This window comes from Pseudoduganella sp. jia 9, from assembly GCF_055502615.1.
On sequence record NZ_JBUPWE010000026.1, the window covers coordinates 1 to 56,439 of the forward strand.

Consider the following 56,439-nt stretch of genomic DNA (forward strand, 5'->3'; position numbering starts at 1 on the left):
TCGGCCCAGACTGTGTAAAAACTCAGAAATGGATAGATGTGATCAGTCTGCACCCGGCCGCTGCATTTCTGCGGTTTGAAGGGGCGCTACATGAGCTATTCCCACCTTTCGAGCTCGGCGACTGAACCAGTAGGGTAACCGCTGCAAACGCACGTTGTAACGCCCGTAAAAGGGCATATGCCCTGACTGCTTCGATCATGCCATCGACACCAAGTAACGTCATCAAGCGCTTCAGGTTATAGGCGAGCACGTGCAGGCTCATCTCGGCCTTCACACGCTCGAGTCCTTTTGTCAGGAAATGCGTGGCGCCCATCCATGACTTGATCGTCCCGAAGGGATGCTCGACCGAGCAACGCCGGATTCGCATGGCGTTCGGATTTTGTTCAAGACGCTCCTGCATGTCGTCAAGCACGTCCTGGTGTTCCCAGCGCGTCACCCGGCGCTCCTGGCTCGACGTGCACTTATCCTTGAGCGGGCAACCCTTACAGTTCGAGCTCCAGTAGCGATGAAGCGTCATGCCCTTTTCAACGCCGGAAAATCGCCAGATCAGGGATTGACCAGCTGGGCAGCGGTACTCGTTCTTCTCCCGATCGTAGACGAAATCGGCTTTGTCGAATCGCCCGTCGGCCTTGGCATTGGACGTCTTTGTCGCTGGCACTACTGCAGTGATGCCGGCTTGGCTGCATGCCGGGACTTCCTCGCCTTTGAAGTAGCCGCGATCAGCGATCGCAGTTAGCGTGGTGGTCCCGATTGCAGTGCGGGCCTTCTTAGCCATCCTTGACAGTTGATCGCGGTCGCTGCCGATATTGGTTACCTCGTGCTCGACGATCAGGTGGTGCTTGGCGTCGACCGCGGTCTGGACGTTGTACCCGACGATGCCCGAGCCTCGCGTCATCATTGAACGGGCATCCGGATCGGTCAGCGAGATCTGCGTTTCGCCAGTCGCTTCCAGCTTCGCTTCGATTTCCTTAAGGACAGCCATCTGCGACTTCATCGCCGCGATCCTGTCGTTCAGCCGGGTGCTGCGCGCTTGTTTCGTCGCCGGTTCTTGCCTGTCAGCCGTGTCCAGGTCTGCCAAGTAACGACCGATGTTGGCCTCGATCTCTTCCATCCTGCGCTTGAGCTTGGCCTGCGTGAAATTGCGATCACTGCTGTTGACTGCCTTGAACTTGCTGCCGTCAATTGCGACCATTGCATCGGCGAACAGGTCCAGTTGTTGACACAGTACGATGAACTGCCGGCAGACATTGCGAATCGCCTTGCCGTTGTCCTTTCGGAAGTTGGCAATCGTTTTGAAGTCCGGCGTCAGCCGCCCCGTCAGCCACATCAGTTCCACATTACGTTGCGCTTCACGCTCAAGCCGCCGGCTCGACTGAATGCGGTTGAGGTAGCCATAGATGTAGAGCTTGAGCAGTACTGCTGGATGGTAGGACGGTCGTCCCGTCCTGGCCGGCTGCACACGCCCGAAGCCGAGTTTTCCCAAGTCGAGTTCTTCTACAAATACATCGACCACGCGAACCGGATTGTTCTCGGCCACGTAGTCGTCCAGCAGCTCAGGCAGCAACGTCCCCTGTCCTCGGTCTTCACCTTCAATGAAGCGCTTCATCTTGCACCCCGGTTGATGAGATACTCACCCAACGTTTACCGAACTGGTTTCGTTTACACGGCCGGCGTTTTTACACAGCTTGGGCCAGAAGCGGACGTCGCTGCCGATCACCTAAACTTGTTTCCCTACGTACGAATGACAGTTGAGCAAACTTCGGTTTTAGATATCGCATACATTGACCGGGAAACCGACAAGGTTCGTCTTGTGGTCGCGGACCATCTTCCGTGGGACGGCGAGCACCTGATCCTGCTCCAGGAGAAAATCAACCGCTATCTGGCATTTATTGAGAGCGGCGAGATTTTCGATACGTTTCCTGAATTCAGAGGCAAGAGTATCCAGATTGATGTCATCGCAACGTATGAGCCGAATGAAGAGGCCGTTCACTTCTTTGGGCATGTAAAAGCAATCCTTGGACAGGCAGGGTTCGAGTTTGCTTACGATGGTGGTCCTGATGGGTACGCCAGTCCGTCGTAATGTCCGCTTCGGGGTGCGGATTCAATCGGTGAACGCAACGCACTAAACTGACTGCATAAGTCGTGAGGAGTGTAGCCATGAAGCGGAAACCTCGGATCTATTACACGGACAGTCAGAAGGCGTTGATGTGGGATCGATGGAAGCAGGGAGAATCGCTTCAAAAGATCGCCGAACTGTTCGGACGAAATCACTCTTCTGTCATGGGGATTTTGGCTGAAACTGGTGGGATACGTCCAGCAGAAAGATGTCGTTCCAAGCTTGCTCGGACATTGGCTGAGCGTGAAGAAATATCGCGTGCAGTGGTTGCAGGCCAGTCGATTCGTACAATTGCTACCTTCCTCGGACGAGCGCCATCGACAGTGAGTCGAGAAATTCGAAGAAATGGTGGCTTGGAAATTTATCGTGCAGGCCAGGCCGACGAGCATGCATGGGACCGAGCGCGGCGCCCCAAGCCGTGTAAGCTGGTAGAGAATCGAGAGCTCGCCGACATCGTCGCTCGCAAACTCCAATCGCAGTGGTCGCCTGAGCAAATTGCTGGCTGGCTGAAGCAGACCTACCCCGGCAGCGAGGTCTACCACGTGTCACACGAAACGATTTACCGTAGCCTCTACATACAGGCCCGTGGGGCATTGAAAAAGGAGTTGCTGGAGCACTTACGACGGACGCGGAGTATGCGAAGGTCACGTCACCACACGCAAAAAACAGACAACCATGGACGAATCGTTGATGCGGTTTCGATCAGTGAGCGACCAGCTTCGGTAGAAGATCGAGCGGTACCTGGGCACTGGGAGGGAGATCTGCTCTTTGGAAGCCACAACAGTCAAATCGCTACGCTTGTCGAGCGCCAGACACGTTACGTTATGCTGGTGCAAGTGGCTGGCAAAGACACTAAAACGGTCGTCGATGCTCTTATTGAGTCCGCTCTCAATTTGCCGCGGGAACTGTACAAATCCTTGACTTGGGATCGTGGTAAGGAAATGGCCGGGCACAAGCGTTTCACGTTGGCGACTGATATAAAGGTGTATTTCTGTGACCCGCAAAACCCATGGCAGCGTGGATCAAATGAAAATACCAACGGGCTGCTACGTCAGTATTTTCCTAAGGGGCTAGACCTATCGACGTACTCACAGGAGCACCTCGACGACGTCGCAAGAAAACTTAACGAACGGCCCAGGAAGACACTCAACTATGAAACGCCAGCACAACGCTTTTTCGATTGTGTTGCGTCGACCGGTTGAATCCGCAGACGGTTGCAGACATCCGTGACACTTGGCTGCCGCCTTCGGGCGCACTGTCCGCTTTGGGGCAGGAGCGGCCGGTGGCGAGAATGTGGGATTTTCTCGACTTTCTATTCTGCTATGCTAGGGCGAGGGGCCCGGCTCTGCAGAAAGGGCAAGAAGCAGATTTTAGCCGATAGCGCCATTTATAATATCCTGCGATACTTTTTATTGTTTAAAACCATGAGACGATATATGGACATAGCACGATCAGGAAATCCCTTAGCCGCAGTTGCGGCGTTGCCGGCATTTCTCGTGCTTTTATTCCATGCAAAGAATGAAGACTTCGCTTTCGTCCTCGTCGTCTGCCTCAGTTTTTTAACATTGCTCGTCATGCAGATACACAAGTATGTCGCTTATCTGCGTAAGACGCCACTGGTGCGCATTGATGAGACATCTATAACCTTCTTTGGAACTGCCCAATCTCAACAACGGAAGTTTCAAAGGCATACGATCTCGAGTATTGAGCTTTCTGAGCGCCCACATTTTTGGCGATCAGCTTTTCGTTTTTCCATTGTCGTAGATGGAAAAACCTTCGATCTTTGGATACCGCATTGCTCAAGAGGTAGCGTATCGGTGCTGACTCAAGTTTTGCGAGAGCAGTTCCCGGAAAAGTTTGATAAAGCCTTCGCCTAATCGATCTTCTGTGTTTGCCGCAGAATGACCGCTTCGGGGCGGGAGCTGCCTGTCGTGACAGTCTGTGACTTTTTCGGCTCGGCGATCTGTTATGCTGCGGCGAACGGCCGAGTTCGGCCAGAAGCGGACACATGCGACGAGCTTTTGTCGCCATACAACCAAAGCTGCAAACAAACATAGAGATGACCCTCGCCGAAGTTTTGAATCAATGGATTCCATATCGATTGCAAGCGATCCAAACGCTTCAGCTTGCATGGAAGTTAGCAAACGAGTGTGAGCAGCAGCGTAAAGTTGAGGTCGTAGTCGACGGAAAGGTCAGGCTAGAGGGTAACGTTGCGTTGATCGCTAATCCGATAGTTGAGATTGGGCTGGTTCATGCAAGAGCGCTGCTTGAGTTCCTAGGCCTAATGGCTAAAGGGGGAAGGCTGACGAATGTATCTCAACAAAAGCGGAAGGCGGACGACATCGCGATTGAACACTACGAGGCGGATGGAATTCCACTTGCAATGGTGACACGCGAAGACGCTTTACGTGCCTATCTTGGACCTCAGGACGAAGCGGAAGCTGCTCTGGTTCGCTCAGCAAACTGCTATCCTGACGTGAACGGCCGAGACGGCTAGAAATTAGGCCGTCCGGTCCGGTTGGTTACATCTGATAGCGGTGTTGAACGCAGGGCTAGCGGGCTGCGATAGCAAAGTGAGCAGAACCATGAACGATCCGATCGTCAGTAGAGAATGTGAAGTACGGCCACCGAGTGGCATATTGTTTCACACAAGAGTTGGCGTAATGCGTCCTGTGCAGCGGGACGGCAAGTGGTGGGAATGTAAGCTCACCTTGCCCGGTATTCTTGAGGACGAACGCGTTGCTTTTGGCGTCGACGAATGGGACGCGCTGCAGATGGGAATGCAGTTGCTATGGATTGAGCTCGACCATAAGGCGAAGACTGGATGGCACTTCTCTTGGTGGAATGGAGAGAGTTCTGATGTCAACCAGCTTCTACCTCACTGGGGGCGCGAGGTGCACCCACAGTAGGTTCCGACATGGACTACGACCGCGACCAAGGGCTGCTTTGGGGCGGGAGCTGCCTGTCGTGACAGTCTGTGACTTTTTCGGCTCGGTGCTCTGTTATGCTGCGGCGAACGGCCGAGTTCGGGCCAGAAGCGGACCTTACTTGGGATCGTCTGGCAAGTTTGAGCGTAACACGCATTCATGGAAGCTTTTCTAGCCAACACCGTGAACCTAACAAACAAATTCTATGCGTGAACGTCCTACTGCCAGACTGTTGATCACCACTGCGAATCGTAGGGTGCTGTTGTTTCGATTCGTGCATAAGACTGGTGCACTAGCCGGCAAAATTTACTGGGCGACCCCAGGCGGTGGAGTCGAGAAAGATGAAACGTTCGTCGATGCTGCAATACGAGAGCTTAGAGAAGAAACTGGCATTCATGATGCGCGATTATTCCAATTGTCAACCCGACTGGAATTCCCCTTGCAGTTACCAGATGGTGAACGAGTACTTGCAATCGAACAATACTTCTTAGTCAACGCGCAATCGGAGTCTATATCGTGCTCGAACTGGACTACGGAAGAGGTTGACGTAATGGCGGCTCATCGATGGTGGGGGCGAGATGAACTAATCGCCACGACTGAAACCATCTACCCAGAAGGGCTAACTGAAATTTTGGATAAGGCCGGAGTGTTCGGAATAAGCTGCTTACGAGCGAATCGAACGACCGAAATGGGGCGGGAGCGGACGTACAAGACCGGAGTCTGGGCACAAGATGACGGCTGTTTCCGAAGCCGGACTGATACCATGGCCCAAACACTTGGGCCCGACGACCTTGGTCGCTTATAGAGGCTAATCTTCCCGGTCACAGTCGCTCGTCGAAAGGTGGGCGACCGCGGGTCAACGATCATGCAGCCCTGACGGGCATTCTGTTTGTTCTCAAAACTGGAATACCTTGGGAATACCTGCCGTCCTCGCAGACTGCGCTTCCGTTATGAACGTCGGGCCGACATTCACCAGGCTTTTCTTTCGCTTGCGTGCTTACTCATCTGTTGGCGATACGTTCACAGGTTTTGTTACGCGAAATTAATATTTCTCAATAACGTCTCCAAATTCGCACTATACGAGGCGTGCATTTTCTCCTCGAAAGTGATTAACCAGGCGATCTAACAAGCCTCAATTCGAATCCCGTTGCGCAGCCGTCACGTACACGCATTTTGAGGCTGACGTTTCCCCATTTCGGGTTGAGATCAGTAAAGGCGTACGTGGTCAGCTCTAGCACTTCCCCGCCAGCAAAGGGTTCACCTGGCAATGAGCTTCTCTTGATGCGAGGCACGCCAAAACCGGAGACGGCGTCAGGAGAGATACACACATCGTTTCTCGCATCCCAGAATACCGTCCCACCCAGGTCTCCAGGACGATTCACACTTACCATATTAAAATCGACCAGTGCTAGCGCAATCCCGTTTCCCCGGAGCGGATCCCAATAATCGCATCGCTGCGCCCCGTTATTCAACTTGAAACAGCTACTGAGCTGAAGTCTCGGCACCAAAAGATCATTCAGCATTTCCGGATGGGCCGTAACGTCGAGAATTTCTTCGATAGCGCGGGACACGACAATCCTGTCATCCCTATCCGCCTTTCCGCTTACCAGCACTTCAGGATTGCCGATGTAGTGAGCATTAGCTGCGTTCCCGCCCAAAACAAACGGCCCGAAGAGCCAGATCAGACGCAGACATAATCGGGCAGTAATCATTCACATGCTCCGTGTGCGCAACATAATATGCTGAACCTGGGCTCTCCGATCCGCGAGATAGTGGCATGCCCGCGCAGTCCCGCCGGCCTACCTCTTCGGCGTCAGCCTCAGCAGCCGGCCGCGCGAACCGTCTTCCAGCAGCCATAGCGCGCCATCCGGCCCGGTGCGCACGGCGCGGATGCGTTCGCTCATGTCCCAATGGTCCGCCTTGGTCGCGTTCTCGCCGTCGAGGGCGATGCGATCCAGCGACTGGCCCGAGAGACCGGTAATGAAGAGGGAATTTTTCCACTTTGGGAACAGGTCCGCATCGTAGAAGGCCAGGCCGCCTGGTGAAATGGCCGGATTCCAGGACACTTTCGGGGCCTCGAAGCCGTCGCCAGGCGCGTGGTCGGGGATGTCCCGGCCGTCATAGTGGCTGCCATTCGATGCCTTCGGCCAGCCGTAGTTGAGGCCTGGCTTGATCAGGTTGATCTCGTCGCCATGGGCCGGCCCCATCTCCATTTCCCACAGGCGCCCCTGCCTGTCGAAGGCGATGCCCAGCAGGTTGCGGTGGCCATACGACCAGACGGCTGCATCGAAGCCCCTGGCCGCGAGCGGGTTGCCGGCGGCCGGCGTGCCATCAAGGTTCAGGCGCAGCACCTTGCCGAGCGTCGACTTTGGGTCCTGCGCCGGATCGAGAAGCTGGCGGTCGCCACTGGTGAAGAACAGATACTTGCCATCCGGCGAAAAGCCGATACGGCCCGAATAGTGCCCGCCGGTCGAAGCCTCCTGGCCGCGGAAAATGGCTTTTGTATCCTTGAGCGTGCCGCCAGCCTGATCCAGTGTCGCGGTAGCGAGCACCACCCGGCTGCCGGCACCGGAACCGGCCTCGGAGTAGCTGAAGTAGAGCAGCTTGCTGGCCGCGAAATCGGGAGCGGGCACGATGTCCATCAGCGCGCCCTGGCCCTTGCTGCTGACGGCGGGTGTGCCGGACACGGTCCGCCTGGTGCCGGTTGCGGGATCGAAGAGGATCATGGTCCCCTCCTTTTGCGTCACCAGCACGTTACCGTTGGGCAGGAATGCCATGGCCCATGGGTTCTTGAATGTGCCGACCGGCTTGACCTCGAAAGGCAGGCCGCCGGGCGCGGATGCACCGGCCTGCGCATTCGCGGCCGCCGGGGCGGCGGACGCGAGCAGGGTAAGCGAGAAAGTGGTGGCAAGGCCAAGCATGCTCAAGTTCATGTTTTCCAGATCTCCATTGATGCCGGGTTGTTGGGGCAAAAGGTATGACGGTGCGCGCCGGTTCGGCATGCGATGCCACCGAACGCTGGGATCGGCCGCACGCCGAGGATGTACTTTACGACCGGTACTTCACGACCGTGTGCGCACCGCGTCGCCCACGCGCCGCGAAGCATGCGCCGGCGCTGCTGTTGCATGGGGTCGGTGGGAAGTGTAGAGCAAAACTCCCGTTGCAGACGCTGCGCTGGTCGCGGCGGGCGCGCGCCGCGCCTCGGGCGGACGGCGGCCCGGAGGGCACGCGACAGCGCCGCGACGCCTGTGGATACAGGACGCGGAACGTCGAGGCGTGATGATTCCCGTACGTCGGCGCGGCGGCGCCACTTGACGGTCAGGCCTTCGGCAGTGTCACGCCGTGCTGGCCCTGGTACTTGCCGTTGCGGTCCTTGTACGAAGTTTCGCATTCCTCGTCGCTCTGGAAGAACAGCACCTGGGCGCAGCCTTCGCCGGCGTAGATCTTGGCGGGCAGCGGCGTGGTGTTCGAGAATTCCAGCGTCACATAGCCTTCCCATTCCGGTTCGAACGGCGTGACGTTGACGATGATGCCGCAGCGTGCATAGGTGGACTTGCCGAGGCAGACGGTCAGCACATCGCGCGGGATGCGGAAGTATTCGATGGTGCGGGCCAGCGCGAACGAGTTCGGCGGGATGATGCAGACGTCGCTTTTCACGTCGACGAACGAGTTCGAATCGAAGTTCTTCGGATCGACGATCGTGCTGTTGATGTTGGTGAAGATCTTGAATTCGTCGGCGCAGCGGATATCGTAGCCGTACGACGACGTGCCGAACGAAATCACCTTGCGGCCGTCCACTGCCCGTACCTGGCCCGGCTCGAAGGGCTCGATCATTCCGGTCGATTCCGCCATCCGGCGGATCCATTTGTCGCTTTTAATCGTCATCGCTAAGGCTTCAATGCTGTTGGTGGGGGGGTGCGGCAGCGCCGCGTGGGGGCGATTTTACGCGATCGGGCCGGGCACTGAGAAGTATTGCAATGTTTTACGCTTGCGGCGACGCCTCGCCCAGCGCCACCTCGGCGCCGATCAGCTCGCCAACCAGGTCGCGGATCGCCTGCGCGGTCAACACGGGGAATTCCATCGGGAACAGGTGCCCACCCGGCATCAGCCTGAAATGGCGGCCTACCAGCGCCTTCGTTGCCGCCAGGCCCGCCTGGCGGTTTTCCGAAGAGATGCGCCCGGCCAGGTAACCCACCGGCACCGGGAATTCGCCCGCCACGAGGCGGCCCACATGATGGGGCAAGGTGCGATAGACCGCCGTTTCCACGTCGCGTGAGAAGCGCAGCTGTACGCCGTCGGGGTGCGGCACCAGCCCCGCTTCCAGGTAATCCTGCAGGACGCCGGGCGCCCAGGCGGCAAACAGCTCCTTGCTGGCGAAGTGCCGCAGCGCATCGGCTTCGCCCGGCCACACATTCCTGCGTCGCGCCGACAGGCGCGATGGCGAATAGCGGTCCTCGGCATTGAAGCGCTTGATCAGCCGCCACGCAAACGCCCGCCAGCCCGCCACCACCGGCGAGTCGAGCAGCACCACGCAGCGCGCCAGTTCCGGACGGCGCGCCGCGGCCATCAGGCTCAGCATCCCTCCCAGCGAGTGTCCCACCAGGATCACCGGCTCGCCGCGGTAACGGCTTTCAAGCTCGGCAATCAGCTCGTCGACCAGTTCCTGCCAGCCATCCCGCACTGGAAAAGCCGGATTATGGGCATGCATGTCGAGCGACTGGACTTCGAATTGCTTTCCGAGCTGTTCGAACAACTGGCGATAGGTTCCGGCGGGATAGCTGTTGGCGTGCGAGAAATGGAGGATGGGTTTCATTGTGGAGGGCACCGGAGGCGCCGGAATTTCTGGCGTGGCGATGGTAGCTGGTGAAACTTAGATTTTCCTTACTTCAAGAGTATTAATAATAGGAAATCCACACGCGGACCGACAACTTCTCGTAGCAACAGTCCATACTCGCGTGGACATGACGCGCTGCACCTTGCCTGCTACGCTGGCGCAATGGACAGACTCTCGACAACCGCACGGACGGCCCTCGCCCGCCCCGGCATTTCTTCTACAGCCGAATGGCAAACCCGCGTCGACCTTGCCGCGTGCTACCAGCTTTGCGCGCTATACGGCTGGGACGACGGCATCTACACCCACATCACGGCCGCCGTCCCGGGCGAACCGGGCCATTACCTGATCAACCCGTTCGGCATGCGCTTCGACGAAGTGCGGGCCTCGAACCTCGTCAAGGTCGATGGCGACGGCAACGTTGCCGGTCCAACGCAGTCCACAGTGAATCAGTACACGGTGAATGCGTCCGGCTTCCGCCTGCACGGCGCCGTGCACCGGGCGCGCCCGGACGCCGCCTGCGTGATGCACCTGCATAATATGGCCGGCATCGCCGTCGGCATGCAGGAAGGCGGCCTGCTGCCGCTGTCGCCCTACGCACTGCGCTTTCACGGCGAACTGGCGTTCCACGACTACGAAGGGATCGCCATGACGGACGACGAGCAGGTGCGCCTGGTACGGGACCTGGGCGCCAGGCAGGCCATGCTGCTGCGTCACCACGGCAGCCTGACCGTGGGCCGCACCATCGCCGAAGCGTTCGTGCTGATGGAAACCCTCGACCGCGCCTGCGAGGTGCAGTTGCGCGCGCAGGCGGCCGGCGTGCCGCTGCTCCAGCCGCCGGAAGCCATGTGCCGGACAGCCCACGACCAACTGGTGGGCGACGGTTCGCCCGAAGGCGCGCTGGAGTGGCCTTCCCTGCTGCGCCGCCTCGATGCCGCCAGCCCCCGATACCGTACCTGAGCCATCTTTCAAGGAACAACCCGTATGCCGACCATTAACGTTCAACTGTTCGAAGGCCGCACGCCGGAACAAAAACGCGCCTTCGTCGAAGCCGTCACGGAAGCCACTGTCCGGACCCTGGGCGGGTCGCCCGAATCGGTCGACATCCTGCTCCACGAGATCAGGCGCGAACACTGGGCCACCGCTGGAAAGCTGTGGTCGGACGAGTAAATAGAACAACACTTTTGCGAAAAAATTCCTGAACTCATCCGCGCCCCGCCGCTTATCATCGATCTCCACCATCGCCGAAGCAGCCACGCCGTGGCTTGCAACCACGAGCGAGCGAACGATCGATCTTCCAACGGACTGCGAAGGAGGCTTCGGATGAGAACTGCATTGACGAACGGAATCGGTACCACATCCCGGCTGGCGGCCCTGGCCGCGCTGCTGGCCGCCCTGCTGCCCGCGTGCAGTACCGCGCCGACCGTACCGAGTGCCGGCAAGTCCGCCGATCCGGCGGCAACGGCGCAGGCCGGCCATGACCCCTGCCTGGGCCGCGACCCGGCAACGGAAGCCAGCGCCACGCAGGGCATCTCGGCCGCGAACCCGCACAATCCCTACACCGGCAAGGACGTCTATGCCAACGTCGTCGTGAAGGAAGGCACGGTGTTCTATTCGCTGACGCCGGGCGTTCCGCCCCGCTTCGCCGTCACCGAGCAAATGCTGCGCGACGCCGGGGGCAGCTGGGAACGATACTATGCGCTGGTGCAGGTCACCACCGATCCCGGCACCGACCCCGATGGCAAGCCACGCAAGCTGCGCGAGATGGTGCGGGAATTCCACGTCACCGAAGCGCTGTGCGCCGCGCATGGCATCGCCATGGCCAACCCGCAGTTCGGCAGCGGCGGCGGCGCGCAATATTACGTCTCCCCGACCGATACGGCAAAGTTGCGGCCCGGCGAGAACGTGCCGATCTCGCGCTGGCGCCTCCGATGACCGGATCGTCCTGGATCGACAACAGCGGCGGCGGCAATGTGCAATACGATTTCCATCCGCCCGCCGACTGGACCGGGCAACGGATCGCCGCGGAACAGGCGGCCATCGCAACGCTGCTCGAAGCGGCCGATGGCGACGACAACGCCACGGCGGCACCCGGCTGGCTGCGGCTTGCCGCCCGCCTGCCCGCGGCCTTGCGCAATGCCCTGGCTGCCGAACTGCGCGCCGGAAACCGGCTGGCCGGCATCAGCAGCACCGGCTGGCCCGGCGAAGGCAGCATCGTCGTCAACGTGCGGGAACGCTTTACGACAGCGCGCCAGGCGCCGGGTGTGGCCTGGCGCCGGCTCGACGATCCCCAGTATGCCCGTGAAGAACTGAGCGAGAGGATGGGACCGGTCGAACACCTGGTCCTCGCCTGACCCGGCGTGCCTTCACCGGCCGATGCCCTTGCCGAACATCCGCGACTCCGCCGCCAGCGCCAGCAGATTCGGATCGCGCTCGCGCGACTTCGGCAGCAACAGCGTGATCGCCTGGTGCGACGCATACGGCTCGGCCAGGGGAATCAGCTCGATGCGCCCGCTGTACTCGGCCACCCGGGCGGGCAGCAGGCTGTAGCCCATGCCGCTGCCGACCAGGTTAATCAGTGAAAAGATATCGCCGACCTGCATTGTGGTCTCGGGAACGAAACCGGCCTGCCGGAATGCGTGATTGAAACTGTCGGACGTGACGAAGCCGCCGCCCAGCGTGATGAACTGCTCGTCGCGCAAGTCCTTCAGGTCCACCTGCGCCATGCCGGCATAGGGCGAATCGAGCGGCGCGGCCAGCCGTACCTCGTCCTCGAACAGGGGCACCGCCACCAGGTTCGGATAGTCGGCAGGCCCCTGCAGGCCGATGACGACCGCGTCGAGCCGGCCATCTGCGAGGCCTTGCAACAGATCCTTGTTCGAGCCCAGCGTCAGGTCGATGTGCAGCTCGGGCCGGCGCAGCTTCAGGCCCATCAGCAGGTGCGGGATGCAGCGCAAGGTCAGCGAATACAGCGAGCCGATGCGTAGCCGGTTGCTGTTGAAGCCGGCAAGCTCGCGCACCTTGCGAATGCCCTCCTCGGTTTCCGCCACCGCCCGCTGCGCATGGCTGGCAAACGCGAACGCCGCCGGCAGCGCGGTCAGCTTGCGGCCTTCGCGCTGGAACAGCTGGCAGCGCAAGCCTTCTTCCAGCGAATGCAGCGCGCGGTGCACGCTGACAATGCTCTGCCCCACTTCTTCCGATACGCGCGCCAGGCTGGACAGGCGCATGAAGGAAAGGAAGATCTCCAGTTTCTTCAGTGTGATTTCTTCGTCGATCATCCGGCCAGCATACCGCAATCGCTAGCCTTGGAGTAACTGTCGACCCGCCTTGGCCAGCTGGCCGGCCAAGCGGCTCACGCGAATCCGCCTGGCGGGCTATCATGGCGGACGGTACCGTCGGCCAGCGCGGCGGCGGGCCGTTTTTCTCGTCTTTACGATCAATCAGGAGAAACGCCAATGCCATACACCCTACCCCCATTGCCCTACGCCTACGATGCGCTCGAACCGCATTTCGATGCGCGCACGATGGAAATCCACCATACCAAACACCACCAGACCTATATCACCAACCTGAACAACGCCCTGGGCGAGGCCGGTGTGGAAGCGGTGACGGTGGAAGAGCTGATCAGGTCGATCGACAAGCTGCCCGCCCAGATCCAGACGGCCGTGCGCAACAACGGCGGCGGGCACGCCAACCACGCACTGTTCTGGACCGTGCTGACACCGTCGGGCGGCGCGCCATCCGGCAAGCTCGCCCAGGCGATCGACGCGGACCTCGGCGGCTTCGACAAATTCCGCGAAGCGTTCACGAAAGCGGCACAGACCCGCTTCGGCAGCGGCTGGGCATGGCTGACGGTGGATGCCAACGGCAAGCTGCTGGTCGAAAGCAGCGCCAACCAGGACAGCCCGCTGATGGGACAGTTCGCCGGACTGTCGGGCGGCACGCCGATCCTCGGCCTCGACGTCTGGGAACACGCTTACTACTTGAACTACCAGAACCGGCGCCCCGACTACATTGCCGCATTCTTCAACATCATCGACTGGGATGAAGTGGCGCGCCGCTACGAGGCCGCCCTGAAGTAATCCCGCCGCACTTTCGCCATACCCTTCCTCACCCGGACCAAGTCAGCCGACTGCCAGCCCGTTCCGGTTTTTTAGTCTCCTCCGAATTCTCCCCGCAGCTCCCGCGCTTGCCCTCGCGCATCCCTTCGGTGCACGCCACGCCTGCTATTGGGGCATTTGTTTGCATCGGATTGTCGACAATCCCGATCCCGACGCTCGCGCCACACCCGCGCGCCGCCCCGTGGCAAAAAACCCGAAATCGCGCCGCCATGCGGCTTCCCGTACACAAACCGGACCCGGATTGTCGACATTTTGCACTTTGGCACGGCCCTTGCTAAGGAATAGCTGAGCCAACCAGACATCCGCAACCATGCACGCTGCACCACTCTCCGCACCAGAATCGCCATCCGCCACGCCGGCTTCGCGCGATCCGGCCGCCACCGCGCCGGAAGACCGCATGTACCTCGACGTGTACGACGCGATCATGTCGCACCGCCTGCATGCCGGCACCAAGTTGACCGAGCAGGGCCTCGGCGAGATCTACGGGCTGGCGCGCCACCACGTGCGGCGCGTGCTGGCCAGGCTGGCGGCGGACGGGCTGGTCGACCTGGAGCGCAACCGCGGCGCCCGCATCGCCAGCCCCGGCGCGCGCGAAGCCGAAGACATGTTCGAGCTGCGCCATGTGCTGGAGGCGAAGGTGATGGACAAGCTCGCCGGCCGGCTTACCGAAGCGGACGGCCGGGCGCTGCGCGAACTGATCGCCCGCGAACGCGATGCCTGGATGCGCGGCGACCGTCCGCTGTGGATCCGCCTGTCGGCCGACTTCCACATCGAACTGGCCAAGCTGGCCGGCAATGCGCTGCTGGTCGACGCGCTGCGCCGGCTGGTATCGCGCACCACCCTGCTCATCTCCAACCAGGACACCGCCGGCCGGCAACCCTGCTCGTTCGACGAGCACGCGGCCGTGGTCGACGCTCTGGAACACGAGGACAGCGCCGGTGCCCAGGCGCAGATGGCGCGGCACCTGGGCCAGTGCGCCTGCCGCCTGCTCACCCGCGCCCCGGCGCGCTTCGACCTGCGCAGCGCGCTGGGCAAGGCATGACCCATTTCACGGCGGCCCCCGGGCCGTTTTCACCACAGAGAGGAATCCCCATGCGTTCAACTTCCCGTTTTTCCCGCCTTGCCGCCGCCGTTGCACTGAGCGTGCTGGCCCTGCCGGCGCTGGCCCAGGACACGAAAATCAAGTTCCAGCTGGACTGGCGCTTCGAAGGGCCGTCGGCGCTGTTCCTGGTCGCCAAGAGCAAGGGCTACTTCGCGCAGGAAAAGCTGGACGTGACGATCGATGCCGGCAGCGGTTCCGGCAACGCCGTCAACCGCGTTGCCTCGGGCGCCTACGACATGGGCTTCGCGGACCTGGCCGCGCTGATGGAGTTCACCGCCAACAACCCGACCGCGCCGGGCAAGCCAATCGGCGTGATGATGGTCTATAACGACACGCCGGCCGCCGTGCTGGCCCTGAAAAAATCCGGAATCAAGTCGCCCGCCGACCTGAAGGGAAAGAAGCTGGGCGCGCCGGTCTTCGATGCCGGCCGCCGCGCCTGGCCGCTGCTGGCCAAGGGCAACGGGCTCGATCCGGCCGCCGTCGCGTGGACCAGCATGGAGCCGGCCCTGCGCGAAACCATGCTGGTGCGCGGCGACGTGGATGCCATCACCGGCTTCACGTTCACCTCGCTGCTGAACCTGAACGCGCGCGGCGTGAAGGACCAAGACGTGGTCGTGCTGCCCTACCCGCAATACGGCGTGCGGCTGTACGGCAATGCCATCATCGCCTCCGATGCACTCGCCAGACAGAAGCCGGAAGCCGTGAAAGGGTTCCTGCGCGCGTTCGCCAAGGCGGCGCGCGACGTGATGGCCAATCCGGAAGCGGCCATCAAGAGCGTCAAGGAACGCGATGGGCTGATCGACGAGAAACTCGAACTGCGCCGCCTGAAGCTGGCCATCGCCACCGCGATCGCCACGCCGAACGCGAAGGCCGAGGGCTTCGGCCAGGTTTCCGCGCCACGCCTGTCGCTGATGGCGTCGCAGGTCTCCGACGTGTACAACACGAAGACCCGCGTCGATCCGAAAGCGGTGTGGGTGTCGACCTTCCTGCCGTCCGCCGCCGAACTGAATGTGTTCCCGAAATGAACGCCGTCGCCGATACCCCCGTCAAGGACGGCTTCATGGCCGAGACCTTCGTCGACTTCCGCGAAGTCTACCTGGCCTATGACAATTCGGACGAATGCGCGGTGGAAGACATCACCCTGCAGACGCGTCCGGGCGAGTTCATCGCCATCGTCGGCCCGTCGGGCTGCGGCAAGTCGACGTTCATGAAGCTGGCCACCGGCCTGAAGGCGCCCACGCGCGGCACGGTCCATATCGGCGGCCAGCCGGTGACGGGGCCGCTGAAATTCGTCGGCATGGCGTTCCAGGCGCCGACGCTGCTGCCGTGGCGCACCACGCTGGACAACGTGCTGCTGCCGCTGGAAATCGTCGAGCCCTATCGCCGCACCTTCCGCAAGGACCGCGACAAGCATGTCGCACGCGCGCTGGCGCTGCTGAAGACGGTCGGCCTGGACGGCTACGCCGACAAGTATCCATGGCAGCTTTCCGGCGGCATGCAGCAGCGCGCGTCGATCTGCCGGGCGCTGATCCACGAACCCAAGATGCTGTTGCTGGACGAGCCGTTCGGCGCGCTCGACGCTTTTACGCGCGAGGAACTGTGGTGCGTGCTGCGCGACCTGTGGACCGAGCGCCGCTTCAACGTCATCCTCGTGACGCACGACCTGCGCGAAGCGGCCTTCCTTGCCGACACGGTCTACGTGATGAGCAAGCGGCCGGGCCGCATCGTCGCGCGGCGCGAAAACCCGCTGCCGCGGCCGCGCGACATCGACATCACCTATACCGAGCCGTTCAGCGCGCTCGTGCACGAGCTGCGCGAGCATATCGGGCGCGTGCGCAGCACATGAGCAGCACATAAGAAGCACATGAGAAGCAATATCAGGAATCCAGGACCACCATGAACACCAAAGCCATCAAGACCTTCGCGCCGTGGGCGCTGCTTGCCGCCATCCTGCTGCTGTGGCAGGCCGCCTGCAGCGTCTTCGACGTGTCCGAATTCATCTTCCCGAGCCCGTTCGCGATCGGCGCGGCGCTGGTCGAGTACGCGGGGCCGATCGCCGGCCACGCCTGGCAGACCTTCTGGGTAACGATGGCCGGCTTCGCCATTGCCGTCGCCGTCGGCGTGTCGTTCGGCGTGCTGATCGGATCGTCGCCGCTGATGTACGCTGCCGCCTATCCGCTGATGACCGCCTTCAACGCGCTGCCGAAAGCGGCCTTCGTGCCGATCCTGGTGGTGTGGTTCGGCATCGGCGCCGGTCCGGCGATCCTGACGGCGTTCCTGATCTCGTTCTTCCCGATCATGGTCAACATCGCCACCGGCCTGGCCACGCTGGAACCGGAACTGGAAGACGTATTACGCGTGCTCGGCGCGCGCCGCCTGGACGTGCTGCTGAAGGTGGGCCTGCCGCGCTCGATGCCGTATTTCTTTGCATCGCTGAAGGTGGCCATCACGCTGGCCTTCGTCGGCTCCACGGTGTCGGAAATGAATGCCGCCAACGAGGGCATCGGCTACCTGCTGGTATCGGCCGGCTCGTCGATGCAGATGCCGCTGGCGTTCGCCGGCCTCGGCGTGATCGGCGCCATGGCGATGGCGATGTATGAGCTGTTTGCCGTCGTCGAGCGGCGTTCCACGGCCTGGGCGCACCGCGGCGCGCGCTGAGAGGCTGGTGGAACGCTCAGCAGCTTGATTGTTTCCGTATTGACAGCGCCGGCCGGGCGGCATCTACTGGCCGGCGAAGTCCACACAATACGGAGACAATATGAGCTTCAGGAAACGCGCGCGCCGCACCCTTGCCGGCCTGCTGGGCGGATGCTGCGCGGCGCTGCCCGCCATGGCGGCCATCGCCACTACCGGCGCCGTGGCTGCTACGGCCACCACAGCCACTACAGCCACTACGGCTGACAACGCGGCGCCCCAACGCTACGCCAACCCCATCATCCATGCCGACTATTCCGACCCGGACGTGATCCGCGTCGGCGACGATTACTGGCTCGTCGCGTCCAGCTTCCACTTCTCGCCCGGTCTGCCGGTGCTGCAGTCGAAGGACCTGGTGCACTGGAAGATCGCCGGCCACGTGCTGCCGAAGCTCAATTTTCATCCGTCCTACGACATGGTGCCGCCCTACACGCTGACGGACGCCATCTCGAAACCGGTGGGCCCCGGCATGCGCTACGCCGGTGGCGTGTGGGCGCCGGCCATCCGCCACCACGACGGCCGTTTCTACGTCTACTGGGCCACGCCGGACGAAGGCATCTTCATGAGCACCGCCAGCCACCCGGCCGGGCCGTGGTCGGCGCCGGTCACGGTGCTGGCCGGCGCCGGCTACGAGGATCCATGCCCGTTCTGGGACGACGACGGCAAGGCCTGGCTGGTGCATTCGAAGGTCGGCGCCGGGCCGATCATCCTGCACGCGATGACGCCGGACGGCGCACGGCTGCTCGACGCGGGCACGACGATCATCGAGGACAAGGTCAACCTGCCGGTGCTGGAAGGACCGAAAGTCTACAAGCGCGACGGCTGGTACTACATCTTCGCGCCCATCGGCGGCGTCGGCACCGGGCCGCAGGCCGTGCTGCGGGCGCGCACGATCCAGGGGCCGTACGAACACCGCACGGTACTCCATCCGGGCAACGGGCTGAAGGGCCCGCACCAGGGCGGCTACGTGGAAACGCCGTCCGGCGAAGGCTGGTTCATCCACTTCAACAGCACCGGCGCCTTCGGCCGTATCGCCCACCTGCAGCCGGTGACGTGGAAGGATGGCTGGCCGGCGATGGGACAAAACGGCCTGCCGGTGCCCGGCCATGCGATGCCGAAGACCAACGCGCGTTCCGCGGATTACCGCCTGCAGGATTCGGACGAATTCGCCGCCAGGGAGCTGGGCCTGCAATGGTCGTGGAACCACAATCCCGACCCGGCGCGCTGGAGCCTCGCGCAGCGCCCGGGCTTCTTGCGCATCGAAGCCAACCAGGCCAGGCACCTGGTCGGCGCGCGCAATACGCTGACCCAGATCCTGCAGGGGCCGGCCGCCGACATCACCACCCGCATCGAGCTGCAGGGAATGGCCGAAGGCCAGCGTGCCGGCCTCTCGCTGTTCGGCGTCAAGGTGCCGTGGGTCGGCGTGGTGCGCGAAGGCGGCGTCAACTACCTCACCTATGCGAACGCAGGCGTGGAGACGCGCGGCGCCAGGATCGCGGGCGATTCGGTCATCCTGCGCGCGAGCGTACGCAACGACCAGACCGTGCAGTTTTCCCATGCGCCGCGCGAAGGGGCGGCGTTCGCGGACGTCGGGCCCGTCACGGAACTGGCGAAATTCTCCTGGTGGAAGGGCAGCCGGCCGGCGGTATTCACCTATATCCGCGCCGACAGCGACGAGGCCAGGACGGTTTCGCCCCCGAACCAGATCCAGATCCAGCGCAACTACATCGACGTGGACTGGTTCAGGGTGAAGGTGGAGCGGTAGCTACAGCCGCACGTTCAGGGTGGCGAAGAACGTGCGACCGAGCGGATCGTAGGTGGCCGACACCGAATTGTTCGACGGCAGCTGGGTGGAGCCCAGCACCGGCGGATCGCGGTCGGTGACGTTTCGAACGCCGGCGGTCAGGTTCACCGTCTTGCTGAACTCATACCCGGCGGTCAGGTCGAGGTAGGTATACGATCCGATGCGCGGATTGGTCAGCGACTCATACGCCGGCGGCGCGACGCCGCGGCGCTGCGGGATCAGGTAAGCGTCGGTCGTCACGCTGCCGCTGTAGCGGGCCCGCGCCGACAGCATCAGCTTGCCGCTGTTCATCGTGACCCGCGCGGTGCCCTTCCACTTCGACACCGGCTGGCCGCAGGTACCACCCCAGGTGCCCACGCACTCGTTGGTCACGTCGGGGATGTCCTGGATCGGCGTGAAGGTCAGTTCGTCCACGTAGGTCCAGTTGGTGTCCAGGTTCCAGCGCGTGCCGGAGCCGAACAGGCCCCAGCCGGTATTGAAACCGTAGTTCGCCGCCAGGTCCACCCCGCGAGTCTCGATGCCGCCGATGTTGGCGGCCGTTGTCATCACGTAGGTGGGCGCGGCGATCTGGCCGGTGACGGGATCGCGGTTGATGGCCCGGCAATACACGCTGTCCGCGCTCTGGATCGTCAGGTAGCACAGGTCCAGCACCGACTGGATGCCGCCGCCGCCCAAGGTCGAGATGGCGTTGTCCAGCGTGATCTTGTAGTAGTCGAGGCTCAGTTGCAGCCCCCGCACTGCGGTGGGCGCGAAGACGGCGCCGATGGTGGTGGTGTGCGAGGTTTCCGCAGTGAGGTCTGGATTGCCGCCGAGGATCTGCGTGAGGAACTGGGTCGGCTGGACGGATGCATCGAACACCAGCCCGCCCGGCACGCCGGTGGCTTCGCACAGCGCCCGCACGGCCGGGGTCTGCTGCCCGGCCGGCGCGCGGCTGGAACACGGGTCGATGGCGGTGGGGCCGTTGCGGCCCTGGCCGCCGAACAGCTCGCCCACGTTCGGCGCACGGATCGATTTCTGCTTCTGCACGCGGAAGGTCAGGCTGTCCATCGGCGCCCACTCCGTGCCGATCGAATTGGTCCACACCTTGCCGACCGACTCCACGTCATAGTCGGAACGGCGGAACGCACCGCTCACGCTCAGGCTCTTTGCAAAGGGGCGGTTCATCAGCAGCGGCACGCGCGCCTCGCCGTAGAATTCCTTGACCGTCGCCTCGCCCTCGGTGGGCCGCGCCGCGTTCCAGCCCGACACGTCGCCCGACGACAGGAAGGCGTCCGGCGTGTACTTGCTGTACGAATGGCGGCGTTCGAAACCGGCGGAAAAGTCCACCGGGCCGGACGGCAATTCGGCCAGCTTGCCCGTGATGTTGCCGGCAACGACCTGCTGCTCGGCCACGATGTCCGAATTCGACGAGATCAGGATCGCCTCGCGCGCCGCGGCGCTGAGGTTCTGCCCGAACGGATTGAGGACCGGCGCCGCGCCGTTCTGCGCCAGCAGCGCGTTCTGGAAGCGGCTCAGCGAGATCGAACCGGCCTGGTACTGCGATTCGGTAGTGCGGGCGTGGGTGTAGTAGAGATCGTATTTCAGGTCGGCCAGGTAGTTCTCCGACACGGCGGGCAGCTCGCCCTTCAGCCCCAGGGCGATGCGGAATACCGAGTGATCCGTTTCGGCCAGGCGTGTGCCGAGGTCGGACAGGCGGCGGTTCAGGTTGACGAGCGCCAGGCCGTCGCCGGCCACCGTCGTCAGTGTCTGCGAGCCGTTGGTGGCGCGCAGCGTGCCCGATTCGCGCAGGTCGAGCTGGCGCATCACTTCCTGCATCTGCGTGCTCAGGTAGGGATTGTTCGCGTTGACGAGGAAGTTGCCGCTGGCGCTGGTGGGCCCGATCTGCACCTTGGCGATGTTGCTGCTGTAGTGCATCTCCAGGTAGCCTCTGGCCCGCTCGTTGAAATCGTAATGGGCAAACGCATTGCCCATCCAGCGCTTCTGCGGCGTGACGACATACGACAGAGGACCGAGATCGTAGCCATCGTCGGGCGCGACGTACGGCCGCACCGCCCTGCCGGTTTCGTCGAAGATCGCGCCCAGCGTACCCATGCCCTGCAGGCCGGCGTCCCGCAAGGCCGCATCCAGCGCCGGGTTCGATCCCGCCGAACCGATCACCGGCAGGTTGCCGATGCGGCCATTGGGCACCGTGGACGAGCCGCTGTAGATCAGGCCCGGCCGGCCGCCGGCCGTCAGGCAGGTCTGCCCGCCGGGCACCGCGAGCGGCGTGCCCGGGCGGGTCGCCGACCACGAGGCGGCTGTCACGCAGCCGTCGCCCATCGATGGCAGCGAATAGCCACCCAGCTCGCCACGCGTCATGCCTTCTCGGTTCATGTAGTTCAGCGACAGCACCGCGTTGCCGCGATTGTTGGCGAAGTTGCCGCCCACCGTCAGGTCGACGCTGTTGGTCGGCGTGCCGGTCGGCTCGTCCCGGGTGTGCTGGGCGTTGATCTCGACACCCTGGAAGTTGTCGCGCAGGATGAAGTTGACGACGCCGGAAATGGCGTCGGAACCGTAGACGGCAGACGAGCCGCCGGTCACCGTCTCGATGCGCCGCACCAGCGCAGCGGGGATCGCATTGATGTCGGTGGTGAAATCCGGGCCGGTGATCGCGAACCGGCGGCCGTTCACCAGCACCAGGTTGCGGGTCGGGCCCAGGTTGCGCAGGTTCAGCGTGGCCGTGCCGGACGGCTGGCCGGCCTGCATCGTATTGGCCGTCGGGCTGCTCAACTGGCTGGCCGCGAATTGCGGCGTATCGGTCAGCAGGGTTTCCAGGTTCTGCGTGCCGGTCACCTTCAGTTCCTGCGCATCGAGCACGGTGACCGGCGTGGGCGCGAGGAAGCCGCGGTTCACCAGGCGGGTGCCGGTGATGACGACGGTGGTTTCCTCCGGCGCGCTGTTGGCTGCTTCCTGTGCCACTTCCTGCGCCCCCGCCGTGCCGCCAAGGCAGGTCGCGATCAACGCCGCGGAGATGGATCGTTGTTGCCGGGTTTTGTTCTTCTTGCTGCGCTGCTGGTGTCGCATTTGTCGCCCCCAATCGAAAATAAGTATTCACCCATCCGATGTTCCGGCAGTTCTCGCGTGCGGCCTTGCAGCCGTGAACGTGAAGCGATGGTATGGATCATCCGATCGGGGCGTCAATCGGTCAGCCGCTCAAGGACATGATTAATGTGGCCGTGCTCAGCGAGGTGCGCGAAGGGGGTGCTTGCGTGCTGCAATTCGCCGTTGCGGTCAGGCGGGATGAGCGCTGGAAGCAGCGGATTGATCGATGTACGCGCGATCGATCATGCACCTGACTGCGTCCGTGTATCCGTCAGTGGTGCCAGTAGCGCGGACGCGACAGCCGGTAACCCTCCACGCGCAGCGGCGCGCCCAGGTCGATGCGGATGGCGCCGACGGCATCGGTGCGCATGAGCGTGACGTCGCGCTGCTCATAGCGCTCGACGACTTCGCGCTTCGGATGGCGGTAGCGGTTACGGTAGCCGACCTGGAACACGGCCAGTGACGGCTGCACCGCATCGAGGAAGGCTTCGGTCGACGACGTGCCGCTGCCGTGGTGCGGCACAAGCAGCACGTCCGAGCGCAACATGCCGGCCGAGCGGGCCAGCAACTCCGCTTCCTGGCGCGCCTCGATATCGCCGGCCAGCAGCACGGCCTTGCCGCCGGCGACGATGCGCAGCGTGCAGCTGCGGCCATTGGTCTTCAGCGACGCGTCGGCATAGCTGCCGGCGGTCGGATGCAGCATCTCGAAGCGCACGCCGTCCCACTCCCAGCGCTGGCCGGCGACGCAATGCCGGTGCTGGCGCGACAGCAGCGCTACCGGATGCGCGAGCGGCAGCGACGACAGCGTCCACCCGGCGCGGATCTCGCGCAGCACGGCCAGCGCGCCGCCGGCATGGTCGGCATCGCCGTGGCTGACGACGATGCCGTCGAGCTTCACGATGCCGCGCGCCCGCAGGTACGGCACGATCACGCGGCTGCCCGCGTTCGCCTCGCCGCCATACGACGGCCCGGTGTCGTACAGCAGCCGGTGCCCGGCCGTCTCGACCAGCACCGCCATGCCCTGCCCCACGTCGAATGCCAGGATGCGCGCGGTGCCGGGCGCCGGCGCCTCCGGCTGCGCCGCCAGCAGCGGAAGCCACGTGAACGCGCCCAGCCAGCGCACCGGCCAGCCGCGCGGCGCCAGCAGCCACACGGTGCCGGCCAGCGCGAACCCGAACAGCCACCAAGGCGGCACCGGCGCATGCCACACCGCCATCGGCGCGGCACTGAGCCACTCCAGCGCCACGGCCAGCCAGCGCATCAGCGCATGCGCCAGCACCAGCAGCGGCGTCGCCAGCGGTTCCGGCAGCATGCCGCCGGCCAGCGCCAGCGGCGTGACGAGCAGGCTGACGGCGGGGATGGCGATCGCGTTGGCGAGCGGACTGATGACGGACACCTGCGCGAACAGCAGCATCGTCAGCGGCACCAGCCCGAGGGTGACGGCGTACTGGGTGGTCATCGCAGCCCGCAGTCCCATTGCAGCGCGCTGGCGGCGCGTCAGCGGCGTCGCGCCGCGCGCATCCGGGTCGATGGCAGCCGCGTTGCCAGGATTCTTCCTGGCCACGGTGCGGCCGGCCGATGCGTACAGGATGACGGCTACCGCGCCGAACGACAGCCAGAAACCGGGCCACATCACTGCCCACGGATCGAGTAGCACGACCAGTCCGGCGGCCAGCGCCAGCACGTGCGACACGCAGGCCATGCGGCCGGCCCACACGGCCAGCGCCACCACGCACAGCATGTACAGCGTGCGCTGCGCGGGAACGCCGGAGCCGGCCAGCAGCACATACGATAGCGCGGCGACGATGCCGGCCAGCGCGCCGACCTTCTGGGCCGGCAGTCGCAGCGGCAACTGCGCGTGGCGCACGAAGAACGAGCGGCGCCACAGCGCCGCGGCGGCCCAGGCCACGAGGCCGGCGATCATCGTGATGTGCAGCCCCGAGATCGATACCAGGTGGCCGACGCCGGTGCGCGTAAACAGCTGCCAGTCGTCCTGGTCGATGCCGCGCTGGTCGCCGACCACCAGCGCGACGATGACTTCCGCATATTCCCTTCCCTCCAGCGCGACCCGGATCTTCTCGCGCAGGCCGTGGCGCAGCCGTTCGACGGCATTGCGCGGCGACACAACGAAAGCGTCCAGCCGGTCGTGCGGCCCTTCGGTGCGCACGTAGCCGGTGGCGCGTATGCCCTGTTCGAGCAGCCACAGTTCGTAGTCGAATCCGTGCGGATTGGCATTGCCGTGCGGCCGCTGCAACCGTACCTTCATGCGCCAGCGCTCGCCCGGCCGCAATTCCGGCACCGGCTCCGCATTGCCGCGGAACCCGGCATACCAGGATAGTGCGATGCGCGGCGGCACGGCGATGCCTTCCGACTTTTCGACGGCAAGAAAGAAGCGGGTGAACTGGGCGGTGCGGTTCGGCAGGTTGTCGATGGTGCCGGTGACGATGACGTCGCGGCCTTCGTCGGCCTTGGCCAGCTGCGGTGCCAGTGCCTGCGCGGCCAGCAGCGCGGCCCAGTAAAAGCCGATCAAGGCACCGCATACAATGCCGGCGGCAAGCCGCAGCCGGCCACTCGCCCCCCACGCGACGAACACGGCCAGCGCCAGCAGCGCTGCCAGCACATAAGCCGGATGGGAAGGAAGGACGTCCCGGGTCTGCAGCAAGGCCGCACCGCCGACGAAGCCGAGAATCGCACTGCGCATGCCACCTCCCGACGATCGTGAAAGCCGCGGCGCGCGCGGCGCACCGGGAGGCTACCGGCCCGTGAGGGCGTGCAGCCGAGGCATTACCTTATGCGCGTTCGCCGTCGTGGCGTCTTGAAGTTCGTCAAGCCCGATGCCGCGCAGCTGCGCCAGCACGTCGGCAATGCCGGGAATCTGGTCCGGCGTGTTGACGCCGGGGTGCAGCCATTGTGGCGCGATGTCCGGCGCATCCGTTTCCATCACGATCGCCGACAGCGGCAACTGCTCCGCCAGCCTGCGGATCTGCAAGGCGCGCGTAAAAGTCAGGTTGCCGCCGAAGCCCAGCCTGAAGCCGATGTCGAGGTAGCCCTGCGCCTGCTGGAAGCTGCCGTTGAACGCATGGGCGATGCCGCCGGCCGGGGGAATCTGCCGTACATGCTTGAGCACCTGGTCCTGCGACTTGCGCACGTGGGTCAGCACCGGCAGGCTGAACTCGCGGGCAATTTTCAGTTGTTCCCGGAAGAACAGCACCTGCTTGTCGCGCATCTCCGGCGTGCACAGCTGGGGCAGGAAAAAATCCAGCCCGACTTCGCCGATGGCGACGAAGTTCGGGTCATCGAGCGCGGTGCGCACGGTCTCGCGCATCGCCACGAGATCGTCCTCGGTGGCGTTCGGCACGCAGATCGGGTGGATGCCGATCGCATACGACGCATTGCCGGCCGCCGCACCCAGCGCGCGCACGGCTTCCCAGTTGCCTCGGTCGATCGCCGGGATGACGATCATGCCGACGCCCTTGTCCAGCGCGCGGGCGGCCACGCCCAGCGAATCTCCGCCGAATTCGCGCGCGTCGAGGTGGCAGTGCGTGTCGATCCACATGGCCTACTCCTGGCGCAGGCCTTCGTCCGTCAGCCGCAGCACGCGGTCGCAGCAACGCGCCAGCTCGGGATCGTGGGTGACGATGACGAAGGCCGTGCCCAGCGTGCGCGACAGCTCCAGCATCAGGTCGAAGATCGACTCCGCCGTCGTGTGATCGAGGTTGCCGGTGGGTTCGTCGGCCAGCACGCAGGCCGGCTGCGTGACCAGGGCGCGGGCCAGCGCCACGCGCTGCCGCTCGCCGCCGGACAGTTCGCCCGGCACGTGCGTCACCCGCTTCGCCAGGTTGACGCGGGCCAGCATGGCCTGCGCCGCTTCCTCGGCCTGGGCGCGCTTCATCCGGCGGATCATCAGCGGCATGGCCACGTTGTCGAGCGCCGAGAATTCCGGCAGCAGGTGGTGGAACTGGTAGACGAAACCCAGCGCCGCGTTGCGCAGGTCGCCCCGCGCCGCTTCGGACAGCGTGGCGAAATCCTTGCCCTGCAAGGTCACGTTGCCGGTGGTCGGCGTATCGAGGCCGCCCAGCAGGTGCAGCAGGGTCGACTTGCCGGAACCGGAGGCGCCGATGATGGCGACGCGCTCGCCGCGGTGCACCTCGAAATCGATATGCTTCAGCACCGGCACGGAATAGCTGCCCTGCGTGAAGGTCTTGCCCAGGTTGCGGCATGAAAGCACCGCCTCGTCCATATTATTCATAGCGCAAGGCCTCCGCCGGTTTCACGCGCGATGCCCAGCGGCTCGGGTAGATGGTGGCCAGGAAGGCCAGCAGCACGGAGATCACGCCGATCTTCGTCACGTCCGGCCAACGCATGTCGGACGGCACCGTGGTGATGTAATAGATATCTTTCGACAAGAACTGCACTCCCAGGAGGTTTTCGATAAACGGTACGATCACATCGATGTTCTGCGCCACCAGCACGCCGCCGCCCACGCCAAGCGCGGTGCCGAGCAGGCCGACCAGCGCGCCCTGGATCACGAAGATCTGCATGATCGAGCGGGGCGATGCGCCCAAGGTGCGCAGGATGGCGATGTCCGGCTGCTTGTCGGTCACCGTCATCACCAGCGTCGACACCAGGTTGAACGCGGCCACCGCGACGATCAGCGTGAGGATGATGAACATCATGCGCTTTTCCGTCTGTACGGCGGCGAACCAGTTGGCGTTCAGTTTCGACCAGTCGCGCACTTCCAGGCTGGCCGGCATGATCTTCTTCAGCTCCTCAGCCACCTGCGGCGCGCGGTGCATGTCCGCCAGCCGCAGGCGCAGGCCGGCCGGTGCCGCCATGCGCAGCATGCGCTGGGCGTCTTCCAGGTGGATGAAGGCCATGCCGGCATCGAACTCCTGGTGCTGCGCCGAGAAGATGCCGACCACGGTGAACGAGCGCATGCGCGGCACCAGGCCGGCCGGCGTGACGGTGCCCTGCGGCAGGACCATGGTCACCTTCTCGCCGATGCCGGCATTCAGCGCGCGGGCCAGGTCGATGCCCAGCACGATATTGAACTCGCCGGGCCGCAGCGCCGTGAAGCTGCCCATCCTGATGTGCTTCGCCACGTCGGACACGGCCGCTTCCTGCTCGGGCAGCACGCCGCGCACCATGGCCGGCCGCAGCGCCTCGCCGCCGTGCATCAGGCCCGCCTGGGTTTCCGAGAACGGCGCGGCGCCCTTCACTTCCGGGTGGCGCAGCGCTTTCTGTGCTTCCTGGCGCCAGTCCGGCATGCCGCCGGCCTTGTCGAACACTTCCACGTGGGCCAGCACCGACAGCATGCGGTCCGTCACGTCCTTCTGGAAGCCGTTCATCACGGAGAGGATGATGATCAGCGCGCCGACGCCGAGCGCGATGCCCGCCGTCGAGATCAGCGAGATGAACGATATGAAGCGGTTGCGCCCGCCGCGCTTGCCCGCGCGGGTGTAGCGCAGGCCGACCTGCCATTCATAGGGGAGATTTTTCAGGAAGCTCATCGCTCGCCCTCCAGCGCGGGAGCCGGCACGTGCCACGACGCGAATTTACTCATAGCGCAGCGCCTCCGCAGGCTTGACCCGCGCCGCCCACCAGCTGGGGTACAGCGTGGCCACGAATGCCAGGCCCACGGCCGTGCCGCCGATCGCGGCCACGTCGCTCCAGCGCAGGTCGGACGGTACGGCACTGATGAAATAGATATCCTTCGACAGGAACTTCATGCCCAGCACCGTTTCGATGGCGGGCACGATGACGCCCACGTTCATCGCGATCAGCACGCCGCCGGCCACGCCCAGCGCGGTACCCACCACGCCCACCAGCGCGCCCTGCACCATGAATACCTTCATGATCGAGCGGGGCGACGCGCCCAGCGTGCGCAGGATGGCGATATCGGCCTGCTTGTCGGTCACCGTCATCACCAGCGTCGCCACCAGGTTGAACGCGGCCACCGCGATGATCAGCGTGAGGATGATGAACATCATCCGCTTCTGGGTCTGCACGGCGGCAAACCAGTTGGCGTTCAGCTTCGACCAGTCGCGCACCAGCAGGTCGCCCGGCATCGACTGCTTCAGCTGGAAGGCCACCTCGGGGGCCTGGTCCATGTCCGCGATCTTCAGGCGCAGGCCGTACGGGCCGGCCAGGTTGAGCAGTTGCTGGCCGTCGGCCAGGTGCACGTAGGCCAGCGAGGAATCGAATTCGTTGTGGCCGGCCTCGAAGATGCCGACCACCTTGAACGTGCGCATGGCCGGTGCGCCGCCCGCCATGCCGCCTTCGGACAGCGCCATCGCCACCTTGTTGCCGACCTTCGCCTCCAGCGCCCTGGCCAGCTCGATGCCCAGCACGATGCCCTTCTCGCCTGCCTTCAGGCCGGCCAGGCTGCCCTGCGTCACCTGGCGCGGGATGTCGGATACCTTGCCCTCTTCTTCCGGCAGGATGCCGCGCACGATCGCCGGGCGCAGCACGTCGCCGCCGTGCGCCAGCAGCGCCTGCAGTTCCACGAACGGCGCCGCGCCCTTCACTTCGGGATTGGCGAAGGCGGCGCGCGCGGTGGCGTGCCAGTCCGTCATCGGGCCGCCCATCTGGTAGACCTCGATATGCCCCAGCACCGACAGCATGCGTGCCGTGACTTCCTTCTGGAAGCCGTTGTAGACCGACAGGACGATGATCAGCGCGGCGACGCCCAGCCCGATTCCCGCCATCGAGATCGCGGAAATGAAGGAAATGAAGCTGTTGCGGCCGCTGCGCCGGCCGGCGCGCGTGTAGCGCAGCCCAACCTGCCATTCGAACGGCATCTTGTGCATGAAACTCATGGAGAAGGATGGCTCCTGGTGCAAAGTGCGCAGTTTGCCATATAAACAGCATTGCCGGGCTTACTGCTGAGCAGGAGGCCGGCAATGGCGCCGCGGCGGGGCGGCGGGCGCGCCGATCTTCTATAATGGCGCATGGCTTCCACGACCCTTGTTTTACCTTTCGGCCTGCCGCCGGCCGAAATGGCGCCGGACCTCGTCCGCGCCCTGCAGGCCCCGGCGCTGGCGACTTTACTCTCCCGACATTCCTCGCATACCGTGCACGCGTTCGATGCCGACACGCGGCTGCTGCCGCACGAGGCCTGGCTGGCGCACGCGCTGGGACTGGCCGCCGACCCCGCCGCGCAGCCGGCCGCGCCGTTCGCCCCCGCAGTCATGCGCGGCTTCGGCCTGGCGCCGGATGCGGGCCACTGGTTCCTGTTCCATCCCGTGCACCTGGTGATCGGCACGCACCTGATGATGCCGGACCTGCGCGGCCTGCGCATCGGCGGCGACGAGTCGCGCGCGCTGTTCGATGCCGCGCTGCCGCTGTTCGAGGAACTGGGCAAGACGCTGGTCTACGGCGACGCTCATACGTGGTTCCTGCGCGCCGACGACTGGGCGGACCTGGCGACGGCGTCGCCGGATGCCGCCACCGGCGACAACCTGCACCCATGGCTGCCGGCCGGCACCGCGGCGCGCGATTTCCGCCGGCTGCTGAACGAGGTGCAGATGCTGTGGCACGCCCACCCCGTCAACGTGGCGCGCCGGCAGCCGGTCAACTCGTTCTGGCTGTGGGCCGGCGGGCCGGCCTCGCAGCCGCGGCCCGAAGCGGCTCTGGCAAGCAGTGCCGCTCCCGCCTGGCTGAACGCGCTGGCCACGCCGGAACTGCGCGATGCGACCTGTGTCCAATGGCTGGCAACGAAGGAGCACGAACGCACGGCCGTGCTGGGCCACCTGGTCGGCGCCGGCCTGGCCGAGGACTGGTCCGGCTGGCTGGAATCGATGAAGCAGCTGGAAGACCAGTGGTTCGCGCCGCTGCTGGGCGCGCTGCGCTCGGGGCAAGTCTCCAGCGTGCGCCTCGTGCTCGGCAATCGCGGCGCCTGGACCGACAGCACCACGACGAAACTGGCGCTGAACAAGTTCTGGCGCGCCGAAAACTTCAAGAATCTGCTTACCTGAATCGACTACATGACCCGTATTGCCCACCGCCCCTGCCCTTTCCGCGAATCGGAAATGCTGCGCCAGGGAGGCATCCACCCCGTGCTGGCACGCCTGTTCGCCGCCCGCGGGCTGACCGATCCGAAGGACCTGTCTTCCGAACTGTCGGCACTGATCCTGCCCTCCGGCCTGCTGCACATCGATGCCGCCGCCGTGTTCCTGGCCGATGCGATCGCCGCGAACAAGCGCATGGTGATCGTGGCCGACTACGATTGCGATGGCGCCACCGCCTGCGCCGTTGCGCTGCGCGGCCTGCGCGCGATGGGCGCAAATGTCGACTTCATCGTACCGAACCGCTTCGAATACGGCTACGGCCTCACACCTGAAATCGTTGCGCTGACCGCGCGCGAGAAAGCGCCGGACATCATCCTCACCGTCGACAACGGCATTGCCAGCATCGATGGCGTGGAGGAGGCGAAGCGGCGCGGCATCGAAGTGGTGGTCACCGACCATCACCTGCCGGGCGACCGGTTGCCCGATGCGCGCGTGATCGTCAACCCGAACCAGCCGGCCTGCGGCTTCCCGTCGAAGAACCTGGCGGGGGTCGGCGTCGTGTTCTACGTGCTGCTCGCCCTGCGGGCCGAACTGCGCCGGCGCGGCGTGTTCGATGCGCAAACCCAGCCGAAACTCGATTCGCTGCTGGACCTGGTGGCGCTGGGCACCGTCGCCGACGTGGTGAAACTGGACACCAACAACCGCATCCTGGTGGCGCAGGGGTTGAAGCGGATGCGCGCCGGCCGCATGCATGCCGGCGTGGCCGCGCTGTTCCGCGTGGCCGGGCGCCAGGCGCGCTGCGCCACGCCGTTCGACCTGGGCTTTGCGCTGGGGCCGCGGCTGAACGCGGCGGGCCGGCTGCAGGACATGTCGCTCGGCATCGAATGCCTGATCACCGACGACGAGGGCCGCGCCTGGGCGCTGGCCCAGCAGCTCAACGAAATCAACCTGAAGCGCCGCGAGATCGAGGCCGAGATGCAGGATACGGCGCTGCTGCACCTGGACGATTTCCAGCCCTCGCAAAGCTCGACGATCTGCGTGTTCGACGATTCCTGGCACCAGGGCGTGATCGGCATCGTGGCCTCGCGCCTGAAGGAAAAATTCTACCGGCCCACGATCACGTTCGCGCCGGCCGGCGACGGCTGGATCAAGGGCTCCGGCCGTTCGATCGCCGGCTTCCACCTGCGCGACGCGCTCGACCTGGTGTCGAAGCGCGCGCCCAGCCTGATCGACAAGTTCGGCGGCCATGCGATGGCGGCCGGCCTGTCGATCCGCGCCGATGCTTTCGACGCGTTTTCAGCGGCTTTCGAGGCGGTCGGCCAGGCCTGGCTCACCGAACAGCAACTGGAACGGGTCATCGAAACGGATGGGCCTCTGGAAGATGCCTATTTCACCACGCAGTTCATCGAACTGATGGACGGCATCGTGTGGGGCCAGGGTTTCGCGCCGCCCGTGTTCTGCGACGAATTCCGCGTGGTCAGCCAGCGCATCCTGAAGGAACGCCACCTGAAGCTGCTGCTGGAGCGCAATGGCGCACGCTACGATGCGATCTGGTTCGGCCGCACGGACGCGCTGGGCGACCGCGCGCGCGTCGCCTTCCGGCTCGATGCCAACGAATACAACGGCACCACGCGGGTGCAATTGATGGTCGAGCACGCCGAACCGGCGTAGGGAACCGGCATGCCGGAGGAGCGCGGCAGCCGGACATGCCGTGGCGGTGCAGGCGCCGCGCACACCCTTGGCGGCGTGTGGCGGCACAGGTGACAACGGTGCGGCACTTGCAGCAAGTCCGAAAACGGAGTATAAAACCTCCAGATACGGAGGTTTTATGCATTCTTCCCCTGCCCAATCCCTGGCTTTCCCTTATGTCTACCCGAAGTCGCGCTACGAGCCGGCGCCGCCCGTCGACCTGAACAGCCGCGAAGCACGGGAACGGCTCTCCCGTTCCGCCCTGAAGGGCTTTTTCAAGCTTGCCGAAGCCTGGAACCTGCGCGAGGACGAAGCCCGCGAACTGCTGGGCGGCCCCTCGGGCAGCACGTTCTACGAATGGAAACGCAATCCCGACCGCGTGCTCGAAGTTGACCGCATCACCCGTATCTCCTACCTGCTGGGCATCTACAAATCCCTGCACATCCTCTACGGCGCAAAACTCGCCGACGAATGGATAAAATTACCCAATAGCAATACCATCTTCCGGGGCAGCAGCCCGCTGGCGTACATGCTGGCCGGCGCCATGCCGGCGATGCAGACCGTGCGCAAGCTGGTCGATGCGCGCCGGGGAGGCCTGTAATTGCCGCCTTCGCCGCCGCCCCCGGCATCGAATGTGCCATCGAATGTGCCATCTCATTCAGCGGCGGGCACGCCGGTCCTGCCCGTGCCGCCGCTGCGGCAGTTGCGCCAGTTCGACACATGCCGGCTGATACCGTCCCGCTTCGCTGACCTCGAAGATTCGGTGCTGGCGCCGCTGGCCGACAGCGACGCCGAACTGGCCGACCTGTTCGAGCTCGATAACGCCACCAACGCGCGCCTGCTCGCCGAACACGGCGGCGCACCCGGCATCGGCATCGACGAGCTGCTGTCGCACGTGCCGAATTTTCGCATCGTCAACGCCGCGTACACCTACCCACGCCCCGAAGGCAGCCGGTTCAACGATGGCGAACGGGGTGCCTGGTACTGCGCGTTCGAGCCCGAGACGGCGCTGGCCGAAGTCATTTTCCACAAGACCGTCGAGTATGCCGAAATCGGCCGCTTCGACGACAGCGTCACCTACCAGGCCATGCTGGCCGATTTCACGGCCCAGTTCCACGACATCCGCGGCCTGCCGGAATTCGCCGCCTGCCTGGCGCCGGACAGCTATGAAACGTCGCAGTTGCTGGCCGAGCGGCTGCTGGTCGCCGGCTCGACCGGCATCATCTACCCCAGCGTGCGGCGCGCGGGCGGCACCAATCTCGCCTGCTTCCGGCCGGCGCTGGTCGGCAACGTTCGCAAAGGACTGGTCTATCGGTTAACATGGGAAGGCAAGCCGACACCCACCGTCGAACCCGATCCCAGTAGAAATTGACCGACATGCAATTGAATCCCGATAAAGATACCGAACTGCGCCAGAAAGTGAACCGCGAAACGGGCCGCCTGCCATGGAGCGAACTGATGCGCCACTTCGCCTCCGGCAACGTGGTGTGGATCGCGGACGAGATGGACCTGGTCGAAGTGGCCGTCCGCATCGCCCACGACGACAAGGCCAGCGTGGGCCAGTGGATGGCCGCCGGCCAGATCGCCAAGGTATCGGACCAGCAGGCCCAGGCCTGGCTGGAAGCGGATGCCTCGCTGTGGGCGTGCGTGGTCAGCCCGTTCATCCTCGTCCAGCAGCAGAAGAAAACCCACTGAGCGGGCGGGCGCGACGATGCTGGCTCCGCTCGACGCCCACCTGACCGACGCCCGCCCCCGCCACCTGCGGCCGGCCCAGCGGCCGCTCGTCGAACTGCTGTACTTCGGCATCAAGGAGGCGCGCGCCTGCCTGTTCGCCGGCCTGTTCTTCCTGGCGATGTTCGTGGTGCCGCGCACCGGCCTGCTGGGCATTCCCCGCTACGACGTGCTGCTGGCCGTGGCCCTGGCGATCCAGGCCTGGATGCTGGCGACCCGGCTGGAGACATGGGACGAAGTCAAGGCCATCGGCCTGTTCCACGTGGTCGGCTTCGCGCTGGAAGTCTTCAAGACGCAGATCGGCTCGTGGAGCTACCCGGATTTCGGCCACACCAAGCTGTTCGGCGTGCCGCTGTTCTCGGGCTTCATGTATGCGGCCATCGGCAGCTACATCATCCAGGCCTGGCGTCTGCTCGACCTGCGCATCCGCCACCATCCGCCGCACCCGATGGCCGCCGCGATCGCAATCCTGATCTACGTGAATTTCTACACCCACCACTATATCGGCGACTACCGCTGGTACCTGGCGGCGTGCGCGCTCGGCCTGTATGCGCGCACCACCGTGATCTTCCGTCCGCTGGACCGCGACCGGCAGATGCCGCTGCTGCTGGGCTTCGTGCTGACCGGCTTCTTCATCTGGGTCGCCGAGAACCTCGGCACGCTGGTGGGCGTGTGGCGCTACCCGGACCAGCTGGGCGCCTGGTCAGTCGTGCACGTCAGCAAATGGAGCGCCTGGTCGCTGCTGGTGATCATGACGTTTACCATCGTGGCGAACCTGAAGCATGTGAAGGCGCGGGTGCATGTGCCGGAGTGAGGCCGCGGCAGCAGGCACGCTGGATGCGGTGGCTGTCAGTCGCTGGCCACGGGAGCGCCGGGCAGGTGCTTCAAGGCGTGCGCCGACTCCTTGAGCAGCGCGTTCGCGCGATCGCCGGCTCCGGCTTCGTACGCCATCTGCGCGAGCTGTTGCAGCGCCGCCGGATGGCCCAGCGCAGCGGCCCGCTCCAGCCAGGCGCGCCCGGCGGCGCGATCGATGCTGCCGCCCTCGCCTTCGACGCGCATGTTACCGAGCACGAACATCGCTTCCGGCACGCCACCGCGCGCGGCCTGTTCCAGCCAGATGGCGGCCGCCGCGCTGTCGGCAGCGGTGCCCTTGCCGTTGCGAACCATCAGCCCGGCAAGCCATGCGGCCCTGGCATCGCCGGCCCGTGCCCCGGCGGCGAGATCGGCCAGCGCGGGCGCCCAGCCCGACGCTGGCCCGTTCATTGCCGCGCGCGCGGCGTCCAGGTCCGCTGCGCCGGCAGGCATGGTGAACGACACCAGCAGCGCGACCGCCATGCTGGCCTTCCTCATCGCGCCAAGTCGATCGTGTACAGCGCGTAGCCCTTGCCGCCGCCATCGTCGGCACGCAGCTCGCGCACGTTCGCCAGCCCGGCTTCGCGCGCCAGCGCCTCCTTGCCGGGCGCGGAGCGGAACACCACCGGGCCGGCTGTCGCCACCGGCGCGAAGCGCCAGCTGCGGCTGCTGCCATGGAGGGCGCGGGTCAGCTGGCCCTGCTTGCGGATGTACGCGATCAGCACGTCGCGGTTGTTGTCCGGCGCGGCCACCACCGTGCTGCTGCCGTCGAGGCCGGGAAACGCGCCGCCGCCGCTGGCGCGGTAGTTGTTTGTCGCGACCAGGAATTCCTGTGCGGGCACGACCGCCGCGCCGCGGAATTGCAGGTTCTTCACGCGCTGGCCGGGTGGCTGCGTGACGTCGATCTCGTAGCGCAGCTCGGCGCTGGACGGCACGTCGAAGTTATAGCCGGGGAAGCCGGTATTGACCAGTTCCTGCGGTTCGCCGCGGCGCGGGTCGATCGTGTTGAAGCGCCCGGCCGCCTTCTCCAGCCATGCGTGCAGCCCGGCGCCGGTCACCTTCACGCCGTACAGCGCGTTCGGGTACAGGTACAGGTCGGCCGCGTTGTTCAGCGCGATGCCACCGGCCGGCACGTCCGTGTAATCGGTCACGCCGGCCGATCCGCTCTTGAACGGCGACGACACCGACAGCACCGGCAAATGCGCCAGCTGCGGCAGGTTGGCCTGCACGTAGTCGCGCAGGTAGGCAGCCTGTGCCTGGTTGACCACCTGGATGGCGCTGACGTCGCCCGCGTCGGCGAAATACGTGGACATGCGGAAGTCGGTCTTGCCGACCGGGGTTTTCACATAGCGGATGGTGGCGGCGTGTTCCGCTTCGACCAGCGGTGCGATGGCGGGGTCGGCGGCCACCGCGTCGCGGCCGGCGGCGATCGGCCGCGCCTCGACCGTGGTGCGCGCCTTGTCGATCACCCAGGCCTTGCCGTTCCAGGCCAGCGACAGGCCGATCACGCCCAGGTGATTGCCCCACAGGCCGGCCATCACGGTCGGCACGCCGTGCACCAGGCCCCTGGCCTTGTCCACGCCGGGCAGGTCGAACTGCGGCACGCTGCTGGCCGCGTTCGGGAACACCTGGTGCGAATGGCCGATCAGCATAACGTCGATGCCCGGCACGCGCGCCAGGTGCCAGCTGCCGTTCTCCATCGACGGCGAATACGGCGCGGCATCGAGGCCGCCGTGGGAAATCGCCACCACGATGTCGGCCCCCTGCGCCCGCATCTCGGGAATGTAGCGCAGAGCGGTTTCACGCACGCCTTCGGCCACCACCTTGCCCTCGAGCCAGCGCTTGTCCCACGTGAGAATGGTGGGGGGCGTGAAACCGATGATGCCGACACGGAGCGTGGCAGGCACCTGGCGCCCGTCCGGCGCGGTGGCCGTGATGCGCTTGTCGATGATCGCGTAAGGCTTGAACAGCGGCTGGTGCGATTTCACGCTGACCACGTTGGCCAATACCTGCGGGAATGCCGGGCCGGCGCAGCGCCTGCCCTCCTCCACCCCTTCGACATCGAACCGGCTGCCCGTTACCTGGTTCAGGTAAGCGAGGCCGTAGTTGAAATCGTGGTTGCCGATCCCCGTGCCGTCGTATCCGAGCGCATTGAACGCCTTGTAGATCGCCAGCGTGGCATCGCAATCGAGCGGCTGCACCAACGCCTGGTAGTCCGACAGCGCGGTGCCCTGGATCGTGTCGCCGTTATCGAGCAGCACGTTGTTCGGGAACTGCGCCCTGGCCTGCGCGATCAGCGTGGCCGTGCGTTCCAGCCCGATCGACGGCTCGGGTGCCAGCTTGTAGTAGTCGTAGCTGACGACATTGGCGTGCAGGTCCGTCGTTTCAAGAATGGCAACGGTGGCCTGGCTGCCGGCGGGCACGCCGCCCGGCATCGTGGCGCAGCCAGCCAGCAGCAGCGGCAGGCAAAGCAGTAAGTGGCGGTTCGGTGCGGGATGTTTCATCAGTGAACGAATGGTGAAAGACCGGCCATGATACGCAAGGGATGGGCGTCCCGACAATAGATGCGGCGCGTTTCCAAACTGTCGGGTTTCTTTACATCTTGAGATAGATCAAAACTTAGCACTTTTTTAAGTACTTGTTTCTGAGGAAGATTATCAATCTGGCATATATTTTGCTGATGAGCTCGCCGGTACGTTCGTGCCGATAACGACATTTTCCAAAACGAGGACCATGTGACCATTTCATCCATCCTTCGCCGTTGCCTGCGGGCTGTGGCGGTGTCCGCACTGTGCGCAGCACCGTTGCACGCGGCAACCATCAACCTGTCCACCGCCGCCAGCATGTACAGCGTCGGCCAGAGCATCAGCGTCGATTTCCGCATCGGCGGCCTGACCGGCGCCGCCAACGATTCGCTGTCCGGCTTCGACATCGATGTGCTGTTCGACAGCGGCCTGCTCAAGCTCACGGGCTTCGGCTTCACCGACCCCGCATCGCAGCGCAACGAACTCGACCTGCCCGAGGCAGGTTCGTTCGGCTTCAACGGTGACGCGGCCGCGAACGGCGGCAGGATCGATGCGTTCGGGGTTTCCGGCAATAGCGCCGCCGCGCTCGATGCCGGCCAGGCCAACGACTTCCGCTTCCTCACGCTGACATTCGAAGCGCTGGCCGCCAGCGCCGCGACGGCGGTCCAGCTCGACCTGAACGATGCCGGGCTGATCTTCCTGTCCAGCGATTTCGGCGACCTCGATACGAACTTCGGCGCCGCGCGCGTGGCCTTCGCCATCGCTCCCGGCGGCACCGCGGTGCCGGAACCGGGCAGCCTTGCGCTGCTGCTGATCGGCGCCGCGGGCATGGCCCTGGCGGGCCGCCGCCGCGTGCGCGCCGCCGGTGCCGCCGCGGCGCTGGCACTGGCCGCCGCCGCGCCGGCATCGGCCCAGCAACCGGTCGTCAAGCAGGCGCCGGCCGCCACCGCGCAGGCTCCCCGCGCCGTGACCGCCACGGTCATCGCCGTGGAAGGCCGCCGGGCGCAGATCAAGCTGGCCAATGGCGCCGTCGAGTGGGTGTCGGTCGCCGGCGAAATCTCGAAGAGCCAGGTCGGCAAGCGCATCAGCGGCCGGATCGCCCCGCGCGGCGATGCCGTCATGCTGTTCGACCCCGTCATCGCCAACTGAGCCGGAGACCACCATGCAGATCCTGAAACAGGCGCCGCTGGCGGCGCTGATTGCCGCGGCATGCGCCGCGCCCGCGATGGCCCAGACGTCGTCGCCGTTCCCGCCGCCGGAGGAAAAACTCGGCGTGTATGTCGTCGATTCCGGTACCGGCCTCGACACCGGCTGCACCTTCCGCAGCGGCAGCCCGCTGCGCATCCGCATCCCGCTGCCGAAAGTCGTCAACGATGCCCAGCTGAACGGCGACGGCACGCTGAAGGACCCGGGCAAGCTGGTGGCCAACGGCGTGCTGTCGGCGCAGGCGACCATCCGCTTCCCCGTGTTCGACATCGACGACAAGTCGCCGACCGACGGCACGTACGCTCCCGAAGTCGACCGGGTCAGCTTCAACGGCAAGTTCAAGAAAACACTGGAAGGCTTCGACCAGACCTGGACGGACGATTCGATCATCGTGCCGATCGAGGAACTGAAGTTCGGCCAGGATAACGAACTGCTGATCGACATCGACACCGCCAACAACTTCGACAACTGGTGCATGTCGGTGGACTGGGTATCGGTGGAATTCGAGGCCACGCCGCCTTACGTGCTGCAACACGGCATCTCGGCCAACCTGTCCACCTGGGAAGAAGCGTCGGCCAACGGCGTGCTGCGTGCGCTGGAAGAGCGCGGCGTGCTGTTCACCCGCTTCTCGCTGGGCCAGGGTGCCGGCGGCAATGGCTCGGTGGCCGCCAATGCGCGCGAGCTGAACACGCAGATCGCCAACTTCCTCGAGCCGCTGAAGGCGGACAAGGTCCACGTCATCGCGCACAGCAAGGGCGGGCTCGATACCCAGGGCCTGCAGGCGCTGGGGCCGGAGTTCGAGATCGTCTCGCTGTCCACGCTGTCCACGCCCCACCTGGGCAGCGTGGCGGCCGACATGTCGATCATCGCCAAGACCGAGGCGGACGAGAAGATCGCCAACGGCCAGGACCCTAACGGCTTCGCCGCGGCCTACATCGACACCTGGACGTTCGGCCAGGGCCCGCAGCTGCCCGGCCTGGCGGACCTGACCACCTATGCGGCCACGTCGGCGCTGTCGAGCGGCCTGCGCGGCAATATCTCCGGGACCTACACATTCGGCGCGAACGCCGACCTGAACGGCGACAACGACCTGACGACGAACGAATCGTCGCCGCTGTTCCCTTCCGTGGCGCACTACGGCGCCGAGCGCGCATGGCGCGTGCTGCGCGACTTCCGCTCCGCACCGCTGACGCTGACCACCGTGCCGGGCCGGCTGTGGGGCACGCGCACCGTGCTGACCTACACGCTGAACCAGGCCGGCGGCGCGCAGGCGAACGATATCGTGGTGACCGAGAACTCCGCCAATCCGGGCTATGGCACGCCGCTGGGTAACAGCCCGGCGAACCACAGCACCGTGAAGAACGGCAATAACGTCAACACGATCCTCGACACGACGATCCCCCTCAAATAATGCAGAGAGCCGAGATGAAAACTACCGATCAATTCAAGAGGGCGGGCAGCCGTGCGATGGTGGCCGCGGCGCTGGCGGCACTGGCGCCGCTGGCGACGCTGGCAACCGTTGCCACGCCCGCGCACGCGCAAACCGTGCCGGTGGCCGTGAACACGCCGGCCACCGTGTCCGGCGCCATCGTGCCGGGCGCCACGTCGCTCGACATCCCCTTCGCCGTATCCGGTGCCGACGGCTTGCGCATCGAGCTGATCGCGCCGGTCGACGGTGCCACGCTGACCGTGCTCGACCCGGCCGGCAACGTCGTCGTCGCGCCGGGCGATCCGCGCGTGCGCTTCCTGCCCGGCGCGTTGAACACGCCGCCGCTGCCCGGCGGCATCTTCGAGGTCGCCGAACTGCCGGAACCGGTGGACGGCACCTGGACGATCCGCCTGGCCTTCCCGGCCGCTCCCGGCAAGACGGTGGCGCTGGGCACGATCTTCGCCCGCTCCCGATACGAAGTGGGCATGGCCGTCGAACGCACCACGCTGCTGGTCGGCGAGGACGTCTCGCTCGGCGTGCTGGTGCTGGACGACGGCCAGCCGATCACGGGCCTGAACCCGACCATCGCACTGAACGGCGGGGCGCCGCTGGCGGCCGCGGACGACGGCCAGGGTGCCGATGGAAAAGCCGACGATGGGGTCTACAGCATCGATCACACGTTCACGGCGCCAGGCGACTACACCATCACCGGCAGCGTGGCGATCCCGACGCCGAAAGGCACGCTCAACCGTACCGCCACGGCCCATGTGAAAGCCGTGTCCCCGCTGCTGGACAACGCCACCATCGCACTGACGACGCAGACCGGCGCGAACAGCTGCGTCGCCGGGCTGAAGGTCGATTTCGGGTTCAACGTGCGCAAGGCGGCGCGCTATTCCACCCTGATCCGCCTGACGGCGCCGAACGGCAAGTCGATCGACGTGCGCAAGGCAGCCGACTACGGCACCGGCGCCGGCCGTGCCACCGCGGAGTACAAGGCAGTCGACATCCGCAGCAAGCTGGGTGTCGAAGGCCCATACAACGTGGCCCTGATCGATGCGCTGGAACTGGGCGAGCAGGAATTCACGCTGGTCTACCGCAAACGCGATGCGGGCACGTTCAACGCCAGCCTTGCGCAACTGTGCGCCGGCGCGATTGAAGTGCAGCCGCAGCTGACCACCACGCCGATCCTGCGCGACGGCCACATCGACCGCTTCCGTCTGGCCTTCCCGGTCACGGTGGCCAACGGCGGCTTCTACCAGATCTCGTTCAAGGTGGTGGGCCCGAACGGCGAAGACATCGAACTGGTGAACGCCTCGCGCACGCTGGCGCCAGGCGCCAACAACGTCGAGGTGGAGCTGGCGTCGGACAGGTTCCAGTCGGTGGACGGCCCTTACCGCGCGATCTCGCTGGTGGTCCTGCAGGGCAGCAACAGCGCCCGCCTGACGACGATCGGCAGCACCGAGGCGTACTCGCACTGGCAGTTCTATCCGAAGAAAGCGGGCGACCTGGATAACGACGGTGTGGTGGGGCCGGCCGATGCGGCGCTGCTGACGGCGCAGCGCGGCGCCGCGGTGTACACTCCGGGCGACCGCCGCGACATCAACCGCGACGGCACGATCGACATCCGCGACGTGCGCGCGCTGCAGCAGCTGCGCTGAGCCGGCGCATGACGCAAGCACGACAGGAGCAGCAGCCACGGTGATCCCGCGCCGCCACATCCCGGCACTGGCCGCCGCCATCACGGCGGCCTACTTCCTGCTCGCCATCGGCGCGGTACGGGCGTTCGCGCTCGGCCTGCCGGGCTGGCTGGAAGGCGCGCTGTCGCTGCTGGCGGCGCCCGGGTTGATCCTGCTGCTGGCCTGGAATCCCGTGCTGGCGCCGCTGGGCCTGACGGCGGGCGAGGCGGTCGTCGTGCCAACCCTGCTGCCATGCCTGGCGATCATCGGGCTTTACTCGGCGCTGGCGTGGGCGGCGGCGCGGCTGCTGGTACCACCGCGATAAGGCAGGGCCGGTCACGGGGAATATTGTTCATGGCCGCGCGATTCGGCACCGCTGAAAACGGTGCGGACTGGCGCCGCTGCGGCCCGGGCGCGCTCGCAAACGGCGCCGATACGACATAATCCCCTGGATATGGAAAAAGCAACGCCAATGCTCAAAGAATGGCAAGTTTCATGATAGTGTTGTCAATGCCGTGAGGCCCGTTGCGGCACATGGGTATATATGAAAATTATCTTGTGGGGATTGCAATGAATCTGAAACGTCTCTTCACCAGCACCGCAATCGCAGCGTCTCTCCTCTGTGCCGGAGTGGCTAACGCCGAGCTCTACCAGTTCAGCATCAGCGGAGACTACACGGCAAGCTGGCAGCTCGATACGGACGTGGCACCGGACCTCTCGCTTCCCGAATCCGGCCTCACCTACTTCGACGTGGTCGGCGTGTTCCCCAATGCCGTCTTCAATCTTGCCGACATTTCCTTCTTCCACTCCAAGGTCGGCGGCGGCTTGAGCCTGGACGACTTCACCAGCGAGCAAACCCTGCTGATCGCCGATGGTCCCCAGCTCTACGGTGGCAGCGAAGATAATCCCACGTTCACCACCGGCTCGTATGCACTCACCGAATTCGACGGCACAGGCGCCTACACGCTGACCATTTCGGCCGTGCCGGAACCGGCAACGTACGGCATGATGCTGGGCGGCATGGCCCTGGTCGGCCTCGCGCTGCGCCGCCGACAGGCCCGGTAACGCACCATCCTGTCCCGCAGTCTTTCGGCGGGACCCGCGGCAGGCGCCGGCCGGCCGGTCGGCGCCTTTTTCACGTGGCATCGTCCCGCATCGATGTCAGGCCCTCGGCAAGCAGCCCTCGGTAGCCAGCCTTCAGCAGCCAGTCGTCAGTAAGCGACCCGTTCCGCGTAGGCGAGAATGCGCGTCCCGTAATCGCCGCCCCACTGGTAGGTATAGCGGCTCTCCGCGCCGATCTTCATGATGTCGTACTGCTTGCCGACGCCGGGCGGATTGTCGGTCGGCTGGCGGCCGCAGAAAAAGCCGGTGTCGGTGGCCAGGTCATAGAAGCGGTACCACGCGGTTGCGCCCGGCCGGTGCACGAACGGATTGGCGCCGGCGGCGCGGGTACTGCGCGGATCGAACACGGTATCCTTCATCTGCACCGCGCCGCGCCGGTACCACGCCACGCCCGCCTTCGCCGCGGCAGCCACCGCCGGGGTTTGCGGGCGGCTCATCAGGAAGGCAATGACCAGCACCGATTCCTGGCCGCTCTTCGATGGCAGTTCGAACGAACGGCCGGTGGCGGGCGCATGGGTGAACGGATCGTGCTGGGCGCACCAGACCGTCTTCACGCCGTCTTGCACGATCTGTGCCGCCAGGATGAAGCCGACCGCCCGTTCGACCGCCTCGCCCATGCGGCCACGCTGCTCCGCCGTGAAGAAGCCGGCGGCGAATAGTGCTTCCTGCCGGGCCGCGTCGTCGAGCAGTTTCAGCACGCGGATCATGGCGTTGTCGTTGAATGTCACGCGGTTCGAATAGACCGTGCCGGTGCGCGCCGGATACACCTGGGGGAAGCCGCCGGTCGGATACTGCATCGCCAGCAGGAAATCCATCGCCTTGCGGGCGCTGGCGCGGTAGACCGCATCGCCGCTGCGGCCGTACACGTCGGCCAGCACGAGGATTTCAGCCACGGTGGCGCCATTGTCGATCGTGCCCAGTTCCACGCCGCCGGCGCCAAGCCAGCCGGAACGGGCGGCCTTGCCATCCCACCGGTTCGCGTACCACCGGGTCTCCTTGTAGAAGCCGCCGTGCGGCATCTGCCACGACACGATATTGTCGGCCAGGCGCCGGTCTTCGCCCAGCGCCACGGCCGGGTCGGCGCTGCGGCTGAGCCAGCGCCGGTACGAATCCAATGCCGCACCGAGCGGATTGCCCTGCTGCGGCAGCAGCGGCGCCATGTCTTCCCGGCCCGGCGACACGGCGCAGCCGGTGGCGGAACAGGCCAGCGCCGACAGGGCGATGAGGCAGTTTCTTCGATCCATGGACGCTCCAGCGAAACGATGTGCAGGCGATTCTAGTTAATCGTTTAACTGCCGTAAACCATTGCCGTCGGACTGGTCAATTTCACACTACGGATTGGTGGTTTTGCCATCTGCGTTGTACCTCAGCAACTCAGCACCGAGCGTGAGCCAGCTCAGCGGCCGATCCCTGCGCGCCATGCATAATCGCCTTCCCGTCGGCACGCCGACCGCACCGTGGAGGCTGTATGTCAATCCGTTCCTGGGGGCCGCGAATCGCCGCCGCCGCCGTTCCGTGTTATCTGCTCGGTGTATTCTGGCTCGACCGGTCCACCGCTTCCGGACCGGTCGTCGACGCCATCCTGATGCCCGGCCTGCTGGCGCTGGCCTTCGGCGTCCCGCTGCTCAAACGGTTGGGTCTGCCGTACGACGGCTGGTTCACCACGCCCACGGCTGCCGGCTGCCTGGTGCTGATCGCGCTGTACGCCATCGCCGTATGGGGAATCCTGCGGCTGATCACGGCCTGGCGCTGAGATCGCGTGGCCTCTGCGGGCGCCGGCCTCCGCGACAGCGGCGCCGGCGCCTCGCAGCCCGCCCCGTAAGGTATAATCGGAGGTTTGATCGCCCTCTAAAGAGACAGAAAAATCATGGAAGCAGAACGCATCAATTCCCTCGCCGCCCAGCTCGCAGACCTGACGGCCCGCGAGAACGAACTTCGGAGGTATCTTTGACTTCGATAAGAAGTCGGAGAAACTGGAACAACTGAACGCCGAACTGGAAGATCCGGCGGTCTGGAACGACCCGAAAAAAGCCCAGGACATGGGCCGCGAAAAGAAAGCCCTGGAAGCCATCGTCGAGACGCTGGTGAAGGCAAAAAGCGACCTGGCCGACATGGCCGAGCTGTTCGCGATGGGCAAGGAAGAGAACGACGACGACACGCTCGAAGCGGTGATCGCCGACACCGCGGAGATCGCCAAGGTCATCGAAGGCCTGGAATTCCGCCGGATGTTCAACAACCCGATGGACCCGAACAACTGTTTCATCGACATCCAGGCCGGCGCCGGCGGCACCGAGGCGCAGGACTGGGCCTCGATGCTGCTGCGCCAGTACCTGCGCTATTGCGAACGCAAGGGCTTCAAGGTCGAGGTGATGGAAGAATCCGAGGGTGAAGTGGCCGGCATCAAGACCGCCACGCTGAAAGTCGAGGGCGACTACGCCTATGGCCACCTGCGCACCGAGACCGGCGTTCACCGCCTGGTCCGCAAGTCGCCGTTCGACAGCGCCAACGGCCGCCACACGTCGTTCACGTCGCTGTTCGTCTATCCGGAAGTGGATGACTCGATCGACATCGAGATCAACCCGGCCGACCTGCGCATCGACACCTACCGCGCGTCCGGCGCCGGCGGCCAGCACATCAACAAGACCGACTCCGCGGTGCGCCTGACGCACGCGCCGTCGGGCATCGTCGTGCAGTGCCAGAACGACCGCTCGCAGCACCGCAACAAGGCCGAGGCCATGGAAATGCTGAAGGCCAAGCTGTACGAGCAGGAACTGCGCAAGCGCATGAGCGAGCAGCAGAAGCTGGAAGATTCCAAGACCGACGTGGGCTGGGGCCACCAGATCCGTTCCTACGTGCTGGACCAGTCGCGCATCAAGGACTTGCGCACCGGCTTCGAGACCGGCAACACGAAGAACGTGCTGGACGGCGACCTGGACGATTTCATCGCCGCCTCGCTCAAGCAAGGGGTCTGACGCATGAGCCATCATGCTCCCCGCGCGTTCATCTTCGACATGGACGGCACGATCGTCGACAACATGGCGTTTCACACGAAGTCGTGGGTTGCCTTCTTCGAACGGCGCGGCCATGCGATCGACGCGGACGACTTCTTCCGCGCGACGGCCGGCCGCCAGGGCCATGAAATCATGCGCACCTACCTCGGCGCCGAGCTGACGAAGGAAGACACGGTACTGCTCGACGCCGAGAAGGAAGAGTTGTACCGCGAGCTGTACGCGCCGCACCTGGAAACGGTGGCCGGCTTCGACCAGTTCATCGAAGCCTCGCAGGAGCAGGATGTCCGCCTGGCCGTGGCCACGGCGGCGCCTCCGGCGAACATCGTGTTCACGCTCGATGGCCTCGACCTGCGCCGCCACTTCGACGCCGTGGTCGGTGCGGCCGACGTCGCACGCGGCAAGCCGAATCCGGACGTGTTCCTGCTGGCGGCCGAACGCTGCGGCGCCGCGCCCGAGCACTGCATCGTGTTCGAGGATGCCCCGCTGGGCGTGGAAGCCGCGCGCCGCGCCGGCATGCGCGCCGTCGTGCTGACCACCACGCTGCCGGCCGAAGCCTTCGCCGAATTCGACAACGTCATCTGCGTCGCCCGCGACTTCACGGACCTCGACATCGAAGCCCTGTTCGACTCCACTTCATACATTCAACAAGCACAGTAATCATGACGACCGAAAATCAAGGCGAAATCCAGGGTCAAGGCCAGGACCAGGCGCCAGGCCTCGACGACAACAAGATCATCGCCGAGCGCCGCGCCAAGCTGGCCGCGATCCGCGAACAGGGCATCGCCTTCCCGAACGACTTCCGCCCCGAGCACAAGGCGGCCGACCTGCAGGCGCAATTCGCCGGCAAGTCGCGCGAGGAACTCGAAGCCGAGCCGGTTCCCGTGGTGCTGGCAGGCCGGATGATGCTCAAGCGCGAAGCCGGCAAGAAGGCCGCGTTCGCGACGCTGCAGGATTCGTCCGGCAAGGCCTGCGACGGCCGTATCCAGATTTACGTGACGCTGGACGTCACCGGTGAAGCGGCGATGGAAGCGTTCCGCACCTACGACCTGGGCGATATCCTGGGCGTGAAGGGCACGCTGTTCAAGACCAAGACCGACGAACTGACCGTGAAGGTCAGCGAGCTGCGCCTGGTCACCAAGTCGCTGCGCCCGCTGCCGGACAAGTTCCACGGCCTGGCCGACCAGGAAACCAAGTACCGCCAGCGCTACGTGGACCTGATCATGAACGAGGACACGCGCCGCACGTTCAAGGCCCGCACCGCCGCCATCTCGTCGATCCGCCGCTTCATGCAGGAAAACGAGTTCATGGAAGTGGAAACGCCGATGCTGCACACGATCCCCGGCGGTGCCGCGGCCAAGCCGTTCATCACGCACCACAATGCGCTGGACATGCAGATGTTCCTGCGCATCGCGCCCGAGCTGTACCTGAAGCGCCTGGTGGTGGGCGGCTTCGACCGCGTGTTCGAGATCAACCGCAACTTCCGCAACGAGGGCGTGTCGATCCGTCACAATCCCGAGTTCACGATGATGGAGTTCTACGCCGCGTACACGGATTACCAGTGGATCATGAACTTCACCGAAGCCGTGATCCGCCAGGCCGCCGTCGATGCGCACGGCTCCGCGGTACTGACCTACGGCGGCCGCGAGCTGGACCTGTCGAAACCGTTCCACCGCCTGACGATCGTCGGCGCGATCAACAAGTTCGCGCCGCACTACACGAACGAGCAGCTGGAAGACGCGGAATTCATCAAGGCCGAGCTGAAGAAATTCGGCGTCAAGCCGCATGCCCACTCGGGCCTGGGCGCGCTGCAACTGGCGCTGTTCGAGGAAACCGCCGAAGCGCAGCTGTGGGAGCCGACGTTCATCATCGACTACCCGGAAGAAGTCTCGCCGCTGGCGCGCGCCTCCGACACCCGCAAGGGCATCACCGAACGCTTCGAGCTGTTCATGGTGGGCCGCGAGATCGCCAACGGCTTCTCCGAGCTGAACGACGCGGAAGACCAGTCAGCCCGCTTCCTGGCCCAGGTGGCCGCCAAGGAAGCCGGCGACGACGAGGCGATGTACTACGACGCCGACTACATTCGCGCGCTCGAATACGGCATGCCGCCGGCTGGCGGCTGCGGCATCGGCATCGATCGCCTGATCATGCTGCTGACCGACTCGCCGAACATCCGCGACGTGTTGCTGTTCCCACACCTGCGCAAGGAAGACTGACCTCTTCCCTGCCCTCCGAAAAACGCGCGGCTTCTACCGCGCGTTTTTTCTAGCGGGTGCTGTCAGACAGGACCGATGGCACTTGCCGTCCAGGATGTCGGCACGGCGCGAGGACGAAAACGGCTTACATCACCACGCGGTAGCAAGGCACATACGCCTTGCCCGGCAACTTCATGCGGCTCTGTGCCACGAACGATGCCAGCAGCCGGTCCATCGGTTCCATGATGGCGGCGTCGCCGTGGATCTCGAAATTGCCGTGTGCTTCGATCGCGCGGATGCCGTCGGCCTTCACGTTGCCGGCCACCACGCCGGAGAAGGCGCGCCGCAGGTGCGCGGCCAGCACGTGCACCGGCTGGTTCTTGTGCAGCTTCAGGTTGCGCATGTTTTCGTGCGTGGGCGAGAACGGCCGCTGGAATTCCTCGTCGATGCGCAGCGCCCAGTTGAAGTAATAGGCATCGCTGCGCGCCTTGCGGTACTCGCGCACCTGCTTGATCCCCTCCTGCATTTCACGCGCCACCGATTCAGGATCGTCGACGATGATCTTGTAGCGCTGCTGCGCGGCTTCGCCCAGCGTCAGGCCGATGAACTCGTTGATCTGAACGAAGTAATCGCGCGACGATTCCGGTCCCGTGAAGATCAGCGGGAACGGAATCTCGGCGTTTTCCGGATGCAGCAGGATGCCGAGGATGTACAGGATCTCTTCGGCCGTGCCGGCGCCGCCCGGGAATACGATAATGCCGTGGCCAGTGCGCACGAATGCTTCGAGCCGCTTTTCGATGTCCGGCATGATCACCAGGTCGTTGACGATCGGGTTCGGCGATTCGGCGGCGATGATGCCGGGTTCCGTGATGCCGAGATAACGGCCATTGATGAAGCGCTGCTTGGCATGGCCGATCGTGGCGCCTTTCATCGGGCCCTTCATCGCGCCGGGACCGCAGCCGGTGCAGATATCGAGCGCGCGCAGGCCCAGTTGATAACCCACTTCCTTTGTATAGTTATATTCGGCCCGGTTGATCGAGTGGCCGCCCCAGCACACTACCAGGTTGGGATTGGTTTGCGGCCGCAGCACATTTGCATTGCGCAGGATATGGAATACCGCATCGGTAATCCCTTCGGTGCGGGACAGGTCGAATTTCGGGTTATCGGTCACTTCGTTGCTGACGAAGACGATATCGCGCAGCACCGCGAACAGGTGCTCGTGAATACCCTTGATCATCTTGCCGTCGACGAACGCGATGGCCGGTGCGCCTTTTATCTCGAGCTTGATGCCGCGCTCGCGCTGCAGGATGTTGATATCGAAGGACTTGTAGCGGTCCAGCAGTTCCTTGCCGTCGTCGATGGTGCTGCCGCAATTGAGCACGGCCAGCGCGCACTGGCGGAATATCTCGTACAGGCCGCCCTTGCCGGTATCGAGCAGCTTGACCACTTCCGCTTTCGACAGTACTTCGAGCTTGCCTTCGGGTGAAATCAGAGTATCGACAAAACCTTGTTCCATGGTGCGTAAGTCCTTTATTCAAATAATGCGAATTGCCCCCGTATGGCTGCCAATATACGACATCGGCGGCGTAAGAGGATTGCAATCTTTTCAAACGAACCATATTGCTGCGTCGCACCACACGAATCCGTCGACAAACGGACGGGGTACATTACAATGGCCACTTTTTTTTCAGGAGATGCCGCATGAGCGGTTCAAGCAAGGCAGTTGACACGGCCATCCCCGAATTCAAACAGATTTTGGGGCATCCCGCTCCACTGTGGATGTTGTTCATGACGGAGTTCTGGGAGCGCTTCGCGTTCTACGGCATCCGTTGGGCGCTGGTGCTGTATATCGTCGCCCAATTCCACGGTGGCGCGGCTTCCGGTGAGGCCGACGCAAACCTCACCTATGGTTCGTATCTCGCGCTCGTCTATGCGGCGGCGCTTTTCGGCGGCTATGTAGCCGACCGGGTGCTCGGCTACCAGCGTTCCATCCTCATCGGCGCAGCGTTCATGGCGGCAGGCCTGTTCATGATCGCCGTGCCCGACCCCACCATCTTCAAGGTGGGCCTGGCCACCATCATCACCGGTAACGGCCTGTTCAAGCCGAACATCTCGACGATGGTCGGCAAGCTGTATGCCGCGGCCGATTCGCGCCGCGACAGCGGCTTCACGATCTTCTACATGGGGATCAACGCGGGCGCCTTCATTGCGCCGATCCTCACCCAGCACCTGGCCCAGTATGTCTTCAATACCGGCGACATGCCCGAGTACAAGGTGGTGTTCATCGCCTCCGGCATCGGCATGCTGATCTCGCTGGTGTGGTTCTTCATCGGCCGCAGGGAACTGAAGGGCATCGGCATGCCCGAGACGCAGGCGGCGGGTACGGCCCGCGTGCTGTACGTGATCGCCGGCTGCCTGGCCACGATCCCCGTCGTCTTCGCGCTGCTGGCCGTCGGCGCGCAGCAGCTGCAGGGCGTGCTGACCGTGCTGTTCATCCTGCTGGCGGTGATGCTGCTGGTCGAAGGCTACCGCAACGGCCCCGTGGCCCGCGACAAGGTATGGGCGATGATGATCATCTTCGCGTTCAACATCCTGTTCTGGATGTTCTTCGAACAGGCCGGCAGCTCGTTCACGTTCCTGGCCGAGAACATCGTCAACCGCGCCTTCGGCGACTGGATCTTCCCGACCGCCTGGTTCCAGAGCGTGAACTCGATCGCCATCATCACCTGTGCCCCGGTCATCGCGGCGATCTGGATCTTCACCGCGAAGCGCAATGTCGAGCCATCGATCCCGCGCAAGTTCGGCCTGGGCCTGATCTTCAACGGCCTTGCCTTCCTGCTGCTGGTGTTCGCACTGAAGACGATGGTCGTCGACGGCAAGATCCCGTTCTGGACGCTGTTCATGGTGTATGTGATCCAGTCCATCGGTGAGCTGTGCCTGTCGCCGATCGGGCTGTCGATGGTGACCAAGCTGGCGCCGACCCGCCTGGTCGGCCTCGGCATGGGCGGCTGGTTCCTGTCGACCGGCATCGGCAACAACCTGTCCGGCATCTTCGCCTCGCACGTGTCCGGCGAATCGGGCATGTCGGTGGAGTCGGCGCTGTCCGGCTACAACTTCGGCTTCTGGTCGCTGGTGCTGGGCGGCGTGCTGCTGTTCCTGCTGGCACCGCTGATCCAGAAGCTGATGCATGGCGTGAAGTGATCCGCACGATGCACAATTAAAAACGGCGGCCCGCGGGCCGCCGTTTTTCATTTGCCCGCCACCGGCGCCGGATGTGCCCTCAGCCACGCATCCAGCAGGCCCGCGGCGCCGGCCGGCAGGTGCAGCCCCAGCTTCGAGCGCCGCCACAGGATGTCCTCGGCCGTCATGGCCCACTCGTGCCGGCGCAGGTAATCCAGTTCGGCCTCGAACAGCCCCGGCAGCACCTGCTCGCCCATGTCCGCCATGGCTGCGCGCCCCTGCAGCAGCGTATGGATGCGGGTTCCGTAGGCCCGGGCGTAGCGGCCGATCAGCGCGCAGTCGAGCCAGTGATACCGCACCTGCAGCGTCGAGCGCCAGCCGTCGAATTCGAGCACCGAGCGGCTTTGCGGCGTGGCGCCGAACAGGTCGCCGCCAGGCAGGCAGGCGCCCGCCGTCCAGGCCCCGGCCCGGTGGCCGAGCGCCTTGCAGACCAGGTCGGCGCTTTCCTCGGCCAGCTTGCGGTAAGTCGTCAGCTTGCCGCCGAAGACCGTCAGCAGCGGCGCCTCGTCCGCCGCCCCGCCGTCCACCTGCAGGCGGTAGTCGCGCGTCACGGCGCTGGCGCTGGCCGATGCATCGTCCAGCAGCGGGCGCACGCCGGCGAAGCTCCACACCACGTCGGCCGGCGTCACCGCTTCCCTGAAGTAGTGGCTGGCCACGCCGCACAGGTAGCGGATCTCGTCGTGGCCGATCGCCACCGCGGCGGGGTCGCCGGTGTATTCGACGTCGGTGGTGCCGATCAGCGTGAAATCGCGCTCGTACGGAATGGCAAAGACGATGCGGCCGTCGTCGTGCTGGAACAGGTAGGCATCGTCGTGCGCGAACAGGCGGCGCACGACGATGTGGCTGCCCTTGACGAGCCGCAGCCGCGTTCTTGCCTGCGGCTGCGCCGCATCCGTCCCGTGCAGCGCGCCGTCGAGGAACTGGCCGGCCCATGGCCCGGCCGCGTTGACGATGGCCCGCACTGTGATGTGCTTGAAGGTGCCGTCCGGCTTGCGCAGCGTGACGCGCCACGCGCCGTTCTCGCGGCGCGCCCCGGTGCAGGCCGTGCGCGTCAGGATGCACGCGCCCTTCTGCGCCGCGTCCACCGCGTTCAGCACCACCAGCCGCGCATCGTCGACCCAGCCGTCCGAGTAGACGAACGCCTGGCCGAGCGCCGGTTTCAATGGCCGGCCAGCCGGGTGGGAAGCGAGCTGCACGCTCTCCGACGCCGGCAGCAGCTCGCGCCGCGCCAGCCGGTCATACAGGAACAGGCCGGCGCGGATCAGCACCGCGGAGCGCTGGCCGGTGTGCGGCATCACGAAGCGCATCGGCCGTATCACGTGGGGGGCGGCACGCAGCAGTACCTCGCGTTCGGCCAGCGCCTTGCGTACCAGGCCGAACTCGTAATGCTCGAGATAGCGCAGGCCGCCGTGGATCAGCTTTGTGGAGGCGGACGAGGTATGCGCGGCCAGGTCGTCGCGCTCGCACAGCGCCACGCACAGGCCGCGGCCCGCCACGTCGCGGGCGATGCCCGCGCCATTGATGCCGCCCCCCACCACCAACACGTCGCAATCGACGTCCTGCCTTGCCGCTGCCATCGGATCCCCGGCTGATTCAATTACTATGAAGATACGACAGTTACATGGGTTGGGCAAGTAGCGTGTCCGTTCCGGCGCTTTCCACGGCCGGGCTGGCGGCCGGCGGCCCATGTGCGCTGGTCTATAATGGCCCGCACAAATATGCCTGCCCGCAACCCTGGGAAACCCGAGTCTTGAGCAAACAACCACCCTGGCTGAACCGCCGCAACGCCACCATCGGCGCGATCGCCGCCGTCGCCGCGAGCCTTCTCGCAGTTCTTCTGCTGCTGGGCTACCTGTTCCTGGTGGTGCGCCCCCGCCTGCCGGAACTCGATGCCGTCATTGACTACAAGCCGAAGATCCCGCTGCGCGTATACACGGCGGACAAGGTGCTGATCGGCGAATTCGGCGAGGAGCACCGCGACTTCGTGCCGGTGCAGCAGATGCCGGACATGATGAAGAAGGCCGTGCTGGCGATCGAGGACACGCGCTTCTACGATCACGGCGGGGTCGACTGGCTGCGCGTGCCCGGTTCCGTGCTGGCCAACCTGTCGGGCAGCTTCCGCCAGGGCGGCTCGACCATCTCGATGCAGGTAGCCCGCAATTTCTACCTGACGCGTGAAAAGGTCATCTCCCGCAAGCTCAACGAAGTGATGCTGGCCTTCAAGATCGAGGATGCGCTGACGAAGGACCAGATCCTCGAGCTGTACATGAACCAGATCTACCTGGGCCAGCGCACCTTCGGCTTCGGCGCTGCGGCGCAGACCTACTTCGACAAGCCGCTGAAGGACCTGTCGATCGCCGAGATCGCGATGCTGGCCGGCCTGCCGAAGAATCCCGCGCGCCACAATCCGATCACCAATTTCAAGCGTGCCAAGCTGCGCCAGCAGGTCGTGCTGCGCCGGCTGCTCGACGTCGGCTACATCACCGACGCCCAGTACCGCAAGGCGCGCGCCGAAACGCTGCGCGTGAGCAGCAAGGGCCAGGACTTCGCCGTGCATGCCGAGTACGTGGCCGAACTGGCGCGCCAGGCGGCATTCACCGAGTACCGGGAAGCAGCCTATACGCGCGGCATCGTGGTGCGCACGACGATCCTGGCCGCCGACCAGGAAGCGGCCTACCAGGCGGTACGCCGCAACGTGATCGCCTACGACCAGCGCCACGGCTATCGCGGACCGGAAGCGTTCATCGCCCTGCCGGAGGACGATGCCGAGCGTGAAGAGGAGATCGATCGCGCGCTGTCCCGGCAGCCCGTCACCGATGGCCTGGTCGCCGCCGTGGTCCTGTCGGCCGGCCCGCGCGAGGTACGGGCCGAGATGGCCGACGGCACGGACGTGACGATCACCGGCGATGGCCTGAAGCTGGCGGCCGCCGCGCTGTCGCCGAAGGCAAAGGACGCGCTGCGCATCCGCCCGGGCGCGGTGATCCGCGTCAGCCGTGCCGGCAAGAAGGGCTGGGCGATCACGCAGGTGCCGAAGGTGGCCGCCGCGTTCGCGTCGATCGATCCGCAGACCGGCGCCTACCGCGCCATGGTCGGCGGCTTCGACTACAGCGTGCAGAAGCTCAATCATGTCACGCAGGCGTGGCGCCAGCCCGGTTCGGCCATCAAGCCCTTCGTCTACTCGGCGGCAGTGGAAAAGGGCTATGGCCCGGCCACGCTGATCGACGACGTGCCGCTGGAACTGCCGGGAGGCGCCAATGGCGGCCTGTGGCGTCCGCAGAACGACGATTTCGTGTTCGACGGGCCGATCTCGATGCGCATCTCGCTTGCCAAGTCGAAGAACGTGCCCTCGGTACGCATCCTGCGGGCCGTCACGGTGCCCTATGCGCATGAATTCCTCGGCCGCTTCGGCCTGGACCGCGCGAAGCATCCGCAGAACCTGACGATGGCGCTCGGCACCGGCGCCGTCACGCCGGAGCAGATGGCCGGCGCCTACGCGGTGTTCGCGAACGGCGGCTACCGGATCCGGCCCTACCTGGTCGCCAGCATCGAGGATGCCGACGGCAAGGTGCTGCGCATCATGCACCGCACTCCCCAGCCGGAGGAGTCGGCGCGGGTGCTCGATCCGCGCAATGCCTTCCTGATGGACAGCATGCTGCATGAAGTGGCGCGCACCGGCACCGGCGCGGCGGCCGTGCAGCGCATCGGCCGGCCCGACATCGCCGGCAAGACCGGCACCACCAGCGATGCCTTCGACGGCTGGTTCGGCGGCTATGGCGGCGGCATCGTGGCGGTGGCGTGGATGGGTTACGACGAACCGAAATCGCTGGGCGGCCGAGAATTCGGTTCCACGCTGGCCCTGCCGATCTGGATCGACTACATGCGCAGCGCTTTGGCGGGCCGGCCGGTGGTCGAACGCGCGGTGCCGGAAGGCGTGGTGCAGATGAACGACGACTGGGTGCTGGAGGAATATGCCGGCGACCCGACCGTGCGCACCATCGACATCGACCCGGCCATGATCGAAGGCGCCGGGCCGGGCATGCCGGACGACGGCAGCGAGCCGGCACCGGTGCCGGTTCCGGTACAGCCGGAACCGATGCCGTCTCCCTATGTCAACTGACTGAATGAGCGCAGGAGGCAGCTTGGGCAACTGGAAGCAGCTATCGCCGTCGCAATACCACACGCTGGACCTCGGCGTGGCGTTCGGCATCACCGACGTGGGCATCGTGCGCACCTCGAACCAGGACAATTTCCATATTGCCCCCGAGCTCGGCCTGCTGGCCGTGGCGGACGGCATGGGCGGCCACGCGGGCGGCGAGATCGCCAGCGCCGAGGCCATCGAGCTGCTGTGCGCCTTCATCGCCGCCGCGCGCGGGCAAGGGGCGGCATCCGCCGGGCCCGGCGGCAACACCGCCCTCCCCGCGTTCCGCGCCAGCGCCTTCGATCCCGCGTCGACCGATCCGGACGCCACCTGGACCGATGCCACGATGAAGGCCATGATCACGCTGCACGACGCGGTGGAATTCGCCAATGCCCGCCTGTACGCGGCCAACGTGGCGCAGCACCAGGCCGACGGCATGGGCATGGGCACGACGCTGACGGGCATGTGGCAGCCCGCGCCGCACGGCCCCGTATTCGTGTTCCATGTCGGCGACAGCCGGCTGTACTGCTGGCGCGGCGGCGAACTGCGGCAGCTGACCCGCGACCAGACCCTGTACCAGCAGGCGCTCGACCTCGGTGCGCCCGAACCGCTGCCGCCACGTAACCTGCTGCTGCAGGCGCTGGGCCCCACCGCCACCATCCGCCCTGAACTGCTGGCGCGGGCCGTGGCGCCGGGCGATGTCTACCTGCTGTGCAGCGACGGCCTGTACGGCGACTCCGACCCGGCGGCCATCGCGGCGATCCTGGCCGACGCGCGCGACGACAATCTCGATGCCTGCTGCGCCGCGCTGGAGGACATGGCCAGACGCGACGGCGGGCGCGACAACATCACCGCACTGCTGCTGCGCTGTCCCTCCTGATCACCGCGTCGCCGGCGATCGTGACCGCGGCCGGTTCGCCTTCCGCAATATCCACCGCGACAT

At 65.0% G+C, this 56,439-nt stretch carries 52 protein-coding genes and 3 pseudogenes (1 of these 55 only partly in view); 37 read left to right on the forward strand and 18 right to left on the reverse strand.

What is annotated here, in order from left to right; genetic code table 11:
• Positions 1–178: 178 nt before the first annotated feature.
• Positions 179–1,606: pseudogene (locus tag ACY34H_RS27255) on the reverse strand (IS1182 family transposase); the annotation flags it as partial.
• A gap of 15 nt (positions 1,607–1,621) precedes the next feature.
• Between ACY34H_RS27255 and ACY34H_RS27260 the strand changes: the two are divergent.
• The 8 genes and pseudogenes from ACY34H_RS27260 to ACY34H_RS27295 all read left to right on the forward strand — a co-directional run.
• A complete protein-coding gene (locus ACY34H_RS27260; protein WP_464980564.1) occupies positions 1,622–2,080 on the forward strand; it encodes a DUF6572 domain-containing protein in 459 nt (152 codons plus the stop codon).
• Between the two features lie 77 nt (positions 2,081–2,157).
• The gene (locus ACY34H_RS27265; protein ID WP_464980565.1) at positions 2,158–3,318 is read left to right on the forward strand and encodes an IS30 family transposase; all 1,161 of its coding nucleotides are present in this window, start codon (positions 2,158–2,160) and stop codon (positions 3,316–3,318) included.
• 234 nt (positions 3,319–3,552) lie between these two features.
• On the forward strand, positions 3,553–3,993 hold the full coding sequence (locus ACY34H_RS27270) for a hypothetical protein (protein ID WP_464980566.1): 441 nt from the start codon (positions 3,553–3,555) through the stop codon (positions 3,991–3,993).
• Between the two features lie 131 nt (positions 3,994–4,124).
• Entirely contained in the window at positions 4,125–4,613 is a 489-nt protein-coding gene (locus ACY34H_RS27275; RefSeq protein ID WP_464980567.1) for a hypothetical protein, read from the forward strand.
• A gap of 88 nt (positions 4,614–4,701) precedes the next feature.
• Positions 4,702–5,025 carry a DUF6968 family protein gene (locus tag ACY34H_RS27280; RefSeq protein ID WP_464980568.1) on the forward strand — a complete coding sequence of 108 codons (324 nt, stop codon included), beginning with the start codon at positions 4,702–4,704 and terminating at the stop codon, positions 5,023–5,025.
• A 223-nt stretch (positions 5,026–5,248) separates the two neighbouring features.
• A complete protein-coding gene (locus ACY34H_RS27285) occupies positions 5,249–5,848 on the forward strand; it encodes an NUDIX hydrolase (RefSeq protein ID WP_464980569.1) in 600 nt (199 codons plus the stop codon).
• A pseudogene (locus ACY34H_RS27290) lies at positions 5,845–5,970 on the forward strand (transposase); the annotation flags it as partial. The gene ACY34H_RS27285 and the pseudogene ACY34H_RS27290, both read left to right, overlap by 4 nt.
• 4 nt (positions 5,971–5,974) lie before the next feature.
• Positions 5,975–6,070: pseudogene (locus ACY34H_RS27295) on the forward strand (IS5/IS1182 family transposase); the annotation flags it as partial.
• An 82-nt stretch (positions 6,071–6,152) separates the two neighbouring features.
• On the opposite strand, the gene ACY34H_RS27300 reads toward ACY34H_RS27295, so the two are convergent.
• From ACY34H_RS27300 to ACY34H_RS27315, 4 genes are all read right to left on the reverse strand, one after another.
• Entirely contained in the window at positions 6,153–6,755 is a 603-nt protein-coding gene (locus tag ACY34H_RS27300) for a hypothetical protein (protein ID WP_464980570.1), read from the reverse strand.
• An 87-nt stretch (positions 6,756–6,842) separates the two neighbouring features.
• The gene (locus ACY34H_RS27305) at positions 6,843–8,045 is read right to left on the reverse strand and encodes a PQQ-dependent sugar dehydrogenase (RefSeq protein ID WP_464980571.1); all 1,203 of its coding nucleotides are present in this window, start codon (positions 8,043–8,045) and stop codon (positions 6,843–6,845) included.
• Between the two features lie 316 nt (positions 8,046–8,361).
• The gene (gene dcd, locus ACY34H_RS27310) at positions 8,362–8,928 is read right to left on the reverse strand and encodes a dCTP deaminase (protein WP_131145955.1); all 567 of its coding nucleotides are present in this window, start codon (positions 8,926–8,928) and stop codon (positions 8,362–8,364) included.
• Between the two features lie 97 nt (positions 8,929–9,025).
• On the reverse strand, positions 9,026–9,856 hold the full coding sequence (locus ACY34H_RS27315) for an alpha/beta fold hydrolase (protein ID WP_464980572.1): 831 nt from the start codon (positions 9,854–9,856) through the stop codon (positions 9,026–9,028).
• Positions 9,857–10,039: 183 nt separating this feature from the next.
• On the opposite strand from ACY34H_RS27315, the gene ACY34H_RS27320 reads away from it, so the two are divergent.
• From ACY34H_RS27320 to ACY34H_RS27335, 4 genes are all read left to right on the forward strand, one after another.
• The gene (locus ACY34H_RS27320) at positions 10,040–10,834 is read left to right on the forward strand and encodes a class II aldolase/adducin family protein (protein ID WP_464980573.1); all 795 of its coding nucleotides are present in this window, start codon (positions 10,040–10,042) and stop codon (positions 10,832–10,834) included.
• Between the two features lie 24 nt (positions 10,835–10,858).
• Positions 10,859–11,044, forward strand: coding sequence for a 4-oxalocrotonate tautomerase (locus ACY34H_RS27325; protein ID WP_464980574.1), 186 nt, complete (start codon positions 10,859–10,861; stop codon positions 11,042–11,044).
• 153 nt (positions 11,045–11,197) lie between these two features.
• The gene (locus tag ACY34H_RS27330) at positions 11,198–11,809 is read left to right on the forward strand and encodes a hypothetical protein (RefSeq protein ID WP_464980575.1); all 612 of its coding nucleotides are present in this window, start codon (positions 11,198–11,200) and stop codon (positions 11,807–11,809) included.
• Complete coding sequence (locus ACY34H_RS27335) at positions 11,806–12,228, forward strand: hypothetical protein (protein ID WP_464980576.1); 423 nt, start codon at positions 11,806–11,808, stop codon at positions 12,226–12,228. Before ACY34H_RS27330 ends, ACY34H_RS27335 begins: the two co-directional genes overlap by 4 nt.
• Before the next feature lie 12 nt (positions 12,229–12,240).
• Here the strand turns inward: ACY34H_RS27335 and ACY34H_RS27340 are convergent, their stop codons facing one another.
• Positions 12,241–13,152 (reverse strand): LysR family transcriptional regulator, encoded by a 912-nt coding sequence (locus ACY34H_RS27340; RefSeq protein WP_464980577.1) that lies wholly within the window; start codon positions 13,150–13,152, stop codon positions 12,241–12,243.
• 177 nt (positions 13,153–13,329) lie between these two features.
• Here ACY34H_RS27340 and ACY34H_RS27345 point away from each other — a divergent pair, with 177 nt between their 5' ends.
• The 6 genes from ACY34H_RS27345 (at position 13,330) to ACY34H_RS27370 (ending at position 19,556) form a co-directional block, all read left to right on the forward strand.
• Positions 13,330–13,956, forward strand: a complete 627-nt coding sequence (locus ACY34H_RS27345) for a superoxide dismutase (RefSeq protein ID WP_464980578.1) — start codon at positions 13,330–13,332, stop codon at positions 13,954–13,956.
• A gap of 349 nt (positions 13,957–14,305) precedes the next feature.
• A complete protein-coding gene (locus ACY34H_RS27350) occupies positions 14,306–15,037 on the forward strand; it encodes a GntR family transcriptional regulator (protein WP_464980579.1) in 732 nt (243 codons plus the stop codon).
• A 50-nt stretch (positions 15,038–15,087) separates the two neighbouring features.
• Positions 15,088–16,122, forward strand: a complete 1,035-nt coding sequence (locus tag ACY34H_RS27355) for an ABC transporter substrate-binding protein (protein ID WP_464980580.1) — start codon at positions 15,088–15,090, stop codon at positions 16,120–16,122.
• A gap of 35 nt (positions 16,123–16,157) precedes the next feature.
• Positions 16,158–16,943, forward strand: a complete 786-nt coding sequence (locus ACY34H_RS27360) for an ABC transporter ATP-binding protein (RefSeq protein ID WP_464980628.1) — start codon at positions 16,158–16,160, stop codon at positions 16,941–16,943.
• A gap of 50 nt (positions 16,944–16,993) precedes the next feature.
• The gene (locus ACY34H_RS27365; protein WP_464980581.1) at positions 16,994–17,755 is read left to right on the forward strand and encodes an ABC transporter permease; all 762 of its coding nucleotides are present in this window, start codon (positions 16,994–16,996) and stop codon (positions 17,753–17,755) included.
• Between the two features lie 100 nt (positions 17,756–17,855).
• Positions 17,856–19,556, forward strand: coding sequence for a glycoside hydrolase family 43 protein (locus ACY34H_RS27370; RefSeq protein ID WP_464980582.1), 1,701 nt, complete (start codon positions 17,856–17,858; stop codon positions 19,554–19,556).
• Here ACY34H_RS27370 and ACY34H_RS27375 read toward each other — a convergent pair whose 3' ends face one another.
• A complete protein-coding gene (locus tag ACY34H_RS27375; RefSeq protein WP_464980583.1) occupies positions 19,557–22,658 on the reverse strand; it encodes a TonB-dependent receptor domain-containing protein in 3,102 nt (1,033 codons plus the stop codon).
• A gap of 92 nt (positions 22,659–22,750) precedes the next feature.
• Between ACY34H_RS27375 and ACY34H_RS27380 the strand changes: the two genes are divergently transcribed.
• Complete coding sequence (locus ACY34H_RS27380; RefSeq protein ID WP_464980584.1) at positions 22,751–22,930, forward strand: hypothetical protein; 180 nt, start codon at positions 22,751–22,753, stop codon at positions 22,928–22,930.
• A 17-nt stretch (positions 22,931–22,947) separates the two neighbouring features.
• Here ACY34H_RS27380 and ACY34H_RS27385 read toward each other — a convergent pair whose 3' ends face one another.
• Genes ACY34H_RS27385 through ACY34H_RS27405 form a run of 5 tightly spaced genes read right to left on the reverse strand, consistent with a single transcriptional unit; the run spans position 22,948 to position 29,494 of the window.
• A complete protein-coding gene (locus tag ACY34H_RS27385; protein ID WP_464980585.1) occupies positions 22,948–25,377 on the reverse strand; it encodes a DNA internalization-related competence protein ComEC/Rec2 in 2,430 nt (809 codons plus the stop codon).
• 51 nt (positions 25,378–25,428) lie between these two features.
• Positions 25,429–26,232 (reverse strand): TatD family hydrolase, encoded by an 804-nt coding sequence (locus tag ACY34H_RS27390; RefSeq protein WP_464980586.1) that lies wholly within the window; start codon positions 26,230–26,232, stop codon positions 25,429–25,431.
• 3 nt (positions 26,233–26,235) lie between these two features.
• Entirely contained in the window at positions 26,236–26,925 is a 690-nt protein-coding gene (gene lolD, locus ACY34H_RS27395; RefSeq protein ID WP_464980587.1) for a lipoprotein-releasing ABC transporter ATP-binding protein LolD, read from the reverse strand.
• Positions 26,918–28,186, reverse strand: a complete 1,269-nt coding sequence (locus ACY34H_RS27400) for a lipoprotein-releasing ABC transporter permease subunit (protein ID WP_464980588.1) — start codon at positions 28,184–28,186, stop codon at positions 26,918–26,920. The genes lolD and ACY34H_RS27400 overlap by 8 nt, the downstream gene beginning before the upstream one ends.
• A 45-nt stretch (positions 28,187–28,231) precedes the next feature.
• Positions 28,232–29,494, reverse strand: a complete 1,263-nt coding sequence (locus ACY34H_RS27405; protein ID WP_464980589.1) for a lipoprotein-releasing ABC transporter permease subunit — start codon at positions 29,492–29,494, stop codon at positions 28,232–28,234.
• 132 nt (positions 29,495–29,626) lie between these two features.
• Here ACY34H_RS27405 and ACY34H_RS27410 point away from each other — a divergent pair, with 132 nt between their 5' ends.
• The 6 genes from ACY34H_RS27410 (at position 29,627) to ACY34H_RS27435 (ending at position 34,919) form a co-directional block, all read left to right on the forward strand.
• Complete coding sequence (locus tag ACY34H_RS27410; RefSeq protein WP_464980590.1) at positions 29,627–30,652, forward strand: hypothetical protein; 1,026 nt, start codon at positions 29,627–29,629, stop codon at positions 30,650–30,652.
• 9 nt (positions 30,653–30,661) lie between these two features.
• The gene (gene recJ, locus ACY34H_RS27415) at positions 30,662–32,356 is read left to right on the forward strand and encodes a single-stranded-DNA-specific exonuclease RecJ (protein WP_464980591.1); all 1,695 of its coding nucleotides are present in this window, start codon (positions 30,662–30,664) and stop codon (positions 32,354–32,356) included.
• A gap of 157 nt (positions 32,357–32,513) precedes the next feature.
• Positions 32,514–32,975 carry a DUF2384 domain-containing protein gene (locus ACY34H_RS27420; protein ID WP_464980592.1) on the forward strand — a complete coding sequence of 154 codons (462 nt, stop codon included), beginning with the start codon at positions 32,514–32,516 and terminating at the stop codon, positions 32,973–32,975.
• Between the two features lie 45 nt (positions 32,976–33,020).
• A complete protein-coding gene (locus ACY34H_RS27425) occupies positions 33,021–33,746 on the forward strand; it encodes an RES family NAD+ phosphorylase (RefSeq protein ID WP_464980593.1) in 726 nt (241 codons plus the stop codon).
• 5 nt (positions 33,747–33,751) lie between these two features.
• Positions 33,752–34,069, forward strand: a complete 318-nt coding sequence (locus ACY34H_RS27430; protein WP_464980594.1) for a DUF2288 domain-containing protein — start codon at positions 33,752–33,754, stop codon at positions 34,067–34,069.
• A 16-nt stretch (positions 34,070–34,085) separates the two neighbouring features.
• On the forward strand, positions 34,086–34,919 hold the full coding sequence (locus ACY34H_RS27435) for a DUF817 domain-containing protein (RefSeq protein WP_464980595.1): 834 nt from the start codon (positions 34,086–34,088) through the stop codon (positions 34,917–34,919).
• Between the two features lie 35 nt (positions 34,920–34,954).
• Here ACY34H_RS27435 and ACY34H_RS27440 read toward each other — a convergent pair whose 3' ends face one another.
• Together ACY34H_RS27440 and ACY34H_RS27445 are read right to left on the reverse strand one after the other, a co-directional pair.
• Complete coding sequence (locus tag ACY34H_RS27440) at positions 34,955–35,455, reverse strand: tetratricopeptide repeat protein (RefSeq protein ID WP_464980596.1); 501 nt, start codon at positions 35,453–35,455, stop codon at positions 34,955–34,957.
• The gene (locus tag ACY34H_RS27445; protein WP_464980597.1) at positions 35,452–37,461 is read right to left on the reverse strand and encodes a bifunctional 2',3'-cyclic-nucleotide 2'-phosphodiesterase/3'-nucleotidase; all 2,010 of its coding nucleotides are present in this window, start codon (positions 37,459–37,461) and stop codon (positions 35,452–35,454) included. Before ACY34H_RS27445 ends, ACY34H_RS27440 begins: the two co-directional genes overlap by 4 nt.
• Before the next feature lie 300 nt (positions 37,462–37,761).
• Between ACY34H_RS27445 and ACY34H_RS27450 the strand changes: the two genes are divergently transcribed.
• The 5 genes from ACY34H_RS27450 (at position 37,762) to ACY34H_RS27470 (ending at position 42,858) form a co-directional block, all read left to right on the forward strand.
• Complete coding sequence (locus ACY34H_RS27450; protein WP_464980598.1) at positions 37,762–38,631, forward strand: PEP-CTERM sorting domain-containing protein; 870 nt, start codon at positions 37,762–37,764, stop codon at positions 38,629–38,631.
• A 13-nt stretch (positions 38,632–38,644) separates the two neighbouring features.
• The gene (locus ACY34H_RS27455; RefSeq protein WP_464980599.1) at positions 38,645–40,099 is read left to right on the forward strand and encodes an esterase/lipase family protein; all 1,455 of its coding nucleotides are present in this window, start codon (positions 38,645–38,647) and stop codon (positions 40,097–40,099) included.
• 14 nt (positions 40,100–40,113) lie between these two features.
• Entirely contained in the window at positions 40,114–41,775 is a 1,662-nt protein-coding gene (locus ACY34H_RS27460; protein ID WP_464980600.1) for a choice-of-anchor X domain-containing protein, read from the forward strand.
• Positions 41,776–41,815: 40 nt separating this feature from the next.
• Entirely contained in the window at positions 41,816–42,118 is a 303-nt protein-coding gene (locus tag ACY34H_RS27465; RefSeq protein ID WP_464980601.1) for a hypothetical protein, read from the forward strand.
• Between the two features lie 245 nt (positions 42,119–42,363).
• Positions 42,364–42,858 carry a PEPxxWA-CTERM sorting domain-containing protein gene (locus tag ACY34H_RS27470; protein WP_464980602.1) on the forward strand — a complete coding sequence of 165 codons (495 nt, stop codon included), beginning with the start codon at positions 42,364–42,366 and terminating at the stop codon, positions 42,856–42,858.
• Positions 42,859–43,004: 146 nt separating this feature from the next.
• Here ACY34H_RS27470 and pelA read toward each other — a convergent pair whose 3' ends face one another.
• Positions 43,005–44,159 carry a pectate lyase gene (pelA, locus tag ACY34H_RS27475; RefSeq protein ID WP_464980603.1) on the reverse strand — a complete coding sequence of 385 codons (1,155 nt, stop codon included), beginning with the start codon at positions 44,157–44,159 and terminating at the stop codon, positions 43,005–43,007.
• A gap of 224 nt (positions 44,160–44,383) precedes the next feature.
• Between pelA and ACY34H_RS27480 the strand changes: the two genes are divergently transcribed.
• The 4 genes from ACY34H_RS27480 to lysS all read left to right on the forward strand — a co-directional run bounded on the left by ACY34H_RS27480 (position 44,384) and on the right by lysS (position 48,139).
• On the forward strand, positions 44,384–44,668 hold the full coding sequence (locus ACY34H_RS27480) for a hypothetical protein (protein ID WP_464980604.1): 285 nt from the start codon (positions 44,384–44,386) through the stop codon (positions 44,666–44,668).
• Between the two features lie 114 nt (positions 44,669–44,782).
• Positions 44,783–45,887, forward strand: a protein-coding gene (gene prfB, locus ACY34H_RS27485; protein ID WP_464980605.1) for a peptide chain release factor 2 whose coding sequence is annotated in 2 segments (ribosomal slippage) — positions 44,783–44,863 and positions 44,865–45,887 — 1,104 coding nt in all. Because the reading frame shifts where the segments join, the coding sequence is not laid out codon by codon here.
• A 3-nt stretch (positions 45,888–45,890) separates the two neighbouring features.
• Positions 45,891–46,583, forward strand: coding sequence for an HAD family hydrolase (locus tag ACY34H_RS27490; RefSeq protein WP_464980606.1), 693 nt, complete (start codon positions 45,891–45,893; stop codon positions 46,581–46,583).
• A 2-nt stretch (positions 46,584–46,585) separates the two neighbouring features.
• Positions 46,586–48,139 (forward strand): lysine--tRNA ligase, encoded by a 1,554-nt coding sequence (gene lysS, locus ACY34H_RS27495; RefSeq protein WP_464980607.1) that lies wholly within the window; start codon positions 46,586–46,588, stop codon positions 48,137–48,139.
• A gap of 124 nt (positions 48,140–48,263) precedes the next feature.
• Here lysS and ppnN read toward each other — a convergent pair whose 3' ends face one another.
• Entirely contained in the window at positions 48,264–49,634 is a 1,371-nt protein-coding gene (gene ppnN, locus ACY34H_RS27500) for a nucleotide 5'-monophosphate nucleosidase PpnN (protein WP_464980608.1), read from the reverse strand.
• 263 nt (positions 49,635–49,897) lie between these two features.
• Between ppnN and ACY34H_RS27505 the strand changes: the two genes are divergently transcribed.
• Positions 49,898–51,319, forward strand: coding sequence for a peptide MFS transporter (locus ACY34H_RS27505; RefSeq protein WP_464980629.1), 1,422 nt, complete (start codon positions 49,898–49,900; stop codon positions 51,317–51,319).
• A 47-nt stretch (positions 51,320–51,366) separates the two neighbouring features.
• Here the strand turns inward: ACY34H_RS27505 and glpD are convergent, their stop codons facing one another.
• A complete protein-coding gene (gene glpD / locus ACY34H_RS27510; protein ID WP_464980609.1) occupies positions 51,367–52,935 on the reverse strand; it encodes a glycerol-3-phosphate dehydrogenase in 1,569 nt (522 codons plus the stop codon).
• A gap of 173 nt (positions 52,936–53,108) precedes the next feature.
• On the opposite strand from glpD, the gene ACY34H_RS27515 reads away from it, so the two are divergent.
• Both ACY34H_RS27515 and ACY34H_RS27520 read left to right on the forward strand, forming a co-directional pair.
• The gene (locus tag ACY34H_RS27515; protein WP_464980610.1) at positions 53,109–55,475 is read left to right on the forward strand and encodes a penicillin-binding protein 1A; all 2,367 of its coding nucleotides are present in this window, start codon (positions 53,109–53,111) and stop codon (positions 55,473–55,475) included.
• A gap of 22 nt (positions 55,476–55,497) precedes the next feature.
• Positions 55,498–56,376: a PP2C family protein-serine/threonine phosphatase gene (locus ACY34H_RS27520; RefSeq protein ID WP_464980611.1), complete on the forward strand. Its 879-nt coding sequence runs from the start codon at positions 55,498–55,500 to the stop codon at positions 56,374–56,376.
• Here ACY34H_RS27520 and ACY34H_RS27525 read toward each other — a convergent pair.
• A protein-coding gene (locus tag ACY34H_RS27525; protein WP_464980612.1) for a PhzF family phenazine biosynthesis isomerase crosses the window boundary here: on the reverse strand, positions 56,345–56,439 show its final stretch. It continues 793 nt past the right edge of the window; 95 of the gene's 888 nt are visible here — the last part of the coding sequence; the start codon falls outside the window, past its right edge; it ends in the stop codon at positions 56,345–56,347. The two genes, ACY34H_RS27520 and ACY34H_RS27525, sit on opposite strands and share 32 nt — an antisense overlap.

Excerpts from the sequence above, each read along its gene's own strand:
- ACY34H_RS27260 (WP_464980564.1), top strand. The coding sequence starts at position 1,622 with ATGAGATACTCACCCAACGTTTACCGAACTGGTTTCGTTTACACGGCC.
- ACY34H_RS27265 (WP_464980565.1), top strand. The coding sequence starts at position 2,158 with ATGAAGCGGAAACCTCGGATCTATTACACGGACAGTCAGAAGGCGTTG.
- ACY34H_RS27270 (WP_464980566.1), top strand. The coding sequence starts at position 3,553 with ATGGACATAGCACGATCAGGAAATCCCTTAGCCGCAGTTGCGGCGTTG.
- ACY34H_RS27275 (WP_464980567.1), top strand. The coding sequence starts at position 4,125 with ATGCGACGAGCTTTTGTCGCCATACAACCAAAGCTGCAAACAAACATA.
- ACY34H_RS27280 (WP_464980568.1), top strand. The coding sequence starts at position 4,702 with ATGAACGATCCGATCGTCAGTAGAGAATGTGAAGTACGGCCACCGAGT.
- ACY34H_RS27285 (WP_464980569.1), top strand. The coding sequence starts at position 5,249 with ATGCGTGAACGTCCTACTGCCAGACTGTTGATCACCACTGCGAATCGT.
- ACY34H_RS27300 (WP_464980570.1), bottom strand. The coding sequence starts at position 6,755 with ATGATTACTGCCCGATTATGTCTGCGTCTGATCTGGCTCTTCGGGCCG.
- ACY34H_RS27305 (WP_464980571.1), bottom strand. The coding sequence starts at position 8,045 with ATGCCGAACCGGCGCGCACCGTCATACCTTTTGCCCCAACAACCCGGC.
- dcd (WP_131145955.1), bottom strand. The coding sequence starts at position 8,928 with ATGACGATTAAAAGCGACAAATGGATCCGCCGGATGGCGGAATCGACC.
- ACY34H_RS27315 (WP_464980572.1), bottom strand. The coding sequence starts at position 9,856 with ATGAAACCCATCCTCCATTTCTCGCACGCCAACAGCTATCCCGCCGGA.
- ACY34H_RS27320 (WP_464980573.1), top strand. The coding sequence starts at position 10,040 with ATGGACAGACTCTCGACAACCGCACGGACGGCCCTCGCCCGCCCCGGC.
- ACY34H_RS27325 (WP_464980574.1), top strand. The coding sequence starts at position 10,859 with ATGCCGACCATTAACGTTCAACTGTTCGAAGGCCGCACGCCGGAACAA.
- ACY34H_RS27330 (WP_464980575.1), top strand. The coding sequence starts at position 11,198 with ATGAGAACTGCATTGACGAACGGAATCGGTACCACATCCCGGCTGGCG.
- ACY34H_RS27335 (WP_464980576.1), top strand. The coding sequence starts at position 11,806 with ATGACCGGATCGTCCTGGATCGACAACAGCGGCGGCGGCAATGTGCAA.
- ACY34H_RS27340 (WP_464980577.1), bottom strand. The coding sequence starts at position 13,152 with ATGATCGACGAAGAAATCACACTGAAGAAACTGGAGATCTTCCTTTCC.
- ACY34H_RS27345 (WP_464980578.1), top strand. The coding sequence starts at position 13,330 with ATGCCATACACCCTACCCCCATTGCCCTACGCCTACGATGCGCTCGAA.
- ACY34H_RS27350 (WP_464980579.1), top strand. The coding sequence starts at position 14,306 with ATGCACGCTGCACCACTCTCCGCACCAGAATCGCCATCCGCCACGCCG.
- ACY34H_RS27355 (WP_464980580.1), top strand. The coding sequence starts at position 15,088 with ATGCGTTCAACTTCCCGTTTTTCCCGCCTTGCCGCCGCCGTTGCACTG.
- ACY34H_RS27360 (WP_464980628.1), top strand. The coding sequence starts at position 16,158 with ATGGCCGAGACCTTCGTCGACTTCCGCGAAGTCTACCTGGCCTATGAC.
- ACY34H_RS27365 (WP_464980581.1), top strand. The coding sequence starts at position 16,994 with ATGAACACCAAAGCCATCAAGACCTTCGCGCCGTGGGCGCTGCTTGCC.
- ACY34H_RS27370 (WP_464980582.1), top strand. The coding sequence starts at position 17,856 with ATGAGCTTCAGGAAACGCGCGCGCCGCACCCTTGCCGGCCTGCTGGGC.
- ACY34H_RS27375 (WP_464980583.1), bottom strand. The coding sequence starts at position 22,658 with ATGCGACACCAGCAGCGCAGCAAGAAGAACAAAACCCGGCAACAACGA.
- ACY34H_RS27380 (WP_464980584.1), top strand. The coding sequence starts at position 22,751 with ATGGATCATCCGATCGGGGCGTCAATCGGTCAGCCGCTCAAGGACATG.
- ACY34H_RS27385 (WP_464980585.1), bottom strand. The coding sequence starts at position 25,377 with ATGCGCAGTGCGATTCTCGGCTTCGTCGGCGGTGCGGCCTTGCTGCAG.
- ACY34H_RS27390 (WP_464980586.1), bottom strand. The coding sequence starts at position 26,232 with ATGTGGATCGACACGCACTGCCACCTCGACGCGCGCGAATTCGGCGGA.
- lolD (WP_464980587.1), bottom strand. The coding sequence starts at position 26,925 with ATGAATAATATGGACGAGGCGGTGCTTTCATGCCGCAACCTGGGCAAG.
- ACY34H_RS27400 (WP_464980588.1), bottom strand. The coding sequence starts at position 28,186 with ATGAGCTTCCTGAAAAATCTCCCCTATGAATGGCAGGTCGGCCTGCGC.
- ACY34H_RS27405 (WP_464980589.1), bottom strand. The coding sequence starts at position 29,494 with ATGAGTTTCATGCACAAGATGCCGTTCGAATGGCAGGTTGGGCTGCGC.
- ACY34H_RS27410 (WP_464980590.1), top strand. The coding sequence starts at position 29,627 with ATGGCTTCCACGACCCTTGTTTTACCTTTCGGCCTGCCGCCGGCCGAA.
- recJ (WP_464980591.1), top strand. The coding sequence starts at position 30,662 with ATGACCCGTATTGCCCACCGCCCCTGCCCTTTCCGCGAATCGGAAATG.
- ACY34H_RS27420 (WP_464980592.1), top strand. The coding sequence starts at position 32,514 with ATGCATTCTTCCCCTGCCCAATCCCTGGCTTTCCCTTATGTCTACCCG.
- ACY34H_RS27430 (WP_464980594.1), top strand. The coding sequence starts at position 33,752 with ATGCAATTGAATCCCGATAAAGATACCGAACTGCGCCAGAAAGTGAAC.
- ACY34H_RS27435 (WP_464980595.1), top strand. The coding sequence starts at position 34,086 with ATGCTGGCTCCGCTCGACGCCCACCTGACCGACGCCCGCCCCCGCCAC.
- ACY34H_RS27440 (WP_464980596.1), bottom strand. The coding sequence starts at position 35,455 with ATGAGGAAGGCCAGCATGGCGGTCGCGCTGCTGGTGTCGTTCACCATG.
- ACY34H_RS27445 (WP_464980597.1), bottom strand. The coding sequence starts at position 37,461 with ATGAAACATCCCGCACCGAACCGCCACTTACTGCTTTGCCTGCCGCTG.
- ACY34H_RS27455 (WP_464980599.1), top strand. The coding sequence starts at position 38,645 with ATGCAGATCCTGAAACAGGCGCCGCTGGCGGCGCTGATTGCCGCGGCA.
- ACY34H_RS27460 (WP_464980600.1), top strand. The coding sequence starts at position 40,114 with ATGAAAACTACCGATCAATTCAAGAGGGCGGGCAGCCGTGCGATGGTG.
- ACY34H_RS27470 (WP_464980602.1), top strand. The coding sequence starts at position 42,364 with ATGAATCTGAAACGTCTCTTCACCAGCACCGCAATCGCAGCGTCTCTC.
- pelA (WP_464980603.1), bottom strand. The coding sequence starts at position 44,159 with ATGGATCGAAGAAACTGCCTCATCGCCCTGTCGGCGCTGGCCTGTTCC.
- ACY34H_RS27480 (WP_464980604.1), top strand. The coding sequence starts at position 44,384 with ATGTCAATCCGTTCCTGGGGGCCGCGAATCGCCGCCGCCGCCGTTCCG.
- ACY34H_RS27490 (WP_464980606.1), top strand. The coding sequence starts at position 45,891 with ATGAGCCATCATGCTCCCCGCGCGTTCATCTTCGACATGGACGGCACG.
- lysS (WP_464980607.1), top strand. The coding sequence starts at position 46,586 with ATGACGACCGAAAATCAAGGCGAAATCCAGGGTCAAGGCCAGGACCAG.
- ppnN (WP_464980608.1), bottom strand. The coding sequence starts at position 49,634 with ATGGAACAAGGTTTTGTCGATACTCTGATTTCACCCGAAGGCAAGCTC.
- ACY34H_RS27505 (WP_464980629.1), top strand. The coding sequence starts at position 49,898 with ATGTTGTTCATGACGGAGTTCTGGGAGCGCTTCGCGTTCTACGGCATC.
- glpD (WP_464980609.1), bottom strand. The coding sequence starts at position 52,935 with ATGGCAGCGGCAAGGCAGGACGTCGATTGCGACGTGTTGGTGGTGGGG.